The 57671-nt window shown below is 36.7% G+C and carries 55 protein-coding genes, 1 tRNA gene and 2 pseudogenes (1 of these 58 running past the window's edge); 39 read left to right on the top strand and 19 right to left on the bottom strand.

Annotated elements, in window-relative coordinates:
• Window positions 1-146 carry the end of an iron chaperone gene (locus LRP84_RS15525; RefSeq protein WP_230575911.1) on the top strand. It extends 226 nt beyond the left edge of the window, so 146 of the gene's 372 nt are visible here — the last part of the coding sequence; its start codon lies off the left edge, out of view; the stop codon is at window positions 144-146.
• Window positions 147-423: 277 nt separating this feature from the next.
• Here the strand turns inward: LRP84_RS15525 and LRP84_RS15520 are convergent, their stop codons facing one another.
• Complete coding sequence (locus LRP84_RS15520) at window positions 424-1626, bottom strand: MFS transporter (protein ID WP_230575910.1); 1203 nt, start codon at window positions 1624-1626, stop codon at window positions 424-426.
• A 197-nt stretch (window positions 1627-1823) separates the two neighbouring features.
• Here LRP84_RS15520 and LRP84_RS15515 point away from each other — a divergent pair, with 197 nt between their 5' ends.
• Entirely contained in the window at window positions 1824-2702 is an 879-nt protein-coding gene (locus LRP84_RS15515) for a LysR family transcriptional regulator (protein ID WP_230575909.1), read from the top strand.
• Window positions 2703-2979: 277 nt separating this feature from the next.
• Here LRP84_RS15515 and LRP84_RS15510 read toward each other — a convergent pair whose 3' ends face one another.
• Window positions 2980-4416, bottom strand: a complete 1437-nt coding sequence (locus LRP84_RS15510) for an APC family permease (RefSeq protein ID WP_230575908.1) — start codon at window positions 4414-4416, stop codon at window positions 2980-2982.
• Between the two features lie 504 nt (window positions 4417-4920).
• On the opposite strand from LRP84_RS15510, the gene LRP84_RS15505 reads away from it, so the two are divergent.
• The 3 genes from LRP84_RS15505 (at window position 4921) to LRP84_RS15495 (ending at window position 7915) form a co-directional block, all read left to right on the top strand.
• On the top strand, window positions 4921-6117 hold the full coding sequence (locus LRP84_RS15505; protein ID WP_230575924.1) for an FAD-dependent monooxygenase: 1197 nt from the start codon (window positions 4921-4923) through the stop codon (window positions 6115-6117).
• Between the two features lie 279 nt (window positions 6118-6396).
• Window positions 6397-6777: a VOC family protein gene (locus tag LRP84_RS15500; RefSeq protein WP_230575907.1), complete on the top strand. Its 381-nt coding sequence runs from the start codon at window positions 6397-6399 to the stop codon at window positions 6775-6777.
• A 286-nt stretch (window positions 6778-7063) separates the two neighbouring features.
• A complete protein-coding gene (locus LRP84_RS15495) occupies window positions 7064-7915 on the top strand; it encodes a putative protein N(5)-glutamine methyltransferase (RefSeq protein ID WP_230575906.1) in 852 nt (283 codons plus the stop codon).
• Between the two features lie 99 nt (window positions 7916-8014).
• Here the strand turns inward: LRP84_RS15495 and mug are convergent, their stop codons facing one another.
• Window positions 8015-8521: a G/U mismatch-specific DNA glycosylase gene (gene mug, locus LRP84_RS15490; RefSeq protein ID WP_230575905.1), complete on the bottom strand. Its 507-nt coding sequence runs from the start codon at window positions 8519-8521 to the stop codon at window positions 8015-8017.
• Window positions 8522-8868: 347 nt separating this feature from the next.
• Here mug and iscB point away from each other — a divergent pair, with 347 nt between their 5' ends.
• Window positions 8869-10116 (top strand): RNA-guided endonuclease IscB, encoded by a 1248-nt coding sequence (iscB, locus tag LRP84_RS15485; protein ID WP_230575904.1) that lies wholly within the window; start codon window positions 8869-8871, stop codon window positions 10114-10116.
• Between the two features lie 382 nt (window positions 10117-10498).
• Here iscB and scfB read toward each other — a convergent pair whose 3' ends face one another.
• The 3 genes from scfB to LRP84_RS15470 all read right to left on the bottom strand — a co-directional run bounded on the left by scfB (window position 10499) and on the right by LRP84_RS15470 (window position 13689).
• Window positions 10499-11905, bottom strand: coding sequence for a thioether cross-link-forming SCIFF peptide maturase (gene scfB / locus LRP84_RS15480; protein WP_230575903.1), 1407 nt, complete (start codon window positions 11903-11905; stop codon window positions 10499-10501).
• A 165-nt stretch (window positions 11906-12070) separates the two neighbouring features.
• The gene (gene scfA / locus LRP84_RS15475; protein WP_230575902.1) at window positions 12071-12220 is read right to left on the bottom strand and encodes a six-cysteine ranthipeptide SCIFF; all 150 of its coding nucleotides are present in this window, start codon (window positions 12218-12220) and stop codon (window positions 12071-12073) included.
• Window positions 12221-12621: 401 nt separating this feature from the next.
• A complete protein-coding gene (locus LRP84_RS15470) occupies window positions 12622-13689 on the bottom strand; it encodes a TRAP transporter substrate-binding protein (protein WP_230575901.1) in 1068 nt (355 codons plus the stop codon).
• A gap of 88 nt (window positions 13690-13777) precedes the next feature.
• On the opposite strand from LRP84_RS15470, the gene LRP84_RS15465 reads away from it, so the two are divergent.
• From LRP84_RS15465 to dctP, 3 genes are all read left to right on the top strand, one after another.
• Window positions 13778-15379: an ATP-binding protein gene (locus LRP84_RS15465; RefSeq protein ID WP_230575900.1), complete on the top strand. Its 1602-nt coding sequence runs from the start codon at window positions 13778-13780 to the stop codon at window positions 15377-15379.
• The gene (locus LRP84_RS15460; protein WP_230575899.1) at window positions 15369-16067 is read left to right on the top strand and encodes a response regulator; all 699 of its coding nucleotides are present in this window, start codon (window positions 15369-15371) and stop codon (window positions 16065-16067) included. Before LRP84_RS15465 ends, LRP84_RS15460 begins: the two co-directional genes overlap by 11 nt.
• Window positions 16068-16188: 121 nt before the next feature.
• On the top strand, window positions 16189-17466 hold the full coding sequence (gene dctP / locus LRP84_RS15455) for a C4-dicarboxylate transporter DctP (protein WP_230575898.1): 1278 nt from the start codon (window positions 16189-16191) through the stop codon (window positions 17464-17466).
• Between the two features lie 148 nt (window positions 17467-17614).
• Here dctP and LRP84_RS15450 read toward each other — a convergent pair whose 3' ends face one another.
• Complete coding sequence (locus LRP84_RS15450; RefSeq protein WP_230575897.1) at window positions 17615-18622, bottom strand: alpha/beta hydrolase; 1008 nt, start codon at window positions 18620-18622, stop codon at window positions 17615-17617.
• A 308-nt stretch (window positions 18623-18930) separates the two neighbouring features.
• On the opposite strand from LRP84_RS15450, the gene LRP84_RS15445 reads away from it, so the two are divergent.
• The 3 genes from LRP84_RS15445 (at window position 18931) to LRP84_RS15435 (ending at window position 20202) form a co-directional block, all read left to right on the top strand.
• The gene (locus LRP84_RS15445) at window positions 18931-19455 is read left to right on the top strand and encodes a hypothetical protein (RefSeq protein ID WP_230575896.1); all 525 of its coding nucleotides are present in this window, start codon (window positions 18931-18933) and stop codon (window positions 19453-19455) included.
• 197 nt (window positions 19456-19652) lie between these two features.
• Complete coding sequence (locus LRP84_RS15440) at window positions 19653-19976, top strand: YbjQ family protein (protein ID WP_230575895.1); 324 nt, start codon at window positions 19653-19655, stop codon at window positions 19974-19976.
• Window position 19977: 1 nt separating this feature from the next.
• On the top strand, window positions 19978-20202 hold the full coding sequence (locus tag LRP84_RS15435) for a hypothetical protein (protein WP_230575894.1): 225 nt from the start codon (window positions 19978-19980) through the stop codon (window positions 20200-20202).
• A gap of 228 nt (window positions 20203-20430) precedes the next feature.
• Here the strand turns inward: LRP84_RS15435 and LRP84_RS15430 are convergent, their stop codons facing one another.
• From LRP84_RS15430 to modA, 7 genes are all read right to left on the bottom strand, one after another.
• Window positions 20431-20892, bottom strand: coding sequence for a YusW family protein (locus LRP84_RS15430; protein ID WP_230575893.1), 462 nt, complete (start codon window positions 20890-20892; stop codon window positions 20431-20433).
• Between the two features lie 281 nt (window positions 20893-21173).
• Window positions 21174-22007, bottom strand: a complete 834-nt coding sequence (pgoN, locus tag LRP84_RS15425; RefSeq protein WP_230575892.1) for a glyoxal/methylglyoxal reductase — start codon at window positions 22005-22007, stop codon at window positions 21174-21176.
• A gap of 1 nt (window position 22008) precedes the next feature.
• A complete protein-coding gene (gene proC, locus LRP84_RS15420) occupies window positions 22009-22812 on the bottom strand; it encodes a pyrroline-5-carboxylate reductase (RefSeq protein ID WP_230575891.1) in 804 nt (267 codons plus the stop codon).
• Window positions 22813-22947: 135 nt separating this feature from the next.
• A complete protein-coding gene (locus LRP84_RS15415) occupies window positions 22948-23799 on the bottom strand; it encodes a GRP family sugar transporter (RefSeq protein WP_230575890.1) in 852 nt (283 codons plus the stop codon).
• A 436-nt stretch (window positions 23800-24235) separates the two neighbouring features.
• The gene (locus LRP84_RS15410) at window positions 24236-24724 is read right to left on the bottom strand and encodes an NUDIX hydrolase (RefSeq protein ID WP_230575889.1); all 489 of its coding nucleotides are present in this window, start codon (window positions 24722-24724) and stop codon (window positions 24236-24238) included.
• Window positions 24725-24824: 100 nt separating this feature from the next.
• Window positions 24825-25499, bottom strand: a complete 675-nt coding sequence (gene modB, locus LRP84_RS15405) for a molybdate ABC transporter permease subunit (RefSeq protein ID WP_230575888.1) — start codon at window positions 25497-25499, stop codon at window positions 24825-24827.
• Window positions 25500-25504: 5 nt separating this feature from the next.
• Window positions 25505-26308, bottom strand: coding sequence for a molybdate ABC transporter substrate-binding protein (gene modA, locus LRP84_RS15400; RefSeq protein WP_230575887.1), 804 nt, complete (start codon window positions 26306-26308; stop codon window positions 25505-25507).
• Window positions 26309-26444: 136 nt separating this feature from the next.
• Between modA and LRP84_RS15395 the strand changes: the two are divergent.
• The 4 genes and pseudogenes from LRP84_RS15395 (at window position 26445) to LRP84_RS15380 (ending at window position 31016) form a co-directional block, all read left to right on the top strand.
• Window positions 26445-27402: pseudogene (locus LRP84_RS15395) on the top strand (helix-turn-helix transcriptional regulator).
• A 449-nt stretch (window positions 27403-27851) separates the two neighbouring features.
• Window positions 27852-28460 carry a lysophospholipid acyltransferase family protein gene (locus LRP84_RS15390; protein ID WP_230575885.1) on the top strand — a complete coding sequence of 203 codons (609 nt, stop codon included), beginning with the start codon at window positions 27852-27854 and terminating at the stop codon, window positions 28458-28460.
• A 710-nt stretch (window positions 28461-29170) separates the two neighbouring features.
• Entirely contained in the window at window positions 29171-29929 is a 759-nt protein-coding gene (locus LRP84_RS15385; protein ID WP_230575884.1) for a TatD family hydrolase, read from the top strand.
• Between the two features lie 553 nt (window positions 29930-30482).
• Window positions 30483-31016, top strand: coding sequence for a transglycosylase SLT domain-containing protein (locus LRP84_RS15380; RefSeq protein ID WP_230575923.1), 534 nt, complete (start codon window positions 30483-30485; stop codon window positions 31014-31016).
• A gap of 18 nt (window positions 31017-31034) precedes the next feature.
• Here LRP84_RS15380 and LRP84_RS15375 read toward each other — a convergent pair whose 3' ends face one another.
• On the bottom strand, window positions 31035-31802 hold the full coding sequence (locus LRP84_RS15375; protein WP_230575883.1) for a DUF4931 domain-containing protein: 768 nt from the start codon (window positions 31800-31802) through the stop codon (window positions 31035-31037).
• A gap of 695 nt (window positions 31803-32497) precedes the next feature.
• Between LRP84_RS15375 and LRP84_RS22485 the strand changes: the two genes are divergently transcribed.
• The 3 genes and pseudogenes from LRP84_RS22485 to LRP84_RS15365 all read left to right on the top strand — a co-directional run.
• A complete protein-coding gene (locus tag LRP84_RS22485; RefSeq protein ID WP_090917231.1) occupies window positions 32498-32632 on the top strand; it encodes an RAxF-45 family protein in 135 nt (44 codons plus the stop codon).
• Window positions 32633-32764: 132 nt separating this feature from the next.
• On the top strand, window positions 32765-34648 hold the full coding sequence (abc-f, locus tag LRP84_RS15370; RefSeq protein WP_230575882.1) for a ribosomal protection-like ABC-F family protein: 1884 nt from the start codon (window positions 32765-32767) through the stop codon (window positions 34646-34648).
• A gap of 39 nt (window positions 34649-34687) precedes the next feature.
• Window positions 34688-34921: pseudogene (locus LRP84_RS15365) on the top strand (ABC transporter permease); the annotation flags it as partial.
• Window positions 34922-34938: 17 nt separating this feature from the next.
• On the opposite strand, the gene LRP84_RS15360 reads toward LRP84_RS15365, so the two are convergent.
• Window positions 34939-35139: a hypothetical protein gene (locus tag LRP84_RS15360; RefSeq protein ID WP_230575881.1), complete on the bottom strand. Its 201-nt coding sequence runs from the start codon at window positions 35137-35139 to the stop codon at window positions 34939-34941.
• 148 nt (window positions 35140-35287) lie between these two features.
• Complete coding sequence (locus LRP84_RS15355) at window positions 35288-36157, bottom strand: Cof-type HAD-IIB family hydrolase (protein ID WP_367890493.1); 870 nt, start codon at window positions 36155-36157, stop codon at window positions 35288-35290.
• Window positions 36158-36484: 327 nt separating this feature from the next.
• On the opposite strand from LRP84_RS15355, the gene LRP84_RS15350 reads away from it, so the two are divergent.
• From LRP84_RS15350 to uvsE, 12 genes are all read left to right on the top strand, one after another.
• Window positions 36485-36595, top strand: coding sequence for a DUF3948 family protein (locus LRP84_RS15350; RefSeq protein ID WP_230575880.1), 111 nt, complete (start codon window positions 36485-36487; stop codon window positions 36593-36595).
• 89 nt (window positions 36596-36684) lie between these two features.
• Window positions 36685-36795, top strand: coding sequence for a DUF3948 family protein (locus tag LRP84_RS15345; protein ID WP_098309290.1), 111 nt, complete (start codon window positions 36685-36687; stop codon window positions 36793-36795).
• Window positions 36796-36884: 89 nt separating this feature from the next.
• Window positions 36885-36995, top strand: a complete 111-nt coding sequence (locus LRP84_RS15340) for a DUF3948 family protein (RefSeq protein ID WP_141525038.1) — start codon at window positions 36885-36887, stop codon at window positions 36993-36995.
• 315 nt (window positions 36996-37310) lie between these two features.
• A complete protein-coding gene (gene hppD, locus LRP84_RS15335) occupies window positions 37311-38429 on the top strand; it encodes a 4-hydroxyphenylpyruvate dioxygenase (RefSeq protein WP_230575879.1) in 1119 nt (372 codons plus the stop codon).
• A 181-nt stretch (window positions 38430-38610) separates the two neighbouring features.
• Entirely contained in the window at window positions 38611-39567 is a 957-nt protein-coding gene (locus tag LRP84_RS15330) for a fumarylacetoacetate hydrolase family protein (RefSeq protein ID WP_230575878.1), read from the top strand.
• Window positions 39527-40702 (top strand): homogentisate 1,2-dioxygenase, encoded by a 1176-nt coding sequence (locus tag LRP84_RS15325; RefSeq protein WP_230575877.1) that lies wholly within the window; start codon window positions 39527-39529, stop codon window positions 40700-40702. The genes LRP84_RS15330 and LRP84_RS15325 overlap by 41 nt, the downstream gene beginning before the upstream one ends.
• Before the next feature lie 363 nt (window positions 40703-41065).
• The gene (gene bcaP / locus LRP84_RS15320) at window positions 41066-42481 is read left to right on the top strand and encodes a branched-chain amino acid transporter BcaP (protein ID WP_230575876.1); all 1416 of its coding nucleotides are present in this window, start codon (window positions 41066-41068) and stop codon (window positions 42479-42481) included.
• A gap of 104 nt (window positions 42482-42585) precedes the next feature.
• Window positions 42586-43860, top strand: a complete 1275-nt coding sequence (locus tag LRP84_RS15315; protein WP_230575875.1) for an MDR family MFS transporter — start codon at window positions 42586-42588, stop codon at window positions 43858-43860.
• A gap of 304 nt (window positions 43861-44164) precedes the next feature.
• Window positions 44165-45253: a D-alanine--D-alanine ligase gene (locus LRP84_RS15310; protein ID WP_230575921.1), complete on the top strand. Its 1089-nt coding sequence runs from the start codon at window positions 44165-44167 to the stop codon at window positions 45251-45253.
• Between the two features lie 61 nt (window positions 45254-45314).
• Window positions 45315-46691, top strand: coding sequence for a UDP-N-acetylmuramoyl-tripeptide--D-alanyl-D-alanine ligase (locus LRP84_RS15305; protein WP_230575874.1), 1377 nt, complete (start codon window positions 45315-45317; stop codon window positions 46689-46691).
• A 643-nt stretch (window positions 46692-47334) separates the two neighbouring features.
• Window positions 47335-48885, top strand: coding sequence for a degradosome RNA helicase CshA (gene cshA / locus LRP84_RS15300; protein ID WP_230575873.1), 1551 nt, complete (start codon window positions 47335-47337; stop codon window positions 48883-48885).
• A 105-nt stretch (window positions 48886-48990) separates the two neighbouring features.
• Entirely contained in the window at window positions 48991-49953 is a 963-nt protein-coding gene (gene uvsE / locus LRP84_RS15295; protein ID WP_230575872.1) for a UV DNA damage repair endonuclease UvsE, read from the top strand.
• 12 nt (window positions 49954-49965) lie between these two features.
• Here uvsE and LRP84_RS15290 read toward each other — a convergent pair whose 3' ends face one another.
• On the bottom strand, window positions 49966-50523 hold the full coding sequence (locus LRP84_RS15290; RefSeq protein WP_230575871.1) for a rhomboid family protein: 558 nt from the start codon (window positions 50521-50523) through the stop codon (window positions 49966-49968).
• An 88-nt stretch (window positions 50524-50611) separates the two neighbouring features.
• On the opposite strand from LRP84_RS15290, the gene acpS reads away from it, so the two are divergent.
• From acpS to LRP84_RS15260, 6 genes are all read left to right on the top strand, one after another.
• A complete protein-coding gene (gene acpS / locus LRP84_RS15285; protein WP_230575870.1) occupies window positions 50612-50971 on the top strand; it encodes a holo-ACP synthase in 360 nt (119 codons plus the stop codon).
• Window positions 50972-51064: 93 nt separating this feature from the next.
• A complete protein-coding gene (locus LRP84_RS15280; protein WP_496559684.1) occupies window positions 51065-52075 on the top strand; it encodes a LolA family protein in 1011 nt (336 codons plus the stop codon).
• A gap of 288 nt (window positions 52076-52363) precedes the next feature.
• Window positions 52364-53533, top strand: coding sequence for an alanine racemase (alr, locus tag LRP84_RS15275; RefSeq protein WP_230575869.1), 1170 nt, complete (start codon window positions 52364-52366; stop codon window positions 53531-53533).
• A gap of 245 nt (window positions 53534-53778) precedes the next feature.
• Window positions 53779-54066 carry an antitoxin EndoAI gene (locus LRP84_RS15270; protein WP_000004571.1) on the top strand — a complete coding sequence of 96 codons (288 nt, stop codon included), beginning with the start codon at window positions 53779-53781 and terminating at the stop codon, window positions 54064-54066.
• Window positions 54067-54070: 4 nt separating this feature from the next.
• Window positions 54071-54421 (top strand): type II toxin-antitoxin system endoribonuclease NdoA, encoded by a 351-nt coding sequence (gene ndoA, locus LRP84_RS15265; RefSeq protein ID WP_020063273.1) that lies wholly within the window; start codon window positions 54071-54073, stop codon window positions 54419-54421.
• A 65-nt stretch (window positions 54422-54486) separates the two neighbouring features.
• Window positions 54487-56655, top strand: a complete 2169-nt coding sequence (locus tag LRP84_RS15260; RefSeq protein WP_230575868.1) for a Tex family protein — start codon at window positions 54487-54489, stop codon at window positions 56653-56655.
• A gap of 129 nt (window positions 56656-56784) precedes the next feature.
• Here the strand turns inward: LRP84_RS15260 and cmpA are convergent, their stop codons facing one another.
• Window positions 56785-56898 (bottom strand): cortex morphogenetic protein CmpA, encoded by a 114-nt coding sequence (cmpA, locus tag LRP84_RS15255; RefSeq protein ID WP_098309274.1) that lies wholly within the window; start codon window positions 56896-56898, stop codon window positions 56785-56787.
• Window positions 56899-57005: 107 nt separating this feature from the next.
• Between cmpA and LRP84_RS15250 the strand changes: the two genes are divergently transcribed.
• Together LRP84_RS15250 and LRP84_RS15245 are read left to right on the top strand one after the other, a co-directional pair.
• A complete protein-coding gene (locus LRP84_RS15250) occupies window positions 57006-57470 on the top strand; it encodes a SprT family protein (protein WP_230575867.1) in 465 nt (154 codons plus the stop codon).
• Between the two features lie 105 nt (window positions 57471-57575).
• A tRNA-Asn gene (locus LRP84_RS15245) sits at window positions 57576-57650 on the top strand.
• Window positions 57651-57671: the final 21 nt, after the last annotated feature.

The following is a 57671-nucleotide window of genomic DNA, read 5'->3' as shown; positions in this document are numbered from 1 at the left end:
ATGACATTGTACAAGCTGGCTACAGCGCTACCAAAGGCTTGTTTCGAATTCCGTGGAATGAGCCAGTAAATTACGAATTACTTGAGAAAATGATCGAGTTTAATATTTTGGATAAGGCAGACTGTTCAACTTTTTGGCGGAAATAAAAAATCGGATTATTAAGGGTGAACTAAACCCTGAATAGGTCCACTTTTTTTAAAGTGTCCACTATTCGGGATTCGGTTCAATTAATTTTGATCAAACTTTATTACAAACCAACAACATATGATAAAAAGCATGACAGCTTATGTCATGCTTTTTTGTTTTATAATTAAAAATAATTTTAAGTACTTTGTTCAAAACATTTTTATTTGTATGCACGTAAAGAGTAATTTGTCACTAGTTCATACACCACTCCATTATATTTCATAAATTAAAAATACCCTAAGAAATCTTTTCCTTTTTCGCAATAGAACGTGGAGATATTCTACCATGCAGTAAATAGTAAACCCCAATTCCGATTATTATAAAGAATGAACAATAAAAATATAATGAGCCATGATCAATTTTAGCTGCTGCAACACCAAAGATAAATGATCCAATACCGAACCCAAAATCGAATACAGAAAGGAATGTAGCCGTAGCCAATGCCCTCTTTTTAGGAGGTGCTACTTGAATCGCAATGGTTTGAAGACTAGGAAACACGGTTCCCCAACCTAATCCAATAAGGGCTGCTGCTGAAAGAAATAACAAGGACGTATTCGATACACTCAATAAGAACGTACCGACTGCAAAGCATAAAATAGCGGGATAAATTATAATATTTGCCCCAAATAAATCAAACCATTTTCCAGTAGATGGCCGGGAAATTAAAAGGACAACTGCGTACACAACAAAGAAATAACCAGCAGCTTCCACTAAACCTTGCTCTTTAGCATATATGGATACGAAGGAAACAATTCCCGAATAAATGAGTGCAAAGAAAGCTGAAACCAATGATACAGGAATGGCGGATTTCTCCAAATAATCTCCAATTTTCATACTTGTTTTTTGTTCAATTGCCCGTTCTGGCATAACAGTTTTCTTAGGTAATTTAACGAATAATCCTGCAACGAGTGCAAAGAGAGCACATAATGCATTTATGATAAACATTACATTTGTCCCTGCTTGTTGCATAACAGTCAAACCTAAAAGGGGACCAATAGCCATACCAAGATTTAGCGTTAGTCCATAGTACCCCATCCCTTCTCCTTTGCGGGATTCCGGGATGAGATCGGCCACAATTGCTCCAGCGGCCGTTGTTGCCATTCCAAAGCCAATTCCATGAAACAAGCGAAGAGTTAGCAAGCCAATAACAGATTGTGGAATAAGATACAAAATTGAAGCTGCGAAAAGAACAAGGAGGGAACTTATAAAAACGATATACTTTCCTGCCTTTTCGATCCATTTACCTGCAAATGGGCGTGTTAGGATGGATGCGATCAAAAAAACTGTAGTAATAAGTCCTGCTTCAGATTCGGCACCATGCAATTCTTTTAAAGCATATATCGGCAGTGTAACTAACAAATAATAAAATGTTGTAAACACAAGAAAATTAGTAATGGCAATACTGATAAAATCCCTAGTCCATAATCGGGGTTTATCCAATATTTCCACCTCCCATATAATTAATATTAAACTCCTACGTTTTGGTCTTTCTCATCAAACAAACATTAAAACCCATGTTTGAATTATTTTCATTCTATTTTATTTGCTTACTTATATTATCACCTATATATTTATATGGAAAATATCTATAATGTTACTTATATATATCAAAATCATATATATTATGGAGGGAAACGATGGATATAAGACAATTACGCTATTTTCGTATCATTGCTGAAGAAGGACAAATTTCTCGTGCTGCCAAAAAACTTCACATGGCACAACCCCCATTAAGCCAGCAACTTCGACTTATGGAAGAAGAGATTGGTGCCGTACTATTAGAACGAAAAAGAAATGGGAAGACCATGGAACTCACTGAGGCGGGCAAAGTTCTATATAAAAAAGCCCAGAATATTTTAAACTTATTTGAGGAGTCGATATTAGAAGTAAAAGAAGCTGGTGAAGGAATCAGGGGTTCTCTATCCATTGGTACAGTTGTCTCATGTGTTTCTTATCTGCCTAAAAGAATTCAATATTTCCATGAAAACTATCCAATGGTTTCATTTAAACTGTGGGGAGGAGATCAAGTTGAATTGGGTAAACAGTTGGAAAACCGCAATATTGAACTTGCCATTGTTCGTCTTCCTTTGGAAATGGAAGGTCTTTCTATGATTCCTTTGGGAATGGAATCATTTGTTTTTGTGGTACCGAAGGATTGGCAAACTTTCCATTCAAAAGAAGCTATTCAAATGAAAGAGATTGAAGACATACCTTTATTGCTAGTCCACAGAACGAAGGGAGAGGGAGTGTATGAAAGAATTATAGAAGAATGTGAACGATTCGAATTCCAGCCAAATATTTTGTGCGAATGTCCAGATGTTAATATACTTCTTTCTTTAGTTGAAGCTGGCATTGGAGCAAGTATACTTCCTAAATCTTCAGTATCTACATTTCGTAATATTGGAATTAGAGTATTGGATATCCTAGATTCCTCTCTTCAATCAGAGACAGCATTAGTTTGGCTTAAACAACGATATCTTTCCAAAGCAGCACGTAGATTTATCGAACTATTTTAGCTAACCCCCACTGACGGAAGTTTTACTTTATTTCTAGTTGTATGTACTTTCTAGCAGTAATAATTTGAAATGTAACTCTAAACTTATTGATCACTTCACAGCATGAAAGGAGATGCTTTGATGAGCACTGGGATAAACACTTAATTACTACAATTAATTGTGTGCGAATTCAAGAAAAATGAAACTACCTGTCCACTAAAGAATATAGCAAACAGGTAATTTCAGTGTTTTGATGTTTGTCCATTTTTAGGGTTCACTTCAGTAACGGGGGGATTACTTACGAGTGCTCTTCATCAATGTTTGTATTTTGAATCCCGATTTTTCCTGCTTTAATCTTGCTTCGGAACAACACAAAATATACAAGAGCTCCCGTTGCAAATAGTGTTCCGCCTACAATTGCCACTCCATGAAACATATCAGGGATAGTCAATACCCCCATTTCGAACACGAGCCATATTAAAGCGCCATACGTGACAGATGCTCTCCATTTCCCTAAATTGAACGTCTCCGCGTCAGGCAAATCTTTTCTACGCAAATAGTAAGCTAAAACTGTTATGAAGTATAAAGCGGTAAGAACAACAGATGTTGACCCGACTAGTAAAGTTAAAGAATCAGAGAATAGGATTGCTATAATATCGAGAACTAATACAAGCAAAATCGCATTTACCGGTACGGATGTTCCTGGGTTTACCTTTTTAAAATAACGTGAAGCAAAAAATACATCGTCCCGCGCCATTGCATAAATGACACGGGAAGCGGAAGCCATTCCGATTAATCCACATGCAAAAATGGAAATGATAACAAGAAGCATAAACAAAGTGCCGATGAATTGGCCGAGCTTTGTTTTAATAATAAGTGGAAGCGGGTTGGCAGAAGCTGTCACACCGGCTAAATCCGTAATGGAAATTGTAACAGTAAAAAGAAAAGCAAACCCAATGATACCACCAATCAGTAACGCGAAAAATACAGCACGTGGTACATTTTTACTCGCGTCAATTGTTTCTTCCGAAAGATTCGCCGCGGCTTCAAAGCCGACCATGGTCCACGATCCCATTAGCATAGCAATCACAAAGCCACCAAGGAACGTGCCGCTTTTCTGCTCGCCAATATTTGTTAGCATATCCCAATTCGGAGTTGTGAATAGCGCAACAACAGCAAGAATAACAAGAATGCCCACCATACCGATCACTTCGGTATATACTGCAATGTCATTGAGACGAGAAGCCAGTTTTACGCCAAAAATGTTGAGGGCAGCCTGTAGCAGTAGGGTTGCGAGTGCAATGTAAAAAAGGTTTTTTCCCCCGATATTCCAGCCGAATACATCAGCAATGAGTGGAGCCAGGCCGAAATCGACGGCAGGAATGACAATGACAAAAAAGCAAAATCCGAGCCAGCCGGAAAACCAACCTAATCCTTGATTTGCCAGCCGCGTTACCCATTGGTACGAGTAGCCGCTGAGTGGCATTCTTCCCGCCAATTCGGCAATAACAAGAGCGACAAGCAAGTGGCCTGCTAATACGATTGGCCACGTCCAAATACCTGCGGGCCCCGCATTGTTTAAAACAAAACCAAAATTTGTGAAAATGCCCGTTGTGATGGACATAAATGAAAACGCGACTGCAAAAGAGCTAAAAAACTTTAAAGACCTCCTTAATTCTTGCTTGTAGTGATATTGCTCCATGTTATTCGTTTCCTGCTTGATTTTTGTTTGCATAAAAAGCCCCCTTTCGATTTTCCTGTACGTTGTATACCCTCCTAGCTTGTTTCTCTCCTTTCTTTTTAGACTGAAAATTCAGTCTTTTTGAGCGATTTCATTCACTCTCTTCTATTGCAAGTACCATACCAATTATACAATTCGCGTCATGCTTGAATTTTGTAAGCTCTTCATTGTTTAAAATGTTGTCCTATTATGAAATTTTGGGTAGTTTATTCAAAATTTCATATTCTGTTTAAGGTGTTTACATTATTTTACAATTTTCGAAAAATAATTCAACATTCCTTTTTTATAATTAAACAGATTTCACCAAATTGAAACAAAAGGGGTAAGAAAATGAAAAAAGAAAAATTATTGTTCCATTTTTGAGTTTAGCTATTTTTGAGATATTTTGTTAGATTATTAGATTCCTATGATTTTGCTGCGGTACATAAATAAAATAGGCCTTGAATATACTGTGAATATGTTTTATGACCTTAATTAGGATAGGAGTGAATAAGCATTATAAAACAAACGACGCGCGTCCTTATTTCTGGTGCGAGCATTGCTGGGCCGGCACTAGCTTACTGGCTTCACCGCTACGGCTTCGATGTGACTGTAATAGAACGTGCGCCCGCATTGCGCCCAGGTGGATATGGTGTTGATATTCGTGGTGTAGCCGGTACGGTGCTTAAGCGGATGGGGATACTCGATCAAGTTCGTGCAGCTGACACGCACATGACTGGTGTTTACTTCGTGAACAGCAAAGGCAAAATCGAAGGTAAAATAAGCGAAGCGAGTATGGGGAATCAGCAGGGGCTGGATATCGAAATCATGCGCGAGGACCTTAGTAATATTTTGTACGACTTGACCAAGGATACGGTCGAATATATTTGGGACGATTCGATTACCGCTATACATGAGACTGAAGCAGGTGCAGAAGTCCAATTTATTCTTAGCAAGCCGCAGACATTCGATCTGGTCATCGGTGCGGACGGGCTCCATTCCAATGTACGCACCTTAATTTTTGGTGACAAAGAACAATTTAAACGTACTCTCGGCTGTTATATCTCGATTTTTACCCTCGAGAATTACCTTAACCTTGACCACCGCCAGCTGCTTTATACGATGCCAGGCAAAACTGTAGGTATGTATAGTGCCCGTGATAGTACTGAAGCAAAGGGTATGTTCGTGTTCAAATCAGAGACACTGAAGTACGATCGCTATGATGTGGAAGCCCAAAAGAAACTTGTAGACAATGCTTTCCAAGGTGATACGGGTTGGGAAACTCCGCATCTACTCAAAACTATGAAAGAGGCGACAGACTTTTACTTTGATGAGATTTGTCAGATTCATATGCCGACATGGTCAAAGGGGCGGATTACATTGGTAGGTGATGCGGCGTATGGCCCATCACCACTTTCGGGTCAAGGTTCTAGCCTCGCACTTGTCGGAGCTTATGTACTAGCTGGTGAACTGAAAGCTGCGCAAGGCAATTACGACCGTGCCTTTGTTGCCTATGAAAAAGAGATGAGAAAGTTTGTTGAGAAAAATCAAAAAATAGGGCTAACAGCTGCTGGAGGCATGATCGAAAGCTCAAACTCCAAAATCTTGCTGCGCAATTTCATGTTGCGTGTACCTATCCTTATGGGTGTAATGTTTAAGATGATTACGAAAATGATAGTGAAAGCTTCCAATGAGATTGAATTGAAAGATTATTGATATAGATATTTAAGAGGGGAGTTTCAGTACACCTTTAATAATATTGTTGATTTTCCGCAATCGGGCGTTTTAATGGGATAAGGATTACAAAAATAATCAAACTTTATCCCGCTATTCGCGGGCAGTAAGACCCCTACCTCAAGATTTAGAGAAAAAATTGTTTAGGCCTTACATTTGATATAATCATTAAGCAGTTATATGATATTACTACTAAAGTATAATGAAATGCTCAAACGAAAAATCAATATTAACTGAACTAGAAGAAAGTGGGGGAAGTAAATGATTAATAAAGTCGGTCAAATTATGCTGTATGTAAATAACCAAGATGAGGCATTGCAATTTTGGACAGAAAAAGTAGGGTTTAGTGTAATTTCTGAAGAAGATAACGGCCAAGGATTTAGATGGATTGAAATTTCTCCAACAAAGGAAGCAGGAACGAGTATCATTCTTCACAATAAGGAATTCATTGCTAAAATGCAGCCTGAATTAAATCTTAATACCCCTTCGATGATGTTTTTCACGGAAAATCTTGATAAGTTATATAAAGACCTTTCGGATAAAGAAATTACAGTCGGAGAAATTGTAAGTATGCCTTCTGGTAGAGTATTTAACTTTGCTGATAATGAAAACAATTATTTTGCGGTCATGGAAAAAAAGTAATTCACAAAATTATAGGAGAAACAAACATCAAAACGAATTTTAGTCGTTTTGATGTTGAGTGACAATAAAGTTATTTAATTTAATATAAAGTCACTTAAAAACACACCTTTGGGATCTCATGATGACATCTCTTTTGGTGTGTTTTTTTATAAAGAGTAATAAGAAAAATTCCATCTCCAAGTGTCTGATGAAAATAAAGTTGTAGACTGAAAAAAAGGTTAAACAGAACTTCAATTTAATTCACTAAGCTAACGGATAGATTATGAAGAGGGGAATGAGGGAATTTATGGACTCAAGGAAAGCATCTTTGAGCTTCGATAAAGTCAATTGTGGCGGTTTTTATGGAGACATCGTCTGTACAGTCATCGTTACTAAGCTTCGGGCTGCTGGTTGTGTTTTCGCCGAAGATGAGGCCCGGTTGCTTATTTCTGCGGCTCGGACGCTGGAAGATCTCGCCGCCATGGTGGACCGGCGAGTAGCTGGTTTGCCCCTCGAACACGTCATCGGCTGGGCGGAGTTTTGCGGTCTGCGGATAGCGGTGGACCCGGGCGTTTTCGTACCCCGCCACCGTACTGAGTTTCTCGTTCGCCAGGCTGCCGCTCTCACCAGGCAAGGAGCCGTCGTGGTTGACTTGTGCTGCGGTTCGGGCGCGTTGGGCGCCGCGCTGGCCGCAACGCAGGAACGAATTGAGTTACATGCCTCCGACATTGACCCAGCCGCGGTGCGGTGCGCCTTGCGCAACGTCGCTGCCGCTGGGGGGCACGTGTATGAAGGTGACCTTTACGAGCCGCTGCCCGCCACACTGCGGGGCCGCGTCGATATCCTGGTTGCTAACGTACCTTACGTACCTACTGAGGTGATTAGGATGCTACCCCCAGAGGCTCGCATACATGAGGCGCGTGTGGCACTCGACGGAGGTGTGGACGGGCTCGATGTCCAGCGACGAGTGGCGGCGGCGGCGCCAGAGTGGCTGGCACCTGGCGGTCATTTGCTGGTCGAGACTAGTGAACGGCAGGCAAAGCAAACTGTTGAGATCTTCGCTCGTAATGGGGTGATACCGCAGGTGGCCCGTTCTAATGAACTGGATGCCACCGTTGTCATCGGAACTAGGCCCGCCTGTTTATCCCACTATTCGTGAGCAGTAAGACACCCACCTCAAGATTTAGAGAGAAACAAAGAAGATAGGTGGGAGTAGTTCAATGCACAAAAACGACGGTACTAAATAACTACTGATGTCTTACTTGCATACTAATTGAGCCAGCTGCTTATAGATCTTCACAATTTCTTCAAGTCTTATTCTTACTAACCCGCTTGAGGAAGGGGCAACAAAATCAATTGTTCCAGGTATGACTGGCTCAGGCTGTTGTCCCCATGGGGCTACTTTTCGGCCGCTATATTCTTGATAAACGCCTTTCCCAACAAAACAGATTACTTCCGGCTTTAACTGTGTAATTTTCTGTTTTAAAATTTCTTTTCCTTCTTTATACTCTTCCTTGGTAATCTCATCTGCTGCCTTAGTTGGTCTTGCTACTATGTTTGTAAGGCCCATGTCCAAATCCAATAATTTATAGTCTTCCGAAGCATCATATTTTCTCGGTGTTAGTCCCGCTTCATGGAGAATTCTCCAAAAACGATTATTAGGATTAGCGAAGTGATGCCCTGTTTCACTTGAGCGAATGCTTGGATTAAAGCCGACAAACAAAATTTTTAAACCTTTTTTTAGATGATCATTAACTGGGTTCAAGATTAAACTGCCTCCTTATATGGAATACAAACTTACAAAGTTTTTTAATTTTACCACAACCTTTTTAGTTTCTTCTCAGTGTGTTGGAGTCAACCACCCACCACTTAAACGCTAACGCGTTTTGAAGTGGAGGCTTGTAAAAAGCCCTAGTTGTCTAGCCTTAGTCTTTTATAGACTCCGTTCGTAGGTTGCATACCCAAGAATGATTCTCTAGTTTTTGGCTCTATGATGGCTCTGTAACAGTTCTAATTGGGAAGGAACGGTCAACCAGAAGCCTTCTTATACAAGAAGTTGCCAACACCTACAAACATTGGCGAAGGGAAACAAACTCTTAGGAGGGACAAAACATGCGTGTATTTGTCAAGAATTTACGAGGAGAACCGCTTATGCCTTGCAATCCTCGTAAGGCACGTCTTCTTCTCAAACAAGGAAAAGCAAAGATTTTGAAATACACACCATTTACCATTCAACTGCTATACCCTACTGGTGAAACTATACAACCTGTTACAATCGGTGTTGATAGTGGTGCAAAGTATGTAGGCATTGCAATTACAACAGAAGAACAAGTACTTGCGAAAGGAACCATTGAGTTACGTCAAGACGTCAAAGAGAATCTGATCCTTAGATCTACACTACGTAGAAGTCGTAGACAACGTAAAACCCGCTACCGAAAAGCACGTTTTCTGAACCGAAAAAAGAAAGAAGGCTGGCTCCCACCATCCATTCAAAGTCGAATCGACAATGTTATTCATTGGATAGAGAAATTCAAATTCCTCTTACCATCTCCAAAAGTCATTGTCGAAGTAGGAAAATTCGATGCGCAAAAACTAAAAAAACTTGACATACAAGGAACAGAATATCAACAAGGAGATGCCTTTGGCTTTTGGAATACAAGATATTACGTATTTGCAAGAGACAACTATACGTGTCAAATTTGCAAGAAAAAAGGTGGTATCTTGCATACGCATCATATCATCGAACGATGCAACGGCGGTTCAGATATGGCAGATAATCTTGTAACAGTACATGAAGAATGCCATCAAAAGTTCCATCAGGGGAAAATCAAGCACAATTTCAAGAAACCAAAACAATATAAAGAGACGGCCTTTATGAATATACTGCGTTTGCAAATCATGAAACGCTTAGATTGTGAAATTACGTATGGCAGTTACACAACACCGATACGAAAAGAGTTGCGTTTACCAAAAACACATGTAAATGACGCCATTGCGATTACCAAACCAAAACAGTTACAAGAATATGACAAAAGTGGTGAATTTCGTATCAAACAATTTAGAAAGAAAAAACGTTCCCTCCATGAAGCAACTGCAAGAAAAGGAAGAAAAATGAAAAATAGAAATGCAAACCGAAACAAGAAAAATACACCACATGTAAATGGAATTTATTTAGGTGATAAGATGAAAGGATTTGGACAAGTAGGATTTGTGACAGGGTTTACAGGGAAAATGGTATACGTACAAGATATCAACGGACAATATATACAAAACCCATCTAAATCTTATAAGCAGGTAAATATATCAGATATGGAATGTATCCACCACAATAACAATTGGTTGTTCTTACAAGTGAGTTAGGCTGTGCCTAATCGAAATTCATCCCCACATTACCGCTGGGCTATTGCCCGTTACGCGTTTGAAGATGGGGACTTCTTTCGGAAATACGTTAAACTGTCTATAGAAAGATGTAAGGGGGAAGTGAGTCAAAAACGGACAAAATTCATGATACCTCTGGCTGTTATGTTAACGGTATTTTCGATTACATACAAAGTATTTTAGACTGAAAAAAGTGTTTTTATCATTCTTGTTCTTAGAGATAGATTTAAGCTGTTCTAAGGATAGACATATCAGATGTGAATTCTTAAATTTAAACAAAGACATTGAAATATTTTCAAAAAGGCTGAGCATAAACCAGATTTTTTTCTGATTTATGTCCCAGCCTTTTGTTGCATCTCTATGTTTATTCAACTATGGCCTGTTCACTTTGTTCCATAGCTCTGATAGATTCGGCTACTTTGACCATCATGGAACATTCGACTCTCTTGCGGAAGATGTCACAACTGAAGTCGTAAGTTCCCTTGAGGGAGCCGGTTGCATGCAGCGCGTTGGCAGGGCAACCGCCACTGCAGTAGAGTTTCGCCCAGCAGTCTTGGCATTCCGGCTTCGAGTAGCAGTTGTTTTCTTTAAATTGGCATTGCGTCTCTAGTTTTGTGATTCCATCCCAGATGTTTCCCATGCTGTATTCTTCATCGCCGACGAACTGATGGCAAGGGAAGAGCTCGCCCCATGGTGTGACAGCGAGATATTCAGTTCCTGAGCCGCAGCCGGAAATTCTCTTTTGGATGCAAGGACCTTCTGAGAGGTCAAGCATGTAATGGTAGAAGGTGAAGCCATTGCCTTCTTCCGCGCGCTCCAGCATTTCTTTGGCGAGAATTTCATACTGGTTATAAATCTCTGGGAGGTCCTCCTCAGTGAGCGCATATGGTTCACGTGGATCACAGATGACCGGTTCCATAGAGAGTTTGTCGAAACCAAGATCTGCAATGTGAAAAATATCATTGGTGAAGTCGACATTGTTGCGAGTGTAGGTTCCACGTACATAGTATTCTTTGTCTCCACGCTTTTCGATGAATTCCTGGAATTTCGGAACGATATAATCGTAGCTTCCTTTTCCAGTGACGGTTTTGCGAAGGTGATCATGAATCTCTTTTCTTCCATCAAGACTTAGTACTACATTGTACATTTCCTCGTTCAAGAAATCGGTGACCTCATCGTCCAGCAGCATGCCATTCGTAGTGAAGGTAAAACGAAAATTCTTTTTATACTCTTTTTCTTTGCTTCTTGCGTAAGCGACAATCTGCTTGACAACCTTCCAGGCCATGAGTGGTTCTCCACCGAAGAAGTCGACGTCGAGGTTTCGGTGATGCCCGGAGTTTTCTAATAGGTAATCGATGGCTCTTTGTCCAACCTCATAGCTCATGATTGCTCTGTTTCCGTTATATTTTCCTTGGCTGGCGAAGCAGTATTCGCATGATAGGTTACAGGTATGCGCGACATTGAGGCAGAGAGCTTTTACATAAGTTTGACGATTTCTCAAATCAATTGAGAGGTCCTTAAATTCATCCTCAGTAAAGAGTTGCCCATCATTTTTTAACTCTTCGACATCCGCGATTGTTTCGCGAATGTCCTCCTCGGAGATTTTGGAATCATGTGTGTACTTTTCTAGCATCATTGTCACGATTTCTTCCGCAGGAGTATTCTCATAAAGCGCGATAATTTCATAGGCGAGGTCGTCGACAGCATGCACCGATCCACTATAGGTATCGAGCACGATGTTGTATCCATTTAATTTATATTGATGAATCATGCTTAATAATCAAACTCCTTTTGTCCATAAAGTGAAACTTCCATTAGTGGGATTTTTTCTCCCACTGGTGGTTAGTTGAACCGATAGGTATTTTACTGCCCGCGAATAGCGGAATAAAAATTGCCGCCCATCTGGAAAGCAGTTGGGCGGTACATTTCTTATTTCCTATCTGTTCATTGTGTTTTCACACTTCTGATTTGCAACTCCGCAAGACGTTTTGCAAGCTGATTGGCAAGATGTTTGGCATGCGCCGCATCCACCATGTTTTGCGGTATCCTTCAGTTTACGAGTGCTCAGTGTTACGATTCTTTTCATAACGCACAACTCCTTTTTAAAATGTTTTTTAAAGAAATAAGAGTTAAATATTGTGAAACTCTTCACATTTAGAGGTGATACTTGTGAATGATTTCACAATGAAGGTCAAATATTGTGAATCCTTTCACATTAATTCTAACAATAATTTTAACAACACTGTGGATTCACGTCAATCATTCCTGATGTCTTGATACTGTGGAAAATCCACTTGATTTCGCTTCTACTTTTTCTTCATCGCGATTTGAAGAGTTTCGAGAGTGCGAAACGTTCGCATGTAATTATGATTTGGGATTCCCTGTTATAATAGTAAATTCGTCCTTTCTTAAGATGGCTGAAGGTATTATCTTAAGAAAGGACGGATTTTTTAGGCATCTATCCTTGAATATTTATGAGTTTTACTATTACGGAACCTGTGTTTCGTACTTCCGCTGTAATTCCTTTAACTCCTCTACCAAATTCTCTCCAATCGTAGGAGCAAGTTGGTCGTATATAGGTGATAGTGTCTTTTCCCATTCTTTTCGTTGTTCGTCGTTTAATTCATGAATTTGAATCGATGAGTTTTGTTTCATGAGTTCAAGTTGTTCTTTGTTCATTTGAATGGATTGTTGATTATTCCAAGCAGTCGTTTCTTCCATTGCTTCCATTAATATTTGCTTTGTTTTTTTCGTTTGTTTGTCCCAGGTTTTTTGATCCATCATGACAACATATCCTAAATACCCATGGTTAGTAATTGTCAAATAGTTTTGAACGTTATAGAATTTTTTAGAGTAGATATTTGAAATGGTATTTTCTTCGCCATCAACTTTTCCTGATTCAATTAATTGATATGTAGAATTAAATGAATCTTGATATGTGTGAACTTTTAATAAATCAAATTGGGATTTGATTACATTACTTTGCATGATGCGAAAAGATTGTCCCTTTATATCTTCGGGTGTATAAATGGGCCCTTTATTTGAAGTGATTTGTTTAAAGCCGTTGGACCAGTGGGCAAGCCCTTTTATTCCATCTTTTTGTAAGGATTGAAGTAATTGTTCCCCAATTTTTCCGTTTAAGCCTTCTTGTAAGGCTTCATAACTTGAAAAAGCAAATGGTAAATCAAGTACGCCCCATTCAGGGGAGAACGCTCCAAGTTTTGATGTAGAGGGAGCAATAATTTGTACTTGCCCAGATTTTAAAGCATGAAATTCTTCTATATCAGAATATAAGCTTCCGTTAGGGAAGACTTCTACTTTTATTTTACCATTTGATTTTTCATTAACGAGTTCAGCAAATTTGTTGGCAGCACGTCCTTTTGGTGTGTTTTCGGCTACAACATGGCTAAATTTAAAGACGATTTGGTCTTCTAGTCCTTCTTGTTCATCATCGTATGAGAGTGTATTTTGAGAAAAATAACTCTGATATTTAATAAATAAAGCGCTTGCAATTAAAGTGATGAAAAGGAGTATAAAAGTAGCTGCTTTTTTCATCTTAGTTCTCCTTTTGAGGTTGTTATTGTAAGCATATCGAGAAGATTTCTATTCGTAAAGATGCTTTTTGAGGAAAGGAGGGCCAAAAGTGAGAAAATTACCAATCCGTTGGAAAATTACGATTCTTTCTTATGCAGTAGTTATATTCTCGCTCATGATTAGTGGAGGGATTATAATCGCAAATATTCAACAAAAAGAAGAGAAAGAATTAAGAATTAGATCTATGAATACAGCGCGAACGGTAGCAGAAATGTCAGATGTAAAGAGGGCTCTTCAAGAAGTAAATGGATGGGTTACATTAAATCCTGTTATTGAAAAGATTAGAGTAATTAATGAAACAGATTATATTGTAGTTATGAATATGGAACGAGTTCGATATTCGCATCCTGTGAAAGAAATGATCGGGAAACCTTCAAAAGGAGCAGATGAAGAACCAGCATTTGCAGAGCATATTTATTTTTCAAAAGCAAAGGGAGAAATAGGTACTGTAATTCGTGCGTTTATGCCTATTAAAGATCAAGACTTAAACCAAATTGGTGTTGTCGTTGTGGGAAACAAAATACCAAGCTTTTGGGGGATTATGGTTGAATTACGAGGAGAAATTCTTTTTATAGTCATATTAACTTTAATATTTGGATTGATAGGTTCATTAATGCTCGCCAATCATATAAAAAAACAAATGTTTCAGTTAGAGCCATATGAAATTAAACGAATACTTGAGGAAAGGACAGCAACCTTTCATTCCATGAATGAGGGTGTGATTGCGATTGATAATCAAGAAATTATTACGGTTTTCAACGAGAAAGCAAAGCAAGTTTTTCATGTAGATGGAGATGTTGTAGGAAAGCCTATTCGTAAAGTATTAGAGGATACAAGGCTTCCAGAAATCGTGGAGAAAAATCAGGCAGTATACAATGAAGAGATAAAAGTCAGCGGACAGGTTATTTTAAGTAATCGTATCCCTATTAAGAAGGGGAATGAATTAATTGGGGCTGTAGCAATTTTCCAAGATCGTACCGAAGTAACAAAGCTTGCGGAAGAATTAACTGGAGTGAAGAACTTTGTAGAGGCATTGCGTGTGCAAAGTCATGAGCATATGAATAAGCTTCATACAATAGCAGGTTTAATTCAGCTCGGTAAAGCTGATAAGGCATTACAACTTGCATATAACACTTCAGAAGAACAGGAAAATGTAACAAATTTTTTAAATGAAACAATTAAAAATGATGCCGTTGCAGGTCTGCTTTTAAGTAAAGTTAGTAGAGGAAAAGAGCTTGGAATTCAAGTGGTTATTGATCAAAATAGTTATTTGGAGGCTTTTCCATACCAATTAGATCAACACGATTTCGTTGTATTATTAGGAAATTTAATAGAAAATGCATTCGGATCATTTGAACAAATTGAGGCCGCGAATAAAAGAATTGATATTAGTATTGAGCAGTCAGAGGACGTGTGTGCGATATTAATTGAAGATAATGGCTGCGGAATAAAAGAAGAGCATTTACCAAGGGTATATGAGAAAGGGTTTACTGTGAATAAGCGTAGCGGGACAGGTTATGGTCTTTTTCTAGTAAAACAAATTGTTGAAAAGGGAAGAGGAGAAATTAGGATTTCATCTTTTCAAGATGAAGGAACTTCTTTTATCATTACTTTTCCAATGGAGATGGAGGCGGAATTGTATGGCATGTAAAGAGGAATTTAAAGTAGTGTTGATAGAAGATGATCCAATGGTTCAGGAAGTGAATAAAGAATTTATAAGAAGTGTAGAAGGGTTTCAAGTAATAGCTGTTGCAAGCGATGGTGAGGAGGGGATTCGTTTTGTCAAAAAAATGAATCCAGATCTTGTTATTTTGGATATCTTTATGCCTAAAAAGGATGGTATTAAAGTACTGCAGGAATTTCGAAAGCAAGAATTAGAAACAGATGTAATTGTTGTGTCTGCTGCTAAAGATAGGGAAACAATTAAACTCATGCTTCAAAATGGAGCGATAGATTATATTATTAAGCCTTTTAAGCTGTATCGTATTCAGCAAGCGTTAGAGAAGTACCGCCAATATAGAACGAGTTTGAGAGATTCTGGGGTTATTTCGCAGGAGCAACTAGATTTATTACTATATTCTGGGCGTTCTGAGAAAACAGTGAGCAATTTGCCAAAAGGCTTGAACGAATTTACATTAAATGAAATTGTAACGTATGTAAAAAAGCAAGAAGAGCCTCGTTCTGCCGAAGAAGTGGCACGTGCAATTGGGATAGCTAGAGTTACGGCCCGGCGTTACTTAGATTATTTAGAAAAAAGCGGTGTAATTCATTTGGCGGTTCAATATGGTGGAGTTGGAAGACCAATTAATCGCTATGTGTTTCATGAAATGAAAAACTAAGACCAAAATGAACAAAATATTCGTTATGACCATAAACTTCTCTCTTTTTAATGTAAACGCTATCATTATGTTAGAAACAAAGGGGTAGAAAAGTTTATAAAATTAGAGGAGGGAGAAAAAGGTGAAACGACTCTTTAAAAATTTAACCTTTCAAGTATTAACGGCTATTGTGCTTGGTGTGTTAGTTGGATTACTTTGGCCAAGTGTTGGTAAACAAATGAAGCCATTAGGTGATACATTTATCAATGCTGTAAAAATGGTAATTGCACCGATTATTTTCTTAACAATTGTACTTGGTATTGCCAAAATGGGAGATATGAAAAAGGTTGGTAAGGTCGGCGGAAAAGCTCTTATTTATTTTGAAGTGGTGACGACATTTGCACTTATTGTTGGTTTAATTGTTGTAAATATTATAAAGCCAGGGGAAGGTCTTAACTTTAATGAACTTGCAAAAGGGGACGTATCAAAATATACACAAGGCGGAGGACAGGGCATTAACTGGATTGATTTTGTAACTCATATCGTGCCTTCTAATATGGTTGATGCGTTTGCAAAAGGTGATATTTTACAAGTATTATTCTTTTCGATTTTATTTGGTATAGGGCTAGCGGCTCTTGGAGAAAAAGGAAAGTCAGTGATTGATTTCTTAGACAAACTTTCACACGTATTCTTTAACATTATTGGCTATGTAATGAAGGCTGCACCGATCGGGGCATTTGGTGCTATGGCATATACAATCGGTTACTTTGGACTTGCGTCGCTTGTGCCACTTGGAAAATTAATGATGTCAGTATATATAACGATGTTCCTATTCGTTTTTGTTGTTTTAAATATTATTTGTAAGATATATGGATTTAGTTTATGGAATTATTTAAAGTTTATTCGGGATGAAATATTAATTGTATTAGGAACAAGTTCTTCTGAATCTGTACTGCCAAGAATGATGAATAAGATGGAGCAATATGGATGTTCAAAATCTGTTGTTGGTCTCGTTATTCCAACAGGTTATTCTTTCAATCTTGATGGTACGTCTATTTATTTATCCATGTCAGTTGTCTTTTTAGCACAAGTATTTGGTATAGATTTAACAATTGGGCAGCAAGTTACAATTATTTTAGTGCTTATGTTAACGTCTAAGGGAGCTGCAGGTGTGACAGGAAGTGGATTTATTGTATTAGCGTCTACTTTATCAGCATTAAAGGTTATTCCTTTGGAAGGATTAGCACTACTTCTTGGAGTAGATCGCTTCATGAGTGAAGGAAGAGCTATTGTAAACTTAATTGGAAACGGGATTGCTACGATGATTGTTGCAAAGAGTGAAAATGAATTTGATGAAGCAAAATATGCAGAAGCAGTTTCTGGTATGAAAGTGTTGAAAGAGACGAAGAAAGCTGTATAGTGCATAAGCAGTAGAAAGGATCGTTTGTTTTAAAAGGAATGAAGAATATAAGGGGAAAAGGAACTATCCACTACAATAGGTGGATAGTTTTTTTAAAATTAGTTTATCCCGCTATTTTGGGACAGTAAGACCCCCACCGACGGAAGTTTCATTTTATTGAATCCATTGCATAATGGTTTCTTTCTCCAGCTATTCGTTTTTGGATAAAGTTGATGGTATCCGTCGCAATTCTTTTGCGATTAAGGACAATTCCAGTATGTCCGCCATTATATACATATCGTGTAGGTTTTCCCCAGGACTGCCATAAGTAATCAGTGTCTTCGATATGGACATACTGATCGTTTTTGGCGGAAATTAACAGGATGTTGTCTTTGTTCATTACTGGAACAGTTTGGTTAGGTTCTGTAATTCTCCAATACTGTATTAAATCATTATAAGTAATTCCGTGTTCTTGTAAGTCTGCTTTAATATATTTCCCAGGCTTTGTATTCCAAATAGAATAAGAAAGACGATTGGCATAAAAAATAGAAGCTAGTACATCAATTTGAGATTCAACTAAAGCCATTAAATTTGTAATGAATCCACCTAGGCTAATACCGACTAAAATTACCGGTCCTTGTTTGTTTTTCTTAATCCATTGTATTAATCCTCTTAAATCAGCTACAGCTTGCTGAGATGATTGGACTGTTCGTTCAATGTTGGCGCTAATCATGTATTCTCCGCTATATAGTGAACATTCTGGCTTTCTTTCGAAGTGATAGGGTAGCGTAAAATAATACATATTCCATTTCAAATTCATTATTTGATTATGAAATATTTTTTTTACTCTTTCATTTGAATCCATTCTCCAACCATGGACAAAAATAATATTAGGTGAGGCATCATTTTGGTGTAAAAAAGCCTCTCCAGTCACAATATCATTACATGAAATACCAGATTGAATTGAGCTTTTATATTCAAATTTACCAATAGTATAATTTTGGTTATTAAAATCTTTTATTTCAAATTGAATATTGATTGAATTGGTTTTATAAAACTCTTGGATGTCTTTCGTTTCTAAAACTTTACTAGGAAGAGAAGAAAATTGAAATTCTTTGCTGCGTTTCTTATGCAAACCATATAAGGCATATAAGTCTATTGCTTTCGAAAAGAACAAAATGTTATACCTCCCCAATTGTATAAAATAGCATATTGTATGATTTTACAATTTTTTAATTAAAAGGAATAGATTACCCTGCTTTTGTGACTGAATATGCTATATCATCTTTTTGTGTAAGGATGTTCAAACTTTCTTTTTAAAGGTAGTAGTCGTATAGGTTTTTAGTATAAGTAATGTAGATAAGGTGACAATATTGTGAAAAGAATATCGTTATGGGTACAAAAGAAAGCAGAAACGTGTAATTTTCTACTCATTGTCGATATAATATATAGAAGAAATACAGTGGATAAAAGGAGTAGTTTGCAATGAAACAAAAAGCTTGGGGTGCGATTCTGCTTAGTAGTGCATTACTATTAACAGGATGTACTAGTGATAAAGAAGCAAAAAAAGAAACGAAAGAAAAAGTAGAACAAACAGATCATAAAGAAGACAATCCGGAAGATGTGAAAGTGTATAATTCCGTACATAGTCAATATGAGAAAAAAATTGATGACGAATTAAATCAGGCTATGGAGCTTTGGAAAGAAGCTAAAGAAGGATCTGCAAGCACATTACAATCTCCGAAGTTTAAAGAAGACGTACAAAAGGTAACAGAAAATACGTTAGCAGATATTGAGAATGTGCGTAAAGAAATTCGGGTTCCAAAATCAAAAGAAAGGGAAAACGACTTGTATGTAGGTTTTTTAAATGAAACAGAGCAGGCGATGAAAAAATTAGCGCAATTAGCGAAAGAAGAAAATTCTGCGTTAATTCGTGATGTTGAAGTACATTTTTCTACAGCAGTTAATTATTATGATCGTTTTAAAAAAGAAGAGCAGGGAGCAAAATAACTTTGTTTACAAACAAAGTTATATTTTGCACTTAACGACTATAAAACCCCCACCTCAAGATTTTAAGAAATCGAAGATAGGTGGGGGTTTTTCGTTGTTTTGTAAATAAATTTTAAGATAGAGGAATATTTGACATTCTTTGCATATATTATTATCATTATTGATAATAATAATAAATTTTAAAGGGGTTGAATGAAATGATTGTTGTAACAACGGAAAGTGTGCCAGGTTATGAAGTAAAAAAGACGTTAGGAACTGTGTTTGGATTAACAGTACGGGCAAGAGGCTTAGGAAAAGATATTATAGCTGCATTCAAAGGTTTATTTGGCGGAGAGATTTCACAGTATACAGAAATGCTTGAGGATGCAAGAAAATATGCGTTAGATCGTATGATTGAAAATGCTGCAGCGATGGGAGCGAATGCAATTATTATGGTTCGTTTTGATTCAGGCAGTCTTAGTCATAATATGAGTGAAATTGTAGCATATGGTACAGCTGTTATTGTAGAAACGGTTGAATAGTATGTGGAAAGGCATTTTAATATATTTCTGTGTACAGCTGGTTATTTTTCTTATTATTTTAATGATTGCTAAAAGAAAAGATAAAAGATTACAAGATAATCATGGCACAGAAGTACCAAATGGGTATTTGTTTACAGGTGAAATATATTTTGATCCAATTACGAGAGAGAAATATGAAGTATACTATAACGAAATGAATGGAAAAAGGTTTCATAAAAAATGTTAGTTTATTGTTATACGAAATCAATAGAAATAACTTTCACAGTATAAAAGCAGCTCTTTTAGACGGAAGCTAAAAGAGCTGCTTTGCTTTTGTTTACCTTATTAACGTGCAGTAACTCCTCAGATTAAGATTTAAGGGAAATGAAGAGTATATAGGAGTAACTGCCCGTAAAAGCCCGATTGGTTCAACTAACCTTCTGGGAAAAAAACGTTCCCAGAAGGAAGTTTCACTTTATTTTGGCATTTTATATTCTTTTTTCGTTCCATCTGTAAAGACAACTTTTAAGTCGAATTTTTGATAATCTTTATCGAGTTGGAATACATCTACTACTTGATCAACGACATCTTGGTCTTTTGTGTCCTTATCAAATTTAAGCTGTTGTAAGAGTGGAGCCAATTTATTCATTGCTTCATCTCCAGCCAACCTTTCATTTGTTTTACTATCGTCAACTTTTGCTTCTGGTTTGTCAGTTGCTTTTTTCTGTTTATATTCTGCTTCGTAGTCTTTCTTTGTATCTTGATAAGTTGCCTTTAAATTGAATTCATTAAAACTTAATTTTAAATCTTGATTTACTGCATCTTTTGTTCCTTCTGTCGTTTTCTTATTAGTAGTTGTATCCTGTTTTGTTGTTGTACATCCTGTCATTGCAGGTACTAGCATGAATGCTAAAAGAATTGAAAATAAGATTTTCATTTTGTATGCCTCCTTAGTAGTTTTCAATAAAAGCTTTTCCAATTTTTATCTTTTTATGTAAGAGAAAGAAATTGTTTTTTACAATATTGAAAGTAAATTAAAAAGACAAAAGATAATCGCCGTGGTCGGATATAAGATATCTATATCATTGAAGAAAAATCAAACTGCAATAAGAGGAAATGAAGCATAAAGAAAAAGGTATCCTGTGAGGGGATACCTTTTTTATTGATCGTTTTATTAAGGCGAATAGGTATCAAACATATGCTTGATGACCTTATACATTAAAAATTAAAGTTATCAGGATCTGGACCAACACGGTGATTCTCATTTAGAGATTGAATTGCTTTCATATCTTCAGCAGTTAATTCAAAGTCAAAGATATCCGCATTTTCAATAATACGATTCTCTTTTACAGATTTCGGAATCGTAACAACCTCATTTTGCAAATCCCAACGCAGGATTACTTGGGCAGTAGATTTATTATACTTTGCTGCAATTTCTTGTAAGGTTGGATGATCAAGAAGCTGACCTTGCATTAATGGTGACCATGCTTCTAATTGAATGCCATGTTCTTTACAAAAAGTATGCAGTTCTTCTTGAGTTAAGCGTGGGTGATATTCTACTTGGTTAATCATTGGTTTAATTTCCGCATCTTCTAGTACGTCTTGTAAATGGTGGACTTGGAAGTTACTAACACCAATAGCACGAACACGACCGTCTTTATAAAGCTTTTCTAATGCTTTCCACGTCTCTTTATATTTACCTTTTACAGGCCAATGTACTAAGTATAAATCTAAGTACTCTAAGCCAAGCTTTTGTAGACTTGTTTCGAACGCTTGTAGTGTAGATTCATAACCTTGGTCGCTATTCCATACCTTTGAAGTAATAAATAGTTCTTCACGAGGTATGTTGCTTTCACGAATGGCTTGTCCAACCCCTTCTTCATTTTTATATATAGCCGCTGTATCAATGCTACGGTATCCGTTATTGATAGCTGCTTTTACAGAATCAATAACTTCTGAACCATCTTCAACTTTAAAAACACCTAGACCAAACCAAGGCATTTTCACGCCGTTATGTAAAGTTGTGCAATCTTGTAAGCTCGTTAATTTCATTTTAATTCCCCCTAGCTTTTTTATTTGTTGCTTCAATTGCTTGGTGAATGATCTTTGAGAAATTATACTCATATAAAACTTTTAAACCTTCTGCAGTTGAACCGCCTGGTGTTGTCACTTGTTCGCGCAGCATAGCTGGATCTTGTTCTTGCTCGAGCATAGCAGCAGAACCGGCAATCATTTGAATAACAAGATGTTTTGCTGTTGCTGCATTAATCCCATAACCTTTTGTTGCTTCAATTAGACCTTCAGCAAAGTGGTAAAGGAAGGCTGGTGCACTGCCAGTAACAGCAGTTAGTTGATGAATTTCTTCTTCTGTACAAAGTTGTGATGTACCAATGCCTTTTAAAAGAAGTTGTAACGTTTCTTGCTGTTCTTCATTTACGGAATGTCCCATTGTATATAAGGAGATAGACTGTCCAATCGTCGCAGCTGTATTTGGCATAATCCAGGCAACTGGTGTACCTTGAGGAAGTTTTTCTTCTAAGTAAGATGGGCCAATTCCAGCAGCAACGGTCACTACAAACTGATGAGTTAGAAGAGAAGATAATTCCGCTAATAACTGTTCATGTGCAGCTGGCGGCATTGCTAAAACGATGGTATCCACAGCTTTGATGTACTGTTTCCAATCATTTGTAGTCGATACGCCATATCGTTGCTCTAATTGCTTGAGTTTTTCTGTATCACTTCGATTGGATACAATAATTTCTTCGATGTATTCTTTACTTGTCTTAAGTAGACCAGTAAATATTGCTTCAGCCATACGTCCGGCACCAATAAATAAAATTCGTTGTTTTTTTTGCATATCCTTTAATCCTTCCTGTAGGAAATGTAGTAACAAAACGATAACATTGATGAAAGATAATTGTAAAAAGAAAAGACTTGCACATAAAAAAATCCTAGTCTCAGAAAGTATCATTTCCGAAACTAGGATATATAATTAAGATTTTGTCATACCAAGAAGAACTGCACCGCCAATAATTAATGCACTACCAAGTGCGATAAATACCATTTGGCGTTTTGTTTTCTTTTCACCTAAGAAGATAATTGCACCAAATGTTGAGATAATGATTCCAGTTTGGGATAACGAGAAACTTGTTGCAACACCAACTTTTGGTTGAGAAAGGAATAAGAATAAGTTACCTGTACCCCATAATAAACCAGATAAAATATTACGAACTGCATATTTATTGAAAGGTTTATGTTTAGCTGTTAGTATAACAGCTCCAACGAACATACCAACTGCTTGAGGTAAAATAGCCGACCAACCATCAACGTTGTACCAACGAATAATGACTACATATACAAGGTAACCAAAAGTAGAAGTAATTAGAGTAACGATTCCTTTTTTTAGTTGTCCAGGTGGCTGTGCATTTTCTTTATCATCTAAAGAAGTAAAAACAACACCAATCACAATTAAAAGGATTGCAATCGTTCCCAGAATGATTGTAGTAGTAGTTGTCCATTCATGAAATGCGATAACCCCAAAGATAGTAGTAGCTACAAGCTGCATACCTGTTGAAATTGTAACAGTTGTTGAAACACCCATTTTTTCTACTGTTTTTAATTGATTAACTTGTCCTAAAGCCCAGAATAATCCTGAAACAAAGCCAACAATTAATATAGTTAAAGATAATGCAGGTGTTGTAAATGCATACATGATTGTAGCGAAGAATAGAGCGCCAATAGTCATACCTACTGTTTGGCTATATGCACCGCCGCCCATTTTTACACTTACTAATAAAATATTTCCCCATGCTAATGCAGGAAGAAGTGCTAATAAAATATCCATTACAAGACTCCCTTCTTGTTATATCAATAAAATGTATTCCGTTCTAACAATCGGTAATTTCCTACTTAAGAAGTAGAGGATTACCGATTGTTAAAACATGACTTCACATCTATGAAGTAGTGCTGTGAATAAGAAGAGCACTATCATTATATAAATGCGTTTTCAATATAATTTATGCGTTTTCATTTATTCCTTTTTTCGCACCTTCATATAATAACAGGAAAGTATCTCATTTAGAAAGTAAATTCAAATAGAATGTATATTCCTATGAATATGAAAAATTTTAATATTTTATAAAGGTATAAAAAGGTAGAGAGATTCAGAGAGGAGTGAGAAAGTAGGTAGGGGATAACTGCTGGCATGCGCCCGATTGGTTCAACTAACCATCAGTGGGGGATGAAAAAAAACACTGATGGAAGTTTCACTTTATCAGAGGCTATTTGATATGTGCACACGCTTGTTGTCCGTATTGCGTAAGCTGCTCATTTTGAAAAACGGAAGTATGCTCATATACGCCATCTTCTTGTAAAACCGTGGGTAAAAATTTCTTCGTTAAAGAATTTACTCCTTGGTTTTGTTCAGATAAAATCCAAGAAATATGTTTCCAGTCTAAAATACCTTCAGCTACTTTTTGGGGAGTATGGTAAAGAATATGAGCTGGGAGGTCTGCGGTAAAAAGGTATAATCCTCCGAAGTGTATATTGTCAATTTTCCAGGATAACGTTCCTTTATATGTAACTTCTTTCTCTGTTAAGGATAGGCCTGTTTCTTCCTCAATCTCGCGTAGAATACATGCGGTTGGTGTTTCAGCTTTTGTCATCTTACCGCCAACGCCATTCCAAAGCCCTTGCAGCGGTGCTTTCTGTCGATTGAGCATTAATATTTCATCATCTTTTCTTATAAAACAAAGTGTTTGATTAAACATGAAATCTCTCCTTTTCTTCTATAATTCTACAAGGAAATCGTATTTTCATCTCATTTCGCGGGAAATAATCAAAAAAGAGCAGCTTTGTCGAAAGCTGCTGTTACGAAGATGTTATTCTTTTGTTTATAAGTTGAATGAGCAACAAAAAGATAAGTGACATACCGACAGTTGTGAGAACAAGTGCCCATGCAAGTGACATATTGCTTCCGTCAATTGCCATATAAATAGCCGTTGGAATCGTTTGTGTTTTACCGGGGATGTTTCCGGCAAACATAAGTGTTGCACCAAATTCTCCTAGAGCACGTACGAAACTTAAAATCATTCCGCTAAGTAGAGAAGGGAAAGCAAGTGGTAATGTTACATGTAAGAACACTTGTATTTCATTTGCTCCGAGGTCTCTGGCTCCATCTTCAATTTGTTCATTAGCAATCATAAACCCTGTTTTTGCTGATTGATACATAAGTGGAAATGCAACCACAGTTGAAGCGATAACAGCAGCCCAAGATGTGAACATAATAGATTGTTGAAACAAAGCTTCTATCCATTGACCAATTGGACTGTTTTTTCCAAAGATAATAATAAGAAAAAATCCAATTACAGTAGGCGGGAGTACCATTGGCAATAGAAAAACTGTTTCTAATAAAATTTTATAGCGCTTTGACGAACGAGCTAAAACACGTCCAATTATCGTTCCGAACACCATCACGATTATAGTAGCAAGTGCAGCAACTTTTAGTGAAAGAATGATAGGTGACCAAAATGCATCAAATACCATAATGACTATTGCAGCACTGTAAAACCATATTTTTTAAAGATCGCTAGAGCTTCTTTAGACTGTAAATATTCATAAAAAGCAGTTGCTTCTTTTTTATGTTTCGTTGCTTTTATAATGCCTAGTGGATAGTGGATGGGTTCGTGTGAATTTGTTGGTGCTGTGTTAGCAATTTTTACTTTTTTAGAAATAAGGGCATCTGTTTTATAAACAATCCCTGCATCAACGCTTCCTGTTTCTACGTATGTTAATACTTGGCGTACGTCTTTTGTGTATACTATTTTATTTTGGAGATCGTTCCAAAGGTTTAAATGAGTAAGAGCATCTTTTGCGTATTTACCTGCCGGAACAGATTCAGGTGTACCTAATGCAATTTTCTTCACTTGATCTTCTTTTAATGCTTGAAAATCTTTTATGTTACTATCTTTTGGAACAATTAATACTAACTCATTGCCGAGTAGGTTTTTTCCTTCGTTTTGATCAATGATTCCTTTGCTTACAAGCGTTTCGAATTTATCTTCTGCGGCCGAGAAAAATAGATCGGCAGGAGCTCCTTGTTCAATTTGTTGCTGAAGAGCGCCAGAACTTCCAAAGTTAAATGACAGTTTTACATTTGGTTCTTTCTTTTCATATTGTGTTTGAATGTCTTTTAGTGCGTCTTGTAAACTAGCTGCAGCAGAAATGGTAAGTTCAATGTTTTCTTCTTTAGTAGTTGTTTTTTCTTGTTTATTTGTGTTTGTACATCCCGTACTTATTACGAGAAGTAGCGCGAATAAAATACTGCAAATAGAACGGAATATGCGCTTGTTCATCTTTATTTCTCCTTTCTTTCATCCCATTCCAATTATAACTAATTATATCTAATTATAAATAGTTATAATTAGATGTGTTGTGATTTTTCTCACAATAGTGAAAATAAATAGAAGAAAAACTGTTATTTTTGTTACAATAAAGGCAGAAAGCGAGGAATCGGCTTATGGATCATCATTCCTACACAACAGAAGAAGTAGCGAAACGATTAAAAGTATCGAAATTAACAGTGTATGATTTGATTAAAAAAGGTGATTTGCCCTCTTATCGAGTTGGCCGGCAAATGCGTATTGATGCAAGTGATTTAGAGAGATATATTACAGAGATGAAAACAGGGAAGATACAAGCTGATTCATCATCTATACAGGTAATAAATCAAACAAACAAATCCGATTCTTGTATTATTAGCGGACAAGATTTATCTCTAGATATGTTAACGAAACATCTAGAAAGTCATTTGAAAGCTCCGAATATATTAAGGGCATATCAAGGGAGCTTAACAAGTTTGATTCAAATGTATCAAGGAAAAGGAGATATTGTGAGTCTCCATTTGTTCGATGGGGATACAGGAGAATACAACATTCCGTATGTGAAACGAATTTTAGTTGGAAAACCTTGTATTGTTATTAATTTATTATCAAGAACATCCGGTTTTTATGTGCAAAAAGGAAATCCGAAACGTATAAAGACATTGCATGATTTATGTGATGCATCCATTCAATTTGTAAATAGGGAACGAGGATCTGGTATTCGTGTTCTTGTTGATGAACAATTGCGTATAAATGGAATATCCAAAAAGAGTATTGTTGGGTATGACTGGGAAGAGTCAAACCATATTGGCGTTGCTTCTCAAGTAGCAAATAGAAAAGCTGATGTAGGGATAGGAGCAGAAAAGGTAGCACAAATTGTAAATATAGATTTTGTTCCACTTATACAAGAGCGCTATGATTTAGTGATTTTAAAAACAGAAGAAAATACTGCGTTGATTGAAACAGTAAAAGAAGTATTACAGTCTCATGAATTTCAAAATGAACTGCGTGCTATCGGTGGTTATGATATAAGTAAAACAGGTAAAATTATGTATGAAACAAATTAAAAAGAGCTGCTTGTATGATGACAAGCAGCCCTTTTCATTTATCCCGTTATTAACGGGCAGTAAGACCCCCACCTCAAGATTGAGAGAGAAGCGAGGAAGATAGGTGGGGGCTAACTGCCCGTAAAAGCCCGATTGGTTCAACTAACCATCAGTGGGGAATGAAAAAACCCCCACTGATGGAAGTTTCACTTTATATAGAGGGGAACAGGGAACCTATAGAACATGTACAAGTACACACAATTGTCGAAAGAAGAGCTGCACCGCTTATAAGTCCAACGTAATATGAGGAGAAGTTATTGACGAATTAGCTTACGGTAGGACTATAGTTTTTGTAAGAATAATATTTTAAAAATTGTCACTTATTTTTATTACTAACTATTAATACTTAGTGTTATAATTAAACGTAAATACAGTTATAAAAAATTGAATTGTAGAAAGGAACAGATCGAATGTATACATTCATTACAAGGCTGTTGAAATATATATTTAAAACATTTGGAAAAGTAGAGGTATATGGAAAAGAAAAATTACCGCAAAGCGGTGCATATGTTGTAGCTTGTACACATACAAGCTGGATGGATGTTGTAATGTTAGCAACGGGAATGTTACCAACAAAAATTTATTACATGGCGAAAAAAGAATTGTTTCAAAGTAAATTTGGGAATTGGTTTTTTAAGAATGTAAATGCCTTCCCGGTTGATCGAGAAAATCCAGGGCCGAGTACGCTGAAAATTCCATCTAGATTATTAAAAGAAGGAAAAGTTGTTGGGATTTTTCCGAGTGGCACAAGGACAGCGGAAGCTACTTCATTGAAAGCTGGAGCAGTTACAATTGCACTTCGTTCTAATGTTCCATTAGTTCCAGCTGCATATGTTGGACCTAGCAATTTAAAAGAATTGTTTCGTGGAAAGAGAGCACAATTAATTTTTGGTGATCCAATTCAAGTAGAGCAGTCAAAGCAGATGGATCGTAAAGAAGTGATGCAACTGATGACAGAAAAATTAAATGAGACGTTTGCACAGTTAAAAGAAACGCTGAAAGAAGATAAAAAAGCATAATGGAAATAGGAAAAGACGACTTGGCATAGATGGTCGTCTTTTCAATTCTATCTATATAAGGGGAAAGGGGACACAAAATTATATAAGATTCATTGCGGCAGTATAAATGAATGCTGTAAGAAGAGAACGTAATCAAATTTGTTACTGCCCTGTTTCTGAATTAATTGTATAAAATGGGAGGAGTTATAACTATCGAATTAGCTTACAGCAGGATTACATTTTTGTAAGGTACCTGTAATGTAACTCGATAGTTGTAATGAGTAGTATCACCTATAATAAAAGTAGAAAGAACGAAATATATCTTTCTGTCTAAATTAATAATGTGATGAAAAGGATTAACAACCAACCAACTGTAAGCCGCATCTTAAAAGAGATGTGGCTATTTTTTTAAACCTTACAAAAATGTAAGATTAAAGTAAGCAAATTCGATGGCACTTTTGTCATATTTCGCTCATAATACAAATAGACATAGAAGTTAGGGAGATTATAGAAGGGAGACAAGTGGGATGCAAAAAGAAGAAATGGTTAAATTTCCATTTGTAGAGTGTCTTAGTTATTTTGGTGTCGCAATCTTATGTATTGGAATTTTTGCCGTGGTTACAAATTTAATTGTTTAATAAATAGACGAACAAGAAGGAGAGCCTTCTTGTTTTTTTATTTTATATACATTTTAGAAAGTCATATTACAATGAAAGAAAGAGGTGATAGAAGTGAGATGGATTGATAGTCATATACATTTGGATCAATATAAAAAAGAAGAGCAATTACAGTTAATTGAAGATATACAAAAGGTGAAGGAAATAGCAGGAATGATTGCTGTGTCGATGAATTATCATTCTTGTCAACGAACGTTGGAGCTAGCGAAGAATTATCCGTCTATATATCCAGCACTTGGATTTCATCCCGAGCAAGACATTGATTTTGAACAGTGCGAAAAAATTTATCAACTGATTGAAAAAGAAGCACATCACATTGTTGCGATTGGAGAAGTTGGTTTGCCTTATTATTTACGGCAAGAGAATCCCAAGTTGTGGTTGAAACCATATATTGAAATACTAGAAAGATTCGTATACTTGGCTCAAAAATATGATTTGCCAATTGTACTGCACGCTGTATATGATGACGCAGAAGTTGTTTGTGATTTACTTGAATCTTATCAAATACGCCGAGCTCACTTTCATTGGTTTAAGGGGAGTCAACAAACGATGGAGAGAATGATAGGGAATGGGTATTACATCTCTATTACACCTGATATTGTATATAAAGAAAAAATCAAGGATATTGCTGCTTTTTATCCGTTATCGCATCTTATGGTAGAAACGGATGGACCTTGGAAATTTAATGATGAAATGACACATCCATATATGATTTTACAAGTGTTAAAGAGTATGAGTGAAATAAAAGGACTATCACTTGAAGATACAGCGGAAACTATTTATAAAAACACAGTTCAGTTTTATAAAATATAATAGAAAAGATTCAGGGTTTCCCTGAATCTTTTCTATTACTTAAATCTTTTGGCACGCCTGATTAATAAACAGAAGATAAGAGCTATACATCCGATAATGATAAAAAATCCGTATTTTTTCAATAAATCTACAGAATTATCTCCAGTAAATGGTTTATTCACATGAAGACCATGTTGATCCCGCATTAACGGGCAGTAAGACCCCACCTCAAGATTGAGAGAGAAGCGAAGAAGATAGGTGGGGATAACGGCCCGTAAAAGCCCGATTGGTTCAACTAACCCCCACTGATGGAAGTTTCACTTTATATTGAGTGAAATTGTAATTTATAGAAAAATAGTGAGTGTAATTTTATAAATGGTATGTGATTTAAGTTGGTTTCAATGATTGATAGAGAAATGTTACATTTTCATGTATGTTTAATATCTTCTGCATCACAAAATCAGACTTAAGAAGGGTGGCGGTGTGGAATATTCTTGGTATGATAGAAATGAAGCAATTGTATATGTGTAAGGCTGAAAGGCGACAAATTTCAGCGAAAGAAGAGGTAAGGTACGTGAAGAAGTTCTTTGTAGGGTTCTTAATTGTAGTGGGAATATATACGTTTTTTCGGGGCGAATCAGAAGGAATGGACAGAGTTATAAATTCAACAAGTTATGTTGATTCAGAAGAAGCAAAACAGATGAAACAAATTATTAGCGAAGAGGCTGAGAAATATAATCTTCCAGAATGGATACCTCTTACAATTGCCGAGCATGAGAGTCGTCTAAATCCAAGGGCCGTTGGAGATCATGGAACATCATTTGGGCTATTTCAATTGCATCGCGGTGGTGGAATTGCTCCTGAGAATGTAACGGATGAGCAATTAAAAGATCCGCGAACAAATGCTCAAATTGCCATGCCTCATTTGGCAAAAGGGTATAAAAGAGGTGTACAAAAAGGTTTAACAGAATTTGAGTTACTAAAATATATAGCGAACACATCCGGCTGGCCTGGTAACCTTGGAACGGAGTGGACGGATAAAAATATGAATTACAATATCGGGTTAGAGAATGTGTATTATAAAAATATAGGTGTTATGAAAGAGTAGGTTATATGATGACCTACTCTATTTTTCTGTAAAATATGTCCTTAACTGTTCTTTTACTCCCTGTAATTGTGTAGAAACTTGAGGGATGTTATATCCAACGTATAGTGGTGAAACGACAAATCGGGGAACAATTTTACATATAATTTTTCCATCTAAGCTATAAAAGAACATGTTATAACTATTACACCGTTTATGAAAATCGTGTAATACGTAGCGTACCGTTTTTTGAATATAGTCTGCCATCATATCAATTAGATTCGTATTTTCTATTATAATATTAAACTCTGTAAAACCGATAATTGGATGAGTAGAAATATTCAACTCGATTCCGTGTTCTTTGTTTACAATGATTCCTTTGACATGTTCGGTTCTTACATTTTGTCGATAGTCGACATGTTCCATACCGATAATTTGCATATGTGCATGGTGGATTGTTCCCCCTGATAGTGGTCCATGGTTTTTATATAAAATGACAGATTGGAATTTTTCGCTTTCTTCTAACGATAACCAGTGCTTAACTGAAAATCGGATAAGCTTTCGCATATGTTTTTGTGTATAGGTTGCAATATGATCATTACAATTATTAGTTTCGATAATGACTGTTTGTAATGTGTCTTGTAATGTCGGATATTTATTTTTTAGCCAAATAATTGTTTCATCCGTTTCTAAAATATTGCTCAGTTGTGTTTGATCACAAAATGGGCAAGCTGCTTCTTTATTCTGGATGCTTTCAGGTTTTTGTTGTCCAATATGATTTAAAAAGAATAGCTGTTGTTGAGTCTCCATTTTTCTCCCCCCTGTTTGTCATACTCCAACCGATATATATTCGTGAAAAGTCATTCTAAATCCTTTATAACAAAATGAATAAATAATTAGAAGAAGAGTCATCATACGGAAGAAAAAACGTATCATTTCGAGATATATGGCGTATTGCAAGCAAATCAAATTCTTGTGTTAGAGGGTGGGAGCATTACTGGTGTAGGTACGCATGAGGAACTATTCATATTATAAAAAAATTGTACAACAGCAATTTGTAATAGAACAAAATAAAGACGAGATATCCTGAGCGCTTCAAGGTATCTCGTCTTTGTTTTGTTTATTTCATGGTTCACACGATGGAAGATAACAACACTACTTACAATCATCATTATGGCTTTCTTCATATTGATCTCCCTTTTAGGATTTGTTAATTTTGTCAACGATTGGCTTTGCGTCAACTAAAATTTGAATGACAACTTTTACAATATCCATCATGTTCTATTCCTCCTTTTATCCATTCTTTTATTTTTGAGCCACAGCTTGCCATTCACCAATACTGCTAAGAGTATTTTTACGATGTTTCTGTCTGCTGCGGACCAGCTGTCTTATATGTGCGAATATTTCTATTTACATTATTTTCAGAAAAATGACTATCCAAACGTATTTTAGGAGAGTATAATGAAAAGGTAAGTATAAAACTCCGTACGAAAGAGGTGAAAGAGATGAATCGTTCTATAGTTATGCGCACGCAATTTTTAGATTTTATCTACATTTGTCGTGCAATTTTTCATCGTGTAGTTGCTAACGGGATACGTATGCCCTTTTTTAGCAATTTCATAATAACTATTGAACGATAGAGGTCTCTTCACCCATTTTATAGAAACGTGTGAAAAGGGAACTACACTGGTTCCTTTTTCTATTTTGAAATAAAAGCCGTGGGTAAGGCTCTCTTACTCATGGCTTTTTACGTTGAAAGGAGTACGGAAAAGATGATGATTTGTAGTGTAAATAATATAGCGAAGACATTTGGTGGAAATACAATATTTGAAAATATATCGTTTGAAATAAAGGAAGGCGACCGAATTGGTTTAGTTGGTCGTAACGGCAGTGGGAAAACAACAATTTTTCAACTGTTAACAGGAATCGAACATGTGGATGGCGGTGCTATTCATATGAAGAAAGGTACGCGTATCGGTCATGTTGCCCAAATTCCGAAATTTACTGAAGGGGTGACCGTATATGATGTATTAAGTTCTGCATTTGCGAAAGAGCAAGCATTAGAAAGGAAAATGCGTGAACTCGAACAGAAGATGGCAGAAGAACATGAGGCGAGCGTTACGGAAAAAATGATGACGGAGTACGGAGAAATACAGGAGCAGTTTTCTTTTCTAGGTGGTTATGAAATCGAAGCGAATATCATGAAGGTGGCTAATGGACTGCAAATAACAGAATTATTTCCGCGAAGTTTTATAGAGCTAAGTGGTGGTGAACAGACGAAAGTGAGCCTGGCTTATATGCTCCTTAAGAAGCCAGACTTATTACTTCTGGACGAACCGACAAATCATTTAGATTTATTCGCTGTGGAATGGCTCGAGCAATTTTTAAAGGAATATAACGGGACAGTTGTTGTGATTTCACATGATCGCTATTTCTTGGATGAAGTCGTAACGAAGATTTTTGATTTAGAAGATGGTGAATTGTACGTGTATCATACGAATTATTCACAGTTTGTAAAGGAGAAAGAAGAAAGGTTGCTACAAGAGTTCCAAGCGTATCAAGAGCAGCAAAAGAAAATAAAGAAAATGAAAGAGGCAATTAAAAGACTTAGGGAGTGGGCTAACCAAGCGAATCCTCCTAATGAGGGACTGCATAAACGCGCCCGCAGTATGGAACGTGCTCTAGAGCGGATGGAAAAATTGAAGAAGCCAGTCTTAGAGCATAAGCAAATGGGGCTTCAGTTTGAAGGACAAGAACGCAGCGGGAAAGATGTTGTTATTATGAAAGAAGTCGGAAAGCAATTTGATGAACGTATCTTATTTCAAGGTGTAGAAGTACATGTTCGTTTTCAAGAGCGCGTTGCGATTGTTGGACGTAACGGTACAGGAAAGACAACATTATTGCATTTATTACTACAAGAAATGAATCCAGACATAGGTGAAATTCGTATTGGGAGTGGAGTAAAGCTCGGCTACTTGTCTCAACATATGATCGTTAACAGCAAACAAACGATATTAGAAATGTTCAGAGAACAGGTAGCAGTAACAGAAGGAGAAGCCCGTCATATACTTGCTCGCTTTCTATTCTACGGACCAGCTGTATTTAAAAAGGTGAATCAATTAAGCGGGGGCGAGCGAATGCGTTTACGATTAGCACAGCTCATGCATCAAGATATTAATTTTCTTGTACTCGATGAACCGACAAACCACCTTGATATTGAATCGAGAGAAGTATTAGAAGAAGCGCTTGAACAGTATAATGGAACCATTCTGGCTGTATCCCATGACCGTTATTTCTTAAATAAATTATTTGCGAAAACGTATTGGATTGATAATCAAACAGTGTATGGGTTTGCTGGGAATTATGCTTGGGCACGTGAAAAGTGGCAAGAGAGCAGAGAAAAAGAACAACAAACTGTTGTACAAAAGGAAAAAGTAGTACCTGTGTCAAAGCGAATATCTATAGATAAAAGTATTATAAATTTGGAAGAGCAGCTTATGAATGTGGAGCAAAGTATATACGAGTTAGAATGCAAAATGGCTGAAACTAAAAATGTTGTAGAGTTGGAGAAACTATATAAAGAAAAAGAGCGAAAAGAGTTGTTAAGAACAAAATTATATGAGGATTTAGCGAATAGTATGGATATAAAGAATTAAAAAGCTGGCGTATGCCAGCTTTTTAGACCGTGTGTATTTATAGTCATTGTTTCAACTTGTATGATTAGTGGGCTGTATTGGCCAATTGAAATAGAACCTGAGTTTATGCAAAAGATTGCTAACTTTGTCCCGCAAACATGGGCAATGCGTGGCTTTACAGAATTAATTGCTAGAGGAGGAGCACTGGCAGATATAACAGGATATATTGGAGTGTTACTTCTTTTTGCTGGTATCTTCTTTTTCATCGGTTTAACAAGAATACGTTATGATTGAAAAAAAGAAAGCAGAATTTACAGCTTTGCACGCTGAATTCTGCTTTCTTTTTGTTGTTCTTCCGATGACCCAAGTGAAATGATAATAGCAATCCCGAACATGAAGAGAAACACTAAAAAGAGGACAAACGTCGGGAAGAACGGGAATAAGAGTAATGCTCCTAATATAATGAGCATTAAACAAATATAGTTCAAAACATCAAGGAATAACTTGTCCATGTTTTCTCTCCTTTATTAAGAAACTGTTATTATCGTATGCTGGATCTATCAATAATAGAATAATTTTTTAAGTAGGATTCTTGTATGTTGGTAAAAAACATATATTATGAGAAAAGGAGAAACCAATTTAATGGTTTCTCCTTTTCTATTATCTTTGTTGTGTTTTTTGTAAAATGTGTTGCTCGATTGCATAAGCTACGCCATTTTCATCGTTTGTTGCTGTTACAATGTCACATAGTTGTTTTACGTCAGGTTCTGCATTTCCCATTGCAATTGATAAACCTGCTACTTTTAACATAGGTACATCATTAAAGTTATCTCCAATAGCAACAGTATCTTGTAAAGGAATATGAAAATGTTTTGCCATTTCTTGTAATCCATTACCTTTATGGCCATGTTTGTCCATAATTTCTAAGTTTGTTGGAGCGGAAGCTGTCACCATAATTGCTGCATCTTTCTCTAAAGATTGTAGCAATTGTACACGCTTCTCTTTGTTGAATGTAAGGATAAAAAATTTTGAAATTTCAATGGTTGAGTCGGATACTACATCTTCAATACTTTGAAAAGTTGTAATTAAATTAGCCTTTAGTTGCTTTTCGGAAATTCGTTCAATTTCTTCAATTGTAACATCAAGGGAATCTTTGTTTAATTGAAAAGCTTTTGTTACTTGTTCTTTCCAATTATACGGTGCATATACACCCTTATTCGTATAGAGTTTATACGGAAATTTCTCAGCTTCGAGCTGTTTTGCAATTTCATATACTTTTTCTTTTTGCAAAGTGCGCGAATGAATTACTTTTCCATCAGCATATACCACTGCTCCGTTACTAGCTCCTAAAGGAAGAGATAAGCGGTATTGCTCGAGCAGTTTTAGAATATCTTCTTTTGCTCTGCCAGAACAAATCATAACGATATGTCCTGCTTCTTCAGCATTGCGTATTGCCTCTAAATTTTCCTGGGAGATTTCTAGATTGGATGATAAGAGCGTACCATCCATATCAAGTGCGATTAATTTCAAGCTGATCACCTCTTTGTTTTAATCATACTAAATTAAATGTTATATCGAAACTGTTACATTGTTGTTACACAGATATACTCATTTATTTTGACCACTTAATATATTTGAGAAGGTCAAAATATGAGAGGTATCGTCTATCTACGCTTTATACTTGTTGAAAAAAATATAATAATTTTATACCAACTATTGCTTAAATAAAAAAGTTATGTTACATTAATGTTACAAACGTTACATTATATGATTTAATATGACATTAAGTTAAAAACTATAAATAAATTATTTCTTGGAAATTATATATAGATATTTGTAAGAAGGAGAATGAGAATAATGGAAAACAAAGAAGTATTACAATTAACAAAAATGGATTTACTAGGATCAGCAGGAGTGGCAACAACATTAACAGCGCTTATCGTATTTCTTTCAAGCGTTTTAGTATAATTCATAGTAATTTTTGTACATAGTAGAGCGGAAAACTATTACAAAGTGCAAATTATATATAGAAATCTATAAAAAGGAGAATAAGAATAATGGAAACTAAAGAAGTATTACAACTAACAAAAATGGATTTACTAGGATCAGCAGGAGTGGCAACAGCATTAACAGCGCTTATCGTATTTCTTTCAAGCGTTTTAGTATAATTCATAGTAATTTTTGTACATAGTAGAGCGGAAAACTATTACAAAATGCAAGTTACATATAGAAATCTATTAAAGGGAGAATGAGAATAATGGAAACTAAAGAAGTATTACAATTAACAAAAATGGATTTACTAGGATCAGCAGGAGTAGCAACAGCATTAACAGCACTTATCATGTTTCTTTCAAGTGCTTTAGTATAATTTAAATTTTGTGTAAATTTGAACGTGAATGAAAAGAGGGACTTCGAAAAAACGGAGTCCCTCTTTGTGTTTTTGTTGAGTTATCAGTAAAGAGGAACTGATGGAAGTTTCACTTTATATAATATAAGGAGAAAAACAGAAAAAAGTCGAATTTTCTATGTGAGAAAAAGGGAGGTATTTGACAGAAAAAATAGAAAAATTAAAATTGACAAAAAATAATTGCGGTGCAATTTATTTTTTACTGATATTTGGAAGCGCTTGCGTCCTTTTAAGGGAAATAATTGGAAAATTATATTACAGGGAGATGAGGAAAGTATGGAACAAAAGTCTATGGACACTTTAGCGGCACAAATGGAGGATTTTTTTCCAGTACGTGATGTTGATCATTTAGAATTTTATGTTGGTAATGCAAAACAAACGAGCTATTACCTTGCGAGAGCATTTGGTTTCCGTATAGCTGCATATTCCGGTTTAGAAACAGGAAACCGTGATAAAGTATCGTACGTACTTGTACAAAAAAATATGCGTTTTGTTGTGTCAGGTGCTTTAAACACGAATAGCCGCATTGCTGAGTTCGTGAAACAGCACGGCGATGGTGTAAAAGATGTGGCACTTCTTGTAGAAGATGTAGAGAAAGCATATGCAGAAGCTGTAAAACGCGGTGCAGTTGCAATTGCTCCGCCAGAAGTGCTATCTGATGAACATGGAACAATTAAAAAGGCAGTTATTGGCACATATGGTGACACAATTCACACGCTTGTAGAGCGTAAAAATTATAAAGGTGTGTTTATGCCAGGATATGAACCACTAGAATCTACTACTCCTTTTGGAGAAACAGGACTAATTGCTGTTGATCATGTTGTTGGTAATGTTGAAAAAATGGAAGAATGGGTAAGTTATTATGAAAATGTAATGGGCTTTAAACAAATGATTCATTTTGACGATGATGATATTAGTACGGAATATTCTGCTTTAATGTCGAAAGTAATGACAAACGGAAGTCGTATTAAGTTTCCAATCAATGAACCAGCAGAAGGAAAAAGAAAATCACAAATCCAAGAGTATTTAGAGTTCTATAACGGAGCAGGCGTACAACATCTTGCGTTATTAACAAATGATATTGTAAAAACTGTTTCTGCGCTTCGTGCAAACGGCGTGGAATTTTTAGATACGCCAGATACGTATTATGAAGAATTAACAGCACGTGTTGGTCAAATTGATGAGGAAATTGAAAAATTAAAAGAGTTGAAAATCCTTGTGGATCGTGATGAGGAAGGCTACTTACTACAAATTTTCACAAAGCCAATTGTGGATCGTCCAACTTTATTTATTGAGATTATTCAACGTAAAGGATCAAGAGGATTTGGTGAAGGAAACTTTAAAGCATTATTTGAATCGATTGAAAGAGAACAGGCACGTCGAGGAAATCTGTAAAGTGAAACTTAGCAGTTCTAAATTGATAGTTAGTTGAATCAATCGGACTCGTATTGATAGCTATCTTCTTTGATTTCTCAGTAAATAGATAGGTATCATGCTGTCCGTTGGAGCGGGATAACGGTTAGGAGAGATACTTCTTCCGCCCGCTGCTTTACTTTCAAAGCGAGGAGAGAAAACGATGAAGTTTATTACATTTCGTCTTCCTTCACAAGAAATGAGAGCTGGTTGGCTTGAAGGTGACAAGGTTATTGATATGCATACAGCAAGTGAAGGGGTACTTCCTTCTACAATGATTTCTTTTTTAGAGAAATCAGATGAATATATGGAAATAGCTCGTAAGATTGGCACACCAACGAGCGGTGTTTATGATATTACGGATGTACAGCTTTGTGCACCTTTACCAAATCCAGGGAGCATTCGTGATTTTTATGCATTTGAACAACATGTAAAAACAGCACGTGGTCGCCGTGGTTTAGATGTTGTTCCAGAGTGGTATGATATTCCGGTATTTTATTTTACGAATCATCGTGCTGTTATTGGGCCGGAAGAAGCTATTTTGTGTCCGGGCGCAACAAAGAAACTTGACTATGAGCTAGAGATTGCTTGTGTCATTGGTAAAGAAGGTAAAAATATCTCGCGTGAACAAGCTCATGAATATATTTTTGGTTACTGCATTATGAATGATTGGAGCGCTAGAGATTTACAGGCGCATGAAATGAAGGTTGGGCTTGGACCAGCAAAAGGAAAAGACTTTGCTACCTCACTTGGGCCGTATATTGTGACGAAAGATGAGTTAGACGTATATCGAAGCGATGATCGTTATAATTTAGAAATGACAGCTCATATTAATGGAGAACAATGGTCAAAAGGTAATTTTCAAGATATCTATTATACGTTTGCTGAAATGATTGAACGAGCATCCCAAGATGTTACGTTGTACCCAGGAGATATACTTGGTTCTGGTACAGTTGGAAGTGGCTGTATTTTAGAGCTTGGAACAGAAAAATGGCTTAAAGCTGGTGATGTGGTAGAGTTAAAGATTACTAGCTTAGGAACATTGCGTAATACGGTAAAAGCAGAAAAGAAAGCGGGGGATGAGCATGTATTATCGTCGCATGGGGGAACTTCCTCGTAAACGACATGTACAATTTCGTAAACAAGACGGGTCGCTCTATCGTGAGCAAGTAATGGGGACGAAAGGTTTTTCTGGTACGCAATCTATTTTGTATCATCATTACATGCCAACTGAAGTCGGTCATGCTTCTTTAGCTCAGTCTTGTCATATGCAGTATGAAGAAGACGTGGCGTTAGCGCATCGTCATTTTCGTACGAAAGAATATAGAAAAACAGGAGATGCCGTGAACGGAAGGAATTTTCTGTTAGGAAATGAAGATCTACTAATCGGGGTTGTAAATCCGACGGAGAAAATGGACTATTTTTATCGCAATGGCGATGGAGATGAAATGCTATTTGTTCATTATGGATCTGGGAAAATTGAGACAATGTTCGGTACGATTCATTATCAAAAAGGAGATTATATTATCATTCCAATCGGTACGATTTACCGTGTAATCCCTGAAGTTGGAGAATCGAAATTCCTCATTGTTGAAGCAAATAGTCAAATTACCACACCGCGTAATTATCGCAATGAGTATGGACAATTATTAGAACATAGTCCATTTTGTGAACGTGATATTCGCGGTCCAGAGACGTTAGAAACGTATGATGAAAAAGGTACCTTTGTTGTGATGACAAAGTCTAGAGGATATATGCATAAGCATGTTTTACAGCATCATCCGTTAGATGTTGTTGGATGGGATGGTCATTTATATCCATGGGTATTTAATATTGAGGATTTTGAGCCTATTACGGGGCGCATTCATCAGCCACCACCAGTACACCAAACATTTGAAGGGCATAACTTTGTCATTTGTTCATTTGTTCCGCGTCTATATGATTATCATCCAGAAGCAATCCCAGCGCCGTATTATCATAGTAATGTAAATAGTGATGAAGTGCTCTATTATGTGGAAGGGAATTTTATGAGCAGAAAAGGTGTAGAGGAAGGGTCTATCACGCTTCATCCAAGTGGAATCCCACATGGCCCGCACCCTGGAAAAACAGAAGCAAGTCTTGGTAAAAAAGAAACTATTGAACTAGCTGTTATGATTGATACATTCCGTCCGCTACGCGTGATAAAACATGCACATGAGATGGAAGATGGACAATATATGTATAGTTGGCTAGAACAAGGCTCATATACTGTATAAGATGAATGTCTATTATGTATGAAAAACAAAACAAGCACACTCGCTGGATGAGTGTGCTTGTTCTAATAAAGGAATCGACATTATATAAAATACCAAAAATATCTATAAAGTGATATAAAAATATAACTATATAACCTCTTTGCATACAATAGTATGGTAACTTACCGTAATCTTTTGAAGGCTTAAAGAAGGTAGGGGAGGATGAAGAAAACTCCCGCTGATGGAAGTTTCACTTTATTGATGAAAAGGTATATGATTTTTCCGTTAAATTCGACAGAAGTTATTGACGAAAAAAGATGTAATAAGTACAATAAAAATAAATATTAAAATTTTCAGAAAATTATAAATGTTGAGGTGCAGAGTATGAAGCAAATCTTTCAAAAAAAGCCGCTGACACAACTGTTAAAAGAAGGAAGTGAGAAAAAATTAGATCGAACATTAGGGGCATTAGACTTAACCTTGTTAGGAGTAGGAGCAATTGTCGGAACAGGGATCTTCGTGCTGACAGGGGTAGTTGCTGCGAAACATTCTGGGCCTGCCGTTATTTTATCATTTGCATTAGCTGCACTAGCTTGTGCCTTTGCTGCCTTTTGTTATGCTGAATTTGCTTCCAGTGTACCGGTATCTGGTAGTGTGTATACGTATACATATGCAACGATGGGAGAGGTATTTGCCTTCTTAATTGGATGGGATTTAATGCTTGAATACTTATTAGCGACATCAGCTGTTGCTAATGGATGGTCAGCTTATTTTCAGTCTTTATTAAATGGATTTGGAATTCATATTCCAACGATTTTAGCTTCTGCTCCAGGGGCAGGAAAAGGTGGAATAATTGATTTACCAGCTGTTCTTATTATTTTAATTATGACTATTCTTTTATCACGAGGTGTTCGTGAAAGTGCCCGCGTAAATAACATTATGGTATTCATTAAATTAGCCGTTGTACTATTATTCATCTTCGCTGGATTTAAATACGTAAAACCAGAAAACTGGACACCGTTTATGCCGTTTGGTTTTAATGGTGTAATGGTAGGTGCAGCGACAGTATTCTTTGCTTTTATTGGTTTTGATGCTGTTTCAACGGCAGCGGAGGAAGTAAAACGTCCGCAGCGTGATTTACCGATTGGTATTATTGCATCACTATTAATTTGTACAGTCCTATATATTGCGGTTTCACTTGTTTTGACAGGTATTGTACCGTTTGGTCAATTGGATAGATCAGATCCAGTAGCATTTGCGCTTCAATTTATTGGACAAGATGGTTTGGCGGGTGTTATTTCGGTAGGTGCTATTACAGGGATTACAACCGTTATGTTAGTTATGATGTATGGTCAAGTACGTGTATCGTATGCAATGAGCCGTGATGGTCTATTACCGAAACGTTTTTCGAAAGTACATCCGAAGTTTAAAACGCCATTTTTAAATACGTGGATAACGGGTATTGTAGCAGCTCTTATTTCAGGGCTTGTTGATTTAAGTGTATTGGCTCATCTTGTGAATATCGGAACTCTATCTGCATTCGTACTTGTTGCAATAGCAGTTATTGTAATGCGAAAAACACATCCGGATTTACCGCGTGCATTTAAAGCGCCACTTGTACCGTTTTTACCAGCGTTAGCAGTGATTTTTTGTCTATACTTAATGCTTCAATTACCAGCGATTACATGGAAGAGCTTTGGTATTTGGTTGGCGATTGGAGTTATAGTCTATTTCGTATATAGCAGAAAGCATAGTGCATTAAATAAAGAAAAAGATGATAAAAAAACTGTGAATTTATAAAGAGAAAGCCGTTCTTATAAAAAGAACGGCTTATTTATTTTGAAAATTTACATTTTTCTAAAATTGATATAAGATGAAAGGTGGTCGATAAAAGGGGTGGGAATATGAAGAAGACATGGCAAGAGTTAAAGGGGATGGATCGTAATGTTTGGATCCGATTTATTGGAGAAACATTAAATGGAATTGCAATGATGATGTTAATGCCATTTTTTGCATTATATTTAAAAGATAAAGTGGATTCACTACTACAGGTAGGAATTATTATGGCGTTGTCCCCTATTGCAGCAAGTTTTGGTTCTCTTATAGGTGGACGGATTGCAGATATTTATGGCAGAAAGCCAATTATGATATTTTCAATGGTTAGCAATGCGATCTTAATGCTTGGTTTCTTATTTATAGATGGTTTTATATCGTATGCTATTTTATCTATTTGTTTAGGTCTTAGTAATTCGCTGTTTCACCCGGCAGCTTCCGCGATGGTAGCGGATGTAACAGAACCTGAAAAGCGAACAGAAGCATATGGTTTGCTGCGGATGGGACATAATATTGGAGCGGCAATTGGGCCGATTCTAGGTGCTTCGGTTGCACTTCTTTCTAAAACTGTTATTTTTATTATCGCATCGTCCTCTATGCTATTCTATGCGCTGCTAGTTTTACTACTTATTAAAGAAACAATGCCAAGGGGTGTAGTAAAACAAGTGAGTGAGGGAGAGGGAACGGGACAATCTGTATGGAAAGTTGTGTTTCAAGATAAAATTTTACTAATCTATTTATTAGCCGGAATTGTTATTTCGATGGGATTTTCGCAAACAGAAGGTATGCTTCCGCTTCATTTTGATAATGAAATGAAGGGGATATTTGGAATGAATAATCCATTTCCTTATTTAATGGCAGTAAATGGGCTTTTGGTGGTTTTGTTTCAATTTCAAATTTCGAAATGGGCGACAGATAAACCGGTTGGGAAAACGATGTTGTATGGTGCTTGGTTATTTGGAATTGGCCTTCTTGCAATCGGTTGGCTTCCGAGGTGGTTTGGAGAAGCTGGGACAAATGCTACTGTAGTGCTTGTTACATTATTAATCGTATATGCAATTTATACATTAGGAGAGATGGTTATGTCTCCTGTGCAAATGACATTTGTAGCAAATTTAGCACCAGAACATTTACGAGGTACGTATATGGGAGCAGCTAGCTTACAATGGATTACAGGTAATGCGTTTGGACCTTTACTGGGTGGTATTTTACTTGATCGTTTGTTGGGTCACATTTTATTTACGATTTTAGGGATTGGATGTATGATAGCGGGCTTTGTTTACGTATCATTAGACCGACTTGTAGAGCAAAGAAAAAAAGGTGACATGGTCAAACAAACGTCATAAGGTTTTCTGCATACACAAATAGGTTCTTTTTTTCATATTATTAGGTATATAACTAGAAAAAGTATTATGTTAGTTTAGCTCGCTATTCGTGGGCAGTAAGACTCCCCACCTCAAGATTCAGAGAGAAGCGAAGAAGATAGGTAGGGGATAACTGCTGGTATGCGCCCGATTGGTCCAACTAACCAACAGTAGGGGGAGAAAATCCCACACTGTTGGAAGTTTTACTTTATTTCAAATAGGAACTACCTATTTTCGTAAAAAGTGCTACAATAGAAAAATGAAAACAAACGATTAGGGTGATTTCATTATGAAAATTAAATTAGGTTTATTATATGGTGGAAAATCGGCGGAGCATCAAGTTTCTTTACAAACGGCTCTTGCTGTTAGTAAAGCGTTAGATCAAGAAAAATTTGAGGTTCATCCAATTTATATTACTGAACAAGGACAATGGGTGCGCGGTGAGCGTATTGAAGGTGAAGTGAAAAGCGTTCAAGCGTTGCAATTAAATGGAGAAGAAAATGCAATTTCTCCTGTATCATTAAGTTCAGAGATTATCCCAATGGCAGCTTCTGATAAAGAGAATGCAATTGATGTAATCTTCCCATTATTACATGGACCGAATGGTGAAGATGGAACAGTACAAGGCTTGTTAGAACTTATGAATATTCCATATGTAGGGAACGGTGTGTTAGCATCGGCTGCAGGTATGGATAAAGTCATTATGAAAAATATTTTCGCAGAAGCGGGATTGCCACAAGCTAAATATGTTTCGTTTATTCGCAGTGTATGGGAGAAAGATCGCACAGCAGCGTATGAAAAAGTTGAAGAAACATTAGGCTATCCATGTTTTGTGAAACCAGCAAACCTTGGCTCAAGCGTTGGAATTAATAAATGTAAAAATCGTGATGAGCTAGAGAATGCATTTGAAGAAGCGTTCCAATTCGATCGTAAAATTATCGTAGAAGAGAATATTATTGGTCGTGAAGTGGAAATTGGTGTATTAGGAAACGATGAACCGAAATGTTCTGTTGTAGGCGAAATTGTGGCGAAAAAAGAATTCTATGACTATAAATCAAAATACATTGATGGCGATACAGCAATGATTATTCCTGTTGAAATTACAGAAGCGGAATATGAGAAGATTAAGGAGTATGCAATTCGTGCATTTCAATCTTTAGATGGTGCGGGATTAACACGAGCAGATTTCTTCTTAACGAAAGATGGCGACGTATTTATTAATGAAGTAAATACAATGCCAGGATTCACGCCGTTTAGTATGTTCCCTCTTTTATGGGAAAATACGGGAGTGCCGTATCCAGAGCTTATTCAAGAGCTAGTACGTTTAGCGATTGAGCGTCACGAAGAAAAACAAAAAATTAAATATACAATCTAACAAGAAAGGAGAAGCACTATTCAAATGAATAGTGTTTCTTCCGTGTAAGGAGTGTTTTTGTATGATACAAAGAACAGTGAAGCAAATTGAGCAAATGGTATGTGGAACTGGCTTAGCAGGGCAGTGGGATGATGTAGCTATAAAAGGTGTTTCCATTGATACAAGAAAAATTGAACAAGGAAACTTATATATTCCAATTCAAGGAGAACGTTTTGATGGTCATGCTTTTGTGGAGAAAGCAATAGAAAGCGGTGCAGTTGCAACACTTTGGAAGAAAGGTGTAGCGAACCCGCCAACAAATTTACCAGTTATTTTTGTAGAAGATACATTACAAGCGCTGCAAACATTAGCGAAGAGCTATCGCGACCAGCTAAACGTGAAAGTAGTTGGTGTAACAGGAAGTAACGGAAAAACGTCAACGAAAGATATTGTGACAAGCTTACTTGGAGCGAAATTTAAAGTGCAAAAAACAGAAGGGAATTTCAATAACCATATTGGACTGCCTTTGACGATTTTAAATTTAGAAGAAGATACAGAAATGGCTGTATTAGAGATGGGTATGTCAAGCCGCGGGGAAATTGAATTTTTGTCCAAGCTTGCTCGCCCTGATGCAGCAATTATTACAAATATTGGGGAAGCACATTTAATGGATTTGGGCTCTCGTGATGGAATTGCAGAAGCGAAGCTAGAAATTGTCGCAGGTTTACAAGATAATGGCGTATTTGTTTATAACGGAGATGAACCATTGTTAACTACACGCGTACCAGGGATGAACTTATCTGCAAAGACAATTACGTTTGGTGATGCAAGAGCGAACGATTATTATCCGGTATCTGTAAAATTAGAGGCAACAGGTACACAATTTACGATGAATCAAGCGCAGAATGTAGTATTTTATTTACCCGTTCTTGGAAAGCATAATGTATATAATGCGTTAGCATCAATGGCGGTTGCTGAATTTTTCGGCGTAACATGGGAAGAAATGAAACAAGGTTTAGTGAATTTGAAAATGACAGGCATGCGTATGGAAGTTTTGAAAACAGATGCAGGGTTAACAATTATTAATGATGCATATAACGCAAGTCCGACAGCGATGGAAGCAGCATTTCATTTAATGAATGAATTAAATGGGTTTTCTAAAAAAATTCTCGTGCTTGGCGATATGTTAGAGCTCGGTGACCAAGAAGTACAATTTCATTATGAAGTTGGAAAATTAATTGACCCAGCTCGTATTGCATATGTATTTACGTACGGTACGCTCGGGGCACAAATGGCAGAAGGTGCAAGAATTAATTTTTCTAGTGAACGCGTAAAAGCTTATGACAATAAAGAAGAACTTGTTAAAGATTTAAAAGAAGTCGTTGATGTGAAAGACGTTGTATTAGTAAAAGCATCTCGTGGAATGAAATTAGAAGAAGTTATTTCGATGATAAAGTGAAGCTTCCATTAGTAGGTTGTTTACTACCCATTAATACGGGATAAAATAAAGAAGCGCTTACAACATGGAAATGGAAAGTTGGAACAAGGATAGAAAAATTCCATATGTAAAATAAGAGAAGAGTTGGGTTTGCTTTTTACACATACAAAACTTATAATTGATAGGGTGTAATAACGTTGTAGAGTATTTTTGTGATAAATGTAGGCCCGTTTATATACGTGAACATAAGGGAAAGGGCATTTTCCGCAAACACGGAAAATGTCTTTTTTGAATGGATAGTTAGGAAAAATGCTCCCGCCACTTGAAAGCTACAATTGTTTGAAGTGAGGGTTTCTAGCGTGCCAGGCATTTTTGCTCGGCGCTTGGCGTTAGTGGAGTTGGGATTCCCCTCTATCCCGTCGATAAATTTTTTTGGGACTACTTTTGTCTAGCTTTACGTTTGAATGTCTTGTGTGGCGCATATTTTTGTTGCGACTTTCTACATTCAGTTTTCAAAAGCTAGTTTTATTATAATTGTCAGGCAATCTTGTGCTGATGACACATTTTGTCTGAAGAAGACTTAGCCCAACCTTACTTGTATATCCTGTGAATATTAGAAGAAGGAATAATCTGGGCTATTTTAGATAGAAAAGGAGAAGTAACATTGACAACATTTCGAGAATTAGGATTAAGCAGTTCTTTGTTAAAGTCTGTTGAAAGCATGGGATTTGAAGAGGCAACACCAATTCAGGCAGAAACAATTCCAGTAGCCTTACAAGGTGACGACATTATTGGTCAAGCTCAAACGGGTACAGGAAAAACAGCTGCATTTGGATTACCGCTATTAGAAAAAGTAAATACAAATCAAGATACAGTTCAAGGTATTGTTATCGCACCAACTCGTGAGTTAGCGATTCAAGTAGGTGAAGAGCTATACAAAATTGGTCAGCATAAGCGCGTTCGCATTTTACCAATCTATGGCGGCCAAGATATTAACCGTCAAATTCGTGCGTTGAAAAAAGGTCCACACATTATCGTGGGTACGCCAGGACGTATTTTAGATCATATTAAACGTAAAACACTTCGTCTGCAAAACGTAGAGACAGTTGTTCTTGACGAAGCAGATGAAATGTTAAACATGGGCTTCATTGAAGATATTGAAGCAATTTTAACGGATGTGCCTGAAACACACCAAACATTATTATTCTCAGCAACAATGCCAGACCCAATCCGTCGCATTGCTGAACGCTTCATGAGCGAGCCTAAACATATTAAGGTTAAAGCTAAAGAAGTAACAATGCCAAACATTCAGCAGTTCTATGTAGAAGTGCAAGAGAAAAAGAAATTTGACGTGTTAACACGCTTATTAGATATTCAATCTCCAGAGCTTGCAATCGTATTCGGTCGCACAAAGCGTCGTGTTGATGAATTATCAGAAGCGTTAAATTTACGTGGTTATGCAGCAGAAGGAATTCATGGTGATTTAACACAAGCGAAGCGTCTTTCTGTATTACGTAAATTTAAAGAAGGTTCAATCGAAGTTCTTGTTGCGACAGACGTAGCGGCGCGTGGTCTTGATATTTCAGGTGTAACACACGTATATAACTTTGATATTCCACAAGACCCAGAATCATACGTACACCGTATTGGTCGTACTGGCCGTGCGGGTAAAACAGGTCTTGCTATGCTGTTTGTAACACCACGTGAAGCAGGTCAATTAAAGAATATTGAGCGTACAACAAAGCGTAAAATGGATCGTCTGACTCCACCAACTTTAGATGAAGCTTTAGAAGGACAACAACGTTTGATTGCTGAAAAACTTCAAAGCACGATTGAAAGTGAAAACTTATCATACTACAAACGTATTGCAGAAGAACTGTTAGAGGAGCATGATTCTGTAGCGGTTGTAGCAGCTGCTTTAAAAATGATGACAAAAGAGCCGGATGCAACGCCAGTTTCTTTAACATCAGAACCACCTGTAGTTTCAAAAGATCGTTCTAGAAAGAGAAATGGTAACGGAAATGGAAGAGGTGGTTACCGCGATGGTAACCGTAATCGTGAAGGCGGCCGTAATCGCGATGGCAACCGCAATCGTGGAGGTCGTAAAGGAGAAGGTCAAGGACGTGAAGGACGTGAAGGTCGTGAAGGTCGTTCTGGAGCTCCTAGAGGACGTAGCGGCGAAAGAAAGCACTCAAGCCGTAAGCCACAAGCTTAATTAAATTCATAGAAGAGAGACAGTCTTTTTCATAAAGGCTGTCTTTTTTTGTTTCTTTAGTTGGGTATACTACATAGAAACTTGTATCGGAAAAGAGGAAATGGAATGCTTGTAAAGCTTGGGTATGTTGCAATGAGTGTCCATTTGAAAAATGCTTCTCCTTCTCAAACAATGACGTATGCGCAGTTTCAGCGAATACAAGATCGAGAAGCGGCAATCAAAAAATTGGAGAGGATTTCTAATTCTAATTTAGAGAATTGTCTACGGTTGTTAAAACATAATTATGGACATGATGTTTCATTTTTTCGCTTAAGTTCGAAAATCATTCCTTTGGCAAACCATGAGGCGTTGTTAGAGTGGGATTATATAAAGCCGTTAAGAGAAAACTTAAAACAACTTGGAGAATATGCAAAGCGTCAAGGAATGCGAATTGATTTTCATCCCGACCATTTTGTCGTTTTAAATTCATTACATCCTCCAATTTTAAAGCAGTCCGTGAAAACGTTGCAGATGCATGGGAAGTTGCTAAAGGGAATGGGGATTGATAGAACGCATCGCTGTGTTTTACATGTTGGCGGTGCGTATGAGGATAAAGAGAAAGCACTAGAACAATTCATTGAAAACTGGTCACTTGTTCCAGTGGGGATTCAAAAGATGATTATGTTAGAAAATGATGATACAACATTTTCTTTAAAAGAGACATTGTACTTAGGAGAAAAACTTGGAATCCCAGTAGTTTTTGATTTGCATCATCATATGGCAAATCACGGCTTTGAAGGGTGGGAAACTCATTGGGAACGTGTTGTACAAACGTGGGAGCAATCTCCTTTGCCGATTAAAATGCATATTTCTAGTCCACGACAAGGAAATAATCTAAGGGCCCATGCCGATTTTATTGATTCTGATCAATTTTTTTCTTTTTTGCAATATATAAAAGAGAGTGTTCCAGAAATACATTGTATGATAGAAGCGAAACAAAAAGACGAGGCGCTCTTTCAGTTGATGAGAGATATGAAAGATAAGGGTGGGATAGAGATAGTAGATGGTGCAAGCTTTTTAGTAAAGTAAGCGATGCACCATCTATTTTTTTATGAGTAATGGTCCTAAGCAGGCACCTGTGAGCAATCCAACGAGATGGCTAATTGGGTTTGTTGCTTTGTCGAGAAATGTAAACGCTAGAAGAATGGATAAAATAATAATAAAGAGAAGGGTTTCTTTTTTTCTAGTAGGACGGTATTGCATATAGAATATATACAGCTGCAGGCCTAATAAGCCAAAAATAGCGCCTGAAGCTCCTGTATGAGTATACTGGAGTGGGAGAATAAAGTAAGAGACGATATTTCCGGTGAATCCGGAAATAAGAAACGCAAGTGAAAATCGAATGCTACGCAGTTGTTTTTCTAATGAGAAGCCGAGTGCTAAGCAGCAAATGCTATTGGATAGAAAATGAGAAAATGTTGTGTGGATAAATAATGAAGAAATAGTTCGCCACCATTCCCCTTCAGCGATACACTCATTACAGGCGATTCCGATAGATAGTACATTATTCCCTAATAATAGTAAAACAAATTGTATGAAAAGTAATGTAGTAGTAATCGGAGGGAAAGAAGTAAATGAGTATTTTAATGGAGTATTCATATCCCCACTCCTTTTGCTGTTAACGGATTGTCTGTTATTCTTACAATATGAAAATGAGAAAGAAAATAGAAGGAAGGAACGTAAGGATATGATTGTAGGAATTGGAATCGATATTATTGAAATTGAAAGAATTGAAAAGATGATAGAGGGGCAACCCAAATTTATAGAGCGTATTTTAACAGAAAAAGAGCGCCAAGTAGCACATTCGTTAAAAGGAAAGAGGCGTAGTGAATTTGTTGCAGGACGCTTTGCGGCAAAAGAAGCATATTCGAAAGCGCTTGGTACTGGAATTGGAAAAGAGGTTAGCTTTTTACATATTGAAATCACAAATGATGAAAGAGGAAAACCTGTTTTACTTGCAAATACAAATTATACTATTCATCTTTCGATTAGTCATAGCCGAGAGTTTGCGGTGGCGCAAGTCATTTTAGAAAGCCCGTCAAGCTAGTCTGCATATTTCATCTCTTTGTCTCATATATTTGAGTAGCGTTAAGGAAGAGGTTTTCTTCCACTTACTTATTGAGACAAAGGGGCTGAACGTATGAAAAGGCGGCTATTTTTGTTTATTGTCGGTTTGTTGACCGTTTTTCTGTTAGCGGGCTGCATGGAGAAGAAGAAGGAAGATGTTGTGCAAGATTTGAATGAAAGAGTAAAAGAGATGAAAAGCTATCAAGCAGAAGCAAAATTATTGATTAAAACAGGAAATGAACCGCAAGTATATGACGTTGAGGTTTGGTATAAGAAACCCTCGTATTACCGAGTGAATTTGAAAAATGCAAAGAAAGATCAAAGCCAGATTATTTTACGAAATGATGAAGGTGTATTCGTTCTTACCCCGTCTTTAAATAAAAGTTTTCGTTTTCAAAGTGATTGGCCGCAAAATAGCAGCCAAGCATATTTATATGAATCACTTGTAAGGGATATTTTGAACGATAAGGACCGTTCATTTAAGAAAACAGACAAATATTATGTGTTTGAAACGAAAACGAACTATCATCATCAAAATGTGTTGCCAAAGCAACAAATTACATTTAATAAAAAAGATTTAGCGCCTGTTTCGGTGAAATTGATGGACAATGATCAAAATGTTCTTGTGCAGGTAGATTTTTCCAAGGTAAAGTTTGATACAAAATTTGATAAAGGTGCGTTTGATACGAAACAAAATATGTCTAGAGCGCAAGTCGATATACAAACGACAGCACAAGAAGAGAAGCCGTTTGCTGTGTTATACCCAAGTGATACGCCGCAAGGTATGACTTTAAAAGAAGAGAAAGAATTTAAGACAGACAGTGGTAAACGTAATATTCTTACGTACACTGGCGATAAGAAGAGTTTTACATTAATACAAGAAAAAGCAAAGGTAGCACCAACTATTGCACTACAAAATATGAGTGGGGAACCTGTTGATTTAGGTTTTGCAATTGGTGCATTAACAAAAGATTCTGTTGCGTGGTCACATAATGGAGTCGAATATATGCTTGTATCAAAAGGGTTGAAACAAGATGAGTTGTTAATGGTAGCGCGCTCTGTGACTCAAAAACAAGTGAAGTAAACGACTAAGACGTGGTGGCTACAGAGTACACCACGTTTTTTATCCCGCTATTTGCGGACAGTAAGACCCCACCTCAAGATTCAGAGAAAGGCGAAGAAGATAGGTGGGGGGATGAAGAAAACCCCCACTGATGGAAGTTTCACTTTATCACGATTTAACAAATAGTATTTTTGATGTGTAGAATCTGTTGATGAAAGCGGCGCTTAATATGATGGAATAAAGGTAAGAAAAAAAGTGAATATAAAAGAATAAGCTTTGCATATCGTATAAAGGAAGTGTTTTTTCTAGATGGAAAAATCGCCATTTTATCGTGATACGTGGGTAGAGGTGAACTTAGATACGATTTATGATAATTTGACTCGTATTAAATCCATCATTCCGAAAAATGTGGAGATTTTTGCTGTTGTGAAAGCAAATGCATATGGTCATGGATCAGTGCAAGTTGCAAATACAGCGTTAGCAGCAGGAGCCACAAGATTAGCTGTTGCATTCTTGGATGAAGCTCTTGTCTTAAGAAGAGCTGGAATTACAGTTCCTATTTTAGTATTAGGTTCTTCACGTCCGGAAGACGTTAATGTGGCAGCAGAGAATGAGATTACATTAACTGTGTTTCAAAAAGAATGGATAGAAAAAGCGGAAAAGGTGTGGGATTCTTCAAGGTCATTCCATTTTCATCTTAAATTTGATAGCGGTATGGGGAGAATTGGAATTCGTAGAAAAGATGAATTGAAAAGGTTTCTAAAAAGTTTACAAAATGCGCCTTTTTTAAAATTAGAAGGGGTTTATACTCACTTTGCAACAGCTGATGAAGAGGAGACAGCTTATTTTGATAAGCAGTATAATATGTTTTTGGAACAACTAAGTTGGCTAAAAGAATTTGGATTAACCCCAAAATTTATTCATACAGCTAATAGTGTGGCAACTTTACGTTTTCAAAGTGTTACTTTTAACGCTGTCAGAATAGGGATTGCGATGTATGGATTGACCTCATCTATGCAAATCCGTCCTTTTTTACCGATTAAGCTTGATCCTGCATTATCTTGGCATACAACGGTTGCACATATAAAACAGGTGACAAAAGATGCTGGAATTAGTTATAACGTTATTTATCGAACGAAAACAGAAGAATGGATTGCCACATTGCCTGTTGGATATGCTGACGGTTGGTTACGCAGGTTACAGGGTTTCAGAGTGCTTGTAAATGGTATAAGAGTGCCGACTGTAGGCAGGGTTACAATGGATATGATGATGATTCGTTTACCATATGAAGTGCCAATTGGAACGAAAGTTACTCTAATTGGAAGACAAGATGATAAGTGTATTAGTGCTACTGAGGTTGCCGAGTATTCAGAGACAATTAACTATGAAATTATTGCAACAATCAGTTTTCGTGTTCCACGTGTATATGTAAAAAATGGAAAAATTGTAAAGGTTGTAAATTATTTAAATGACATATAAGATGAGAATTCTATAGTTCAAGTGTACCCTTATAAAAAGGTGAGTATGTCCCTTTTTGACAAGTCGAGAAACTCAATTTGGAAGAAGGACATAGAAAAGTGCAAGGAAGTGAATGTTTTATTTCCAAATTGGAAAACATAAAACAAGAAATCAGGAAGTCTTTGCAACAGGCTTCATACAATGGTATTATTACAATAGGTGTCATATATATGTGTGTGTGTAGTTGACGGTGGAGGTGTATTTTTGTGTCCGAATCAAGTGTAACTACTGAAATCGTTGTTCGGTTGCCAAAACAAGTGGTAACAGAATTAGACGGAATTGGAAAACAAGAGAATAAGAATCGCCATGAACTTATTTGCCAGGCAACACAATTGCTATTGCGCCAACATAAAACAAAGAAGCGCTACCAGCATGAATCAATGCGACGTGGGTACATTGAAATGGGAAAAATTAATCTTGGTATTGCATCTGAAGCTTTCCTAGCGGAGTATGAAGCAGCTCATACAGTAGAACGCTTAGTTAGCGGGGGGTAATCTTTTGATTGTAAAACGCGGCGACGTGTATTTTGCAGACCTTTCCCCAGTTGTTGGTTCTGAGCAAGGAGGCGTTCGTCCGGTTCTGGTCATTCAAAATGACATTGGGAATCGTTTTAGTCCTACTGTGATTGTGGCGGCCATTACTGCACAGATTCAGAAAGCGAAATTGCCCACCCATGTGGAGATTGATGCAAAAAAGTATGGATTTGAGAGAGATTCTGTTATCTTGCTCGAACAGATTCGAACAATCGATAAGCAGCGCTTAACGGACAAAATCACTCAGTTAGACGATCTGATGATGAATCGTGTAGATGAAGCTCTGCAAATTAGTTTAGGACTGATAGATTTTTAGTTCAGCATTGAAGTTGCTCTCTTTTAAGAGCAGCTTTTTTTATTATTAAGGAGGTTTTGTTGCAAATGGAAATGGTAGATGACCGTCAAGAGTTAATGAAAATGTTAGCGAAAGAATTGAATTTTTCAGAGAAGCAAGTACGTCATGTTATTCAGCTAACGGAGGAAGGTAATACAGTTCCATTTATTGCTCGTTATCGAAAAGAATGGACAAACTCATTAGATGAAGTGCAAATTCGTTCGATTTTAGAAAGATGGCAGTATATCACTCAGCTTGAAAATCGTAAAGAAGAAGTGTTGCGTTTAATTCATGAAAAGGGAAAGCTAACAGAAGAGTTGCGTCGTAACATTGTATCTGCAACAAAACTACAAGAAGTGGAAGATTTATATCGTCCATATAAAGAAAAACGAAGAACAAAAGCAACAATTGCAAAAGAGAAAGGGTTAGAACCCTTAGCGGATTGGTTATTAACATTTGCGAAGGACGATGCGTTGGAAAGAGCAAAAGTATTCGTAAATGAAGAGAAGGAAGTTCATTCACCAGAAGAAGCGTTACAAGGTGCAAAAGATATTATCGCAGAATACGTGTCTGACGAAGCATCTTATCGCAGTTGGATTCGAAATACTACTTTTAGAAAAGGAACCATTTCGGCAGTTGTAAAAGATGAAGAGAAAGATGAAAAGAATGTATACGAAATGTATTACAGCTATGAAGAGCCAGTACAAAAAGTTGTACCTCATCGTGTATTAGCCATGAATCGCGGTGAAAAAGAAGAAATTTTAAAAGTAGCAATCGTTCCTCCGGTTGAAGAAATTCTTCAGTTTTTACATAAAAAAGTAATTCATAAATCATACGCGCCAAGTACTTCTTATGTGCAAGAGGCGATTGAAGATGGTTACAAGCGTTTAATTCAACCATCTATTGAAAGAGAAATTCGTAAAGAGTTAACAGAGAGAGCGGAAGAACAAGCGATTCATATTTTTTCAGAAAACTTAAGAAATTTATTATTACAACCGCCGATGAAAGGGAAGACAGTATTAGCTGTAGATCCAGCATATCGCACGGGATGTAAACTTTCCGTTGTAGATGATACAGGAAAAGTACTTCATATCGACGTTATCTATCCGCATCCGCCTGTTAGGAAATATGAAGAAGCGAAAAAGAAATGTATTTCAATTTTAGAAAAGTATGAAGTAGAAGTAGTTGCAATTGGAAATGGTACAGCTTCTCGTGAAACGGAAGAATTTGTAGTAGATGTATTACAAGCAGTTACACGTGATGTATTTTACATTATTGTCAATGAAGCTGGTGCGAGTGTATATTCAGCATCAGACTTAGCAAGGGAAGAGTTTCCTAATTTGCAAGTTGAAGAAAGAAGTGCGGTTTCTATTGGAAGACGTTTGCAAGATCCGCTTGCAGAATTAGTAAAGATTGATCCAAAGTCTGTTGGTGTAGGACAATATCAACACGATGTATCACAAAAACAGTTGAATGAATCATTAACATTTGTAGTTGAAACGGCTGTAAACCAAGTTGGAGTGAACGTAAATACTGCTTCTGTTTCATTATTACAATATGTTTCTGGCCTATCGAAAACAGTTGCGAAAAACATTGTGAAAAAACGTGAAGAGAGCGGGAAATTTACAAAACGTGCTGAGCTGAAAGATATCCCAAGATTAGGTGCGAAGACATATGAACAATGTATCGGCTTTTTACGTGTTGTAGAAGGTGAAAACCCACTTGATCGAACAAGTATTCATCCGGAGCAATATAAGAATGTAGAACTGCTATTGAAAAGCTTAGGGTTATCTATTACAGATGTTGGACAACCTCATTTGCAGAAGCGTTTAGAAGAAGTAGAAATTCCTTCGTTATCAGAACAAACAAATATTGGTGAACCGACATTGCGAGATATTATTGATGCTCTTATTCGTCCAGAACGAGATTTACGTGATGAATTACCGAAGCCGCTTCTTAAAAAAGGTATTTTAAAACTAGAGGATTTAAAACGAGGCATGGAATTGGAAGGTACGGTTCGTAATGTTGTCGATTTTGGTGCTTTTGTTGATATTGGTGTGAAGCAAGATGGATTAGTTCATATTTCAAAAATGAGTAAGCAGTTTGTAAAACATCCATTAGATATCGTTTCTGTCGGACAAATTGTAAAAGTTTGGGTCGATGAGGTTGATATGAAAAAAGGACGCGTCGCTTTATCTATGCTACCAATAGAGTAATGAAGTAAAATGAATCATTGTGGCTTTCTTCAGCCTACACTGAGAGTTAATTTGCTAATAGGAGCTGCTATCTATTAAGTATGGGATACATGAAAAGGGAGTGGAGGGATATTCCGCTCCCTTTATTTACTAAGGATATTGCTTTTTTTTATAAAAAAACCAGCATTCGTTAAGTAATTTGATTTGATATCGGTTTTTTTCATAATAAGCACGTCGCATTTGTTTACGAAGCCATGCTGGCATATGAATCCCTCCTTTTACAGAAGTGAGGATGGGTATATGTACTATTTAATGTATGCAGGGGACAAATAAGACGTGTAGATTTATTTTAATTAGTAGGAGAGATGCGGATGCAGGGAATAGATATTCAGAGATTGGTGGAGAAAATATCAGTAGAATATTTTGCGAGGCCTTTTTTGCATAAAGCGACATTTAATAAACGTTTACGTACGACAGGTGGGCGATATATGTTAGAGACACACAATATAGAATTAAATTATCATTATTATCAAGCTTATGGAGAAAAGGAATTAATTGCAGTAATTAAGCATGAGCTTTGTCATTATCATTTACATCTTATGGGGAAAGGGTATCAACATAGAGACAGAGATTTTCGTGAGTTGTTGAATAAGGTAGATGCGCCGCGTTTTTGCAAAAGAATTCCTGATGAGCGGAAAGAGAAAAAACAATACGTATATGTTTGTTTATCGTGTGGCTTCCAATACATAAGAAGGAGAAGAATAAATACAAATCGCTACGTTTGCGGAAAGTGTAAAGGGCGTTTGAAGCAGGTGAAAAAACACCTTGACAGTTAAAAATCAATCCAGTATATTATAAACATGTCATCTCACTACAAGATATTGTAAGAAGTGCTTGACTTGTAAAATGATTTTTTATAAGATAAAAAATGTCTTTCTTATTCCGCAGTAGCTCAGTGGTAGAGCTATCGGCTGTTAACCGATCGGTCGTAGGTTCGAGTCCTACCTGCGGAGCCATATAATATAGAGAAGTACCCA

It is taken from the genome of Bacillus rhizoplanae (assembly GCF_917563915.1).
GTDB lineage: Bacteria > Bacillota > Bacilli > Bacillales > Bacillaceae_G > Bacillus_A > Bacillus_A rhizoplanae.
Note: the sequence above shows the minus strand (reverse complement) of the source record. Positions and strands in the feature narration are given on the sequence as shown.

Coding starts and splice junctions, on each gene's coding strand:
- LRP84_RS15515 (WP_230575909.1), top strand. CDS start 1,824: ATGGATATAAGACAATTACGCTATTTTCGTATCATTGCTGAAGAAGGA.
- LRP84_RS15510 (WP_230575908.1), bottom strand. CDS start 4,416: ATGCAAACAAAAATCAAGCAGGAAACGAATAACATGGAGCAATATCAC.
- LRP84_RS15500 (WP_230575907.1), top strand. CDS start 6,397: ATGATTAATAAAGTCGGTCAAATTATGCTGTATGTAAATAACCAAGAT.
- LRP84_RS15495 (WP_230575906.1), top strand. CDS start 7,064: ATGGACTCAAGGAAAGCATCTTTGAGCTTCGATAAAGTCAATTGTGGC.
- iscB (WP_230575904.1), top strand. CDS start 8,869: ATGCGTGTATTTGTCAAGAATTTACGAGGAGAACCGCTTATGCCTTGC.
- scfB (WP_230575903.1), bottom strand. CDS start 11,905: ATGATTCATCAATATAAATTAAATGGATACAACATCGTGCTCGATACC.
- scfA (WP_230575902.1), bottom strand. CDS start 12,220: ATGAAAAGAATCGTAACACTGAGCACTCGTAAACTGAAGGATACCGCA.
- LRP84_RS15470 (WP_230575901.1), bottom strand. CDS start 13,689: ATGAAAAAAGCAGCTACTTTTATACTCCTTTTCATCACTTTAATTGCA.
- LRP84_RS15460 (WP_230575899.1), top strand. CDS start 15,369: ATGGCATGTAAAGAGGAATTTAAAGTAGTGTTGATAGAAGATGATCCA.
- LRP84_RS15445 (WP_230575896.1), top strand. CDS start 18,931: ATGAAACAAAAAGCTTGGGGTGCGATTCTGCTTAGTAGTGCATTACTA.
- LRP84_RS15440 (WP_230575895.1), top strand. CDS start 19,653: ATGATTGTTGTAACAACGGAAAGTGTGCCAGGTTATGAAGTAAAAAAG.
- LRP84_RS15435 (WP_230575894.1), top strand. CDS start 19,978: ATGTGGAAAGGCATTTTAATATATTTCTGTGTACAGCTGGTTATTTTT.
- LRP84_RS15430 (WP_230575893.1), bottom strand. CDS start 20,892: ATGAAAATCTTATTTTCAATTCTTTTAGCATTCATGCTAGTACCTGCA.
- pgoN (WP_230575892.1), bottom strand. CDS start 22,007: ATGAAATTAACGAGCTTACAAGATTGCACAACTTTACATAACGGCGTG.
- proC (WP_230575891.1), bottom strand. CDS start 22,812: ATGCAAAAAAAACAACGAATTTTATTTATTGGTGCCGGACGTATGGCT.
- LRP84_RS15415 (WP_230575890.1), bottom strand. CDS start 23,799: ATGGATATTTTATTAGCACTTCTTCCTGCATTAGCATGGGGAAATATT.
- LRP84_RS15410 (WP_230575889.1), bottom strand. CDS start 24,724: ATGTTTAATCAAACACTTTGTTTTATAAGAAAAGATGATGAAATATTA.
- modB (WP_230575888.1), bottom strand. CDS start 25,499: ATGGTATTTGATGCATTTTGGTCACCTATCATTCTTTCACTAAAAGTT.
- modA (WP_230575887.1), bottom strand. CDS start 26,308: ATGAACAAGCGCATATTCCGTTCTATTTGCAGTATTTTATTCGCGCTA.
- LRP84_RS15390 (WP_230575885.1), top strand. CDS start 27,852: ATGTATACATTCATTACAAGGCTGTTGAAATATATATTTAAAACATTT.
- LRP84_RS15375 (WP_230575883.1), bottom strand. CDS start 31,802: ATGGAGACTCAACAACAGCTATTCTTTTTAAATCATATTGGACAACAA.
- LRP84_RS22485 (WP_090917231.1), top strand. CDS start 32,498: ATGAATCGTTCTATAGTTATGCGCACGCAATTTTTAGATTTTATCTAC.
- abc-f (WP_230575882.1), top strand. CDS start 32,765: ATGATGATTTGTAGTGTAAATAATATAGCGAAGACATTTGGTGGAAAT.
- LRP84_RS15360 (WP_230575881.1), bottom strand. CDS start 35,139: ATGGACAAGTTATTCCTTGATGTTTTGAACTATATTTGTTTAATGCTC.
- LRP84_RS15350 (WP_230575880.1), top strand. CDS start 36,485: ATGGAAAACAAAGAAGTATTACAATTAACAAAAATGGATTTACTAGGA.
- LRP84_RS15345 (WP_098309290.1), top strand. CDS start 36,685: ATGGAAACTAAAGAAGTATTACAACTAACAAAAATGGATTTACTAGGA.
- LRP84_RS15340 (WP_141525038.1), top strand. CDS start 36,885: ATGGAAACTAAAGAAGTATTACAATTAACAAAAATGGATTTACTAGGA.
- hppD (WP_230575879.1), top strand. CDS start 37,311: ATGGAACAAAAGTCTATGGACACTTTAGCGGCACAAATGGAGGATTTT.
- LRP84_RS15330 (WP_230575878.1), top strand. CDS start 38,611: ATGAAGTTTATTACATTTCGTCTTCCTTCACAAGAAATGAGAGCTGGT.
- LRP84_RS15325 (WP_230575877.1), top strand. CDS start 39,527: ATGAGCATGTATTATCGTCGCATGGGGGAACTTCCTCGTAAACGACAT.
- bcaP (WP_230575876.1), top strand. CDS start 41,066: ATGAAGCAAATCTTTCAAAAAAAGCCGCTGACACAACTGTTAAAAGAA.
- LRP84_RS15315 (WP_230575875.1), top strand. CDS start 42,586: ATGAAGAAGACATGGCAAGAGTTAAAGGGGATGGATCGTAATGTTTGG.
- LRP84_RS15305 (WP_230575874.1), top strand. CDS start 45,315: ATGATACAAAGAACAGTGAAGCAAATTGAGCAAATGGTATGTGGAACT.
- uvsE (WP_230575872.1), top strand. CDS start 48,991: ATGCTTGTAAAGCTTGGGTATGTTGCAATGAGTGTCCATTTGAAAAAT.
- LRP84_RS15290 (WP_230575871.1), bottom strand. CDS start 50,523: ATGAATACTCCATTAAAATACTCATTTACTTCTTTCCCTCCGATTACT.
- acpS (WP_230575870.1), top strand. CDS start 50,612: ATGATTGTAGGAATTGGAATCGATATTATTGAAATTGAAAGAATTGAA.
- LRP84_RS15280 (WP_496559684.1), top strand. CDS start 51,065: ATGAAAAGGCGGCTATTTTTGTTTATTGTCGGTTTGTTGACCGTTTTT.
- alr (WP_230575869.1), top strand. CDS start 52,364: ATGGAAAAATCGCCATTTTATCGTGATACGTGGGTAGAGGTGAACTTA.
- LRP84_RS15260 (WP_230575868.1), top strand. CDS start 54,487: ATGGAAATGGTAGATGACCGTCAAGAGTTAATGAAAATGTTAGCGAAA.
- cmpA (WP_098309274.1), bottom strand. CDS start 56,898: ATGCCAGCATGGCTTCGTAAACAAATGCGACGTGCTTATTATGAAAAA.
- LRP84_RS15250 (WP_230575867.1), top strand. CDS start 57,006: ATGCAGGGAATAGATATTCAGAGATTGGTGGAGAAAATATCAGTAGAA.